General features: G+C 65.3%; 40 protein-coding genes and 1 pseudogene (2 of these 41 running past the window's edge). 19 read left to right on the top strand and 22 right to left on the bottom strand.

All coding sequences use genetic code 11. The features are described from left to right. A protein-coding gene (locus tag ISP25_RS11400; RefSeq protein ID WP_404613974.1) for a hypothetical protein crosses the window boundary here: on the bottom strand, positions 1 to 267 show its 5' end (the start). The gene continues 474 nt to the left of window position 1, outside the view; 267 of the gene's 741 nt are visible here — the first part of the coding sequence; its start codon is at positions 265 to 267; the stop codon falls past the left edge of the window. Positions 268 to 329: 62 nt separating this feature from the next. Next, positions 330 to 1,208 (bottom strand): LytTR family DNA-binding domain-containing protein, encoded by an 879-nt coding sequence (locus ISP25_RS11405; protein ID WP_404613976.1) that lies wholly within the window; start codon positions 1,206 to 1,208, stop codon positions 330 to 332. Between the two features lie 157 nt (positions 1,209 to 1,365). On the opposite strand from ISP25_RS11405, the gene ISP25_RS11410 reads away from it, so the two are divergent. Next, a complete protein-coding gene (locus ISP25_RS11410) occupies positions 1,366 to 3,174 on the top strand; it encodes an FAD-binding oxidoreductase (protein WP_404613978.1) in 1,809 nt (602 codons plus the stop codon). A 57-nt stretch (positions 3,175 to 3,231) separates the two neighbouring features. On the opposite strand, the pseudogene ISP25_RS11415 reads toward ISP25_RS11410, so the two are convergent. After that, positions 3,232 to 3,492, bottom strand: a pseudogene (locus ISP25_RS11415) (DUF3247 family protein); the annotation flags it as partial. A 146-nt stretch (positions 3,493 to 3,638) separates the two neighbouring features. Here ISP25_RS11415 and ISP25_RS11420 point away from each other — a divergent pair. The 5 genes from ISP25_RS11420 (at position 3,639) to ISP25_RS11440 (ending at position 9,668) form a co-directional block, all read left to right on the top strand. Then, positions 3,639 to 4,913, top strand: coding sequence for an MFS transporter (locus ISP25_RS11420; protein WP_404613980.1), 1,275 nt, complete (start codon positions 3,639 to 3,641; stop codon positions 4,911 to 4,913). Positions 4,914 to 4,960: 47 nt separating this feature from the next. Beyond that, positions 4,961 to 6,583, top strand: coding sequence for an alpha/beta hydrolase-fold protein (locus tag ISP25_RS11425; RefSeq protein WP_404613982.1), 1,623 nt, complete (start codon positions 4,961 to 4,963; stop codon positions 6,581 to 6,583). A gap of 71 nt (positions 6,584 to 6,654) precedes the next feature. Continuing rightward, the gene (locus tag ISP25_RS11430; RefSeq protein ID WP_404613984.1) at positions 6,655 to 7,218 is read left to right on the top strand and encodes a hypothetical protein; all 564 of its coding nucleotides are present in this window, start codon (positions 6,655 to 6,657) and stop codon (positions 7,216 to 7,218) included. 75 nt (positions 7,219 to 7,293) lie between these two features. Further along, positions 7,294 to 7,611, top strand: a complete 318-nt coding sequence (locus ISP25_RS11435) for a hypothetical protein (RefSeq protein WP_192158550.1) — start codon at positions 7,294 to 7,296, stop codon at positions 7,609 to 7,611. Between the two features lie 446 nt (positions 7,612 to 8,057). Further along, on the top strand, positions 8,058 to 9,668 hold the full coding sequence (locus tag ISP25_RS11440) for an MFS transporter (protein WP_404613986.1): 1,611 nt from the start codon (positions 8,058 to 8,060) through the stop codon (positions 9,666 to 9,668). A 121-nt stretch (positions 9,669 to 9,789) separates the two neighbouring features. On the opposite strand, the gene aceE is transcribed toward ISP25_RS11440, so the two are convergent. The 5 genes from aceE to rsgA form a co-directional block, all read right to left on the bottom strand. Then, complete coding sequence (gene aceE / locus ISP25_RS11445; protein WP_192158546.1) at positions 9,790 to 12,483, bottom strand: pyruvate dehydrogenase (acetyl-transferring), homodimeric type; 2,694 nt, start codon at positions 12,481 to 12,483, stop codon at positions 9,790 to 9,792. A 499-nt stretch (positions 12,484 to 12,982) separates the two neighbouring features. After that, positions 12,983 to 15,259, bottom strand: a complete 2,277-nt coding sequence (locus ISP25_RS11450; RefSeq protein WP_404613988.1) for an NADP-dependent malic enzyme — start codon at positions 15,257 to 15,259, stop codon at positions 12,983 to 12,985. A gap of 68 nt (positions 15,260 to 15,327) precedes the next feature. After that, the gene (locus tag ISP25_RS11455; RefSeq protein ID WP_404613990.1) at positions 15,328 to 16,593 is read right to left on the bottom strand and encodes a flavohemoglobin expression-modulating QEGLA motif protein; all 1,266 of its coding nucleotides are present in this window, start codon (positions 16,591 to 16,593) and stop codon (positions 15,328 to 15,330) included. Further along, the gene (locus tag ISP25_RS11460) at positions 16,590 to 17,066 is read right to left on the bottom strand and encodes a hypothetical protein (protein ID WP_404613991.1); all 477 of its coding nucleotides are present in this window, start codon (positions 17,064 to 17,066) and stop codon (positions 16,590 to 16,592) included. The genes ISP25_RS11455 and ISP25_RS11460 overlap by 4 nt, the downstream gene beginning before the upstream one ends. Before the next feature lie 4 nt (positions 17,067 to 17,070). After that, a complete protein-coding gene (rsgA, locus tag ISP25_RS11465) occupies positions 17,071 to 18,126 on the bottom strand; it encodes a ribosome small subunit-dependent GTPase A (RefSeq protein ID WP_404613993.1) in 1,056 nt (351 codons plus the stop codon). Between the two features lie 142 nt (positions 18,127 to 18,268). Between rsgA and ISP25_RS11470 the strand changes: the two genes are divergently transcribed. The 4 genes from ISP25_RS11470 (at position 18,269) to ISP25_RS11485 (ending at position 22,912) form a co-directional block, all read left to right on the top strand. After that, the gene (locus tag ISP25_RS11470) at positions 18,269 to 19,510 is read left to right on the top strand and encodes an aminotransferase class I/II-fold pyridoxal phosphate-dependent enzyme (protein WP_404613995.1); all 1,242 of its coding nucleotides are present in this window, start codon (positions 18,269 to 18,271) and stop codon (positions 19,508 to 19,510) included. A gap of 180 nt (positions 19,511 to 19,690) precedes the next feature. Next, positions 19,691 to 20,293: an SGNH/GDSL hydrolase family protein gene (locus tag ISP25_RS11475; RefSeq protein WP_192158535.1), complete on the top strand. Its 603-nt coding sequence runs from the start codon at positions 19,691 to 19,693 to the stop codon at positions 20,291 to 20,293. Between the two features lie 64 nt (positions 20,294 to 20,357). Then, positions 20,358 to 21,260 carry a Grx4 family monothiol glutaredoxin gene (gene grxD / locus ISP25_RS11480; RefSeq protein ID WP_404613997.1) on the top strand — a complete coding sequence of 301 codons (903 nt, stop codon included), beginning with the start codon at positions 20,358 to 20,360 and terminating at the stop codon, positions 21,258 to 21,260. Positions 21,261 to 21,328: 68 nt separating this feature from the next. Further along, a complete protein-coding gene (locus ISP25_RS11485; protein WP_404613999.1) occupies positions 21,329 to 22,912 on the top strand; it encodes a tetratricopeptide repeat-containing sulfotransferase family protein in 1,584 nt (527 codons plus the stop codon). A gap of 313 nt (positions 22,913 to 23,225) precedes the next feature. On the opposite strand, the gene ISP25_RS11490 is transcribed toward ISP25_RS11485, so the two are convergent. Further along, positions 23,226 to 26,360, bottom strand: a complete 3,135-nt coding sequence (locus ISP25_RS11490; protein ID WP_404614001.1) for a TonB-dependent receptor plug domain-containing protein — start codon at positions 26,358 to 26,360, stop codon at positions 23,226 to 23,228. Between the two features lie 326 nt (positions 26,361 to 26,686). On the opposite strand from ISP25_RS11490, the gene ISP25_RS11495 reads away from it, so the two are divergent. After that, a complete protein-coding gene (locus ISP25_RS11495; protein ID WP_404614003.1) occupies positions 26,687 to 28,252 on the top strand; it encodes a tetratricopeptide repeat-containing sulfotransferase family protein in 1,566 nt (521 codons plus the stop codon). 105 nt (positions 28,253 to 28,357) lie between these two features. Here ISP25_RS11495 and ISP25_RS11500 read toward each other — a convergent pair whose 3' ends face one another. Further along, positions 28,358 to 31,549 carry a TonB-dependent receptor gene (locus tag ISP25_RS11500; RefSeq protein ID WP_404614005.1) on the bottom strand — a complete coding sequence of 1,064 codons (3,192 nt, stop codon included), beginning with the start codon at positions 31,547 to 31,549 and terminating at the stop codon, positions 28,358 to 28,360. A gap of 482 nt (positions 31,550 to 32,031) precedes the next feature. Beyond that, entirely contained in the window at positions 32,032 to 32,820 is a 789-nt protein-coding gene (locus ISP25_RS11505; RefSeq protein WP_192160567.1) for an AMP nucleosidase, read from the bottom strand. Between the two features lie 161 nt (positions 32,821 to 32,981). Between ISP25_RS11505 and ISP25_RS11510 the strand changes: the two genes are divergently transcribed. Beyond that, on the top strand, positions 32,982 to 33,926 hold the full coding sequence (locus ISP25_RS11510; protein ID WP_192160569.1) for a DegV family protein: 945 nt from the start codon (positions 32,982 to 32,984) through the stop codon (positions 33,924 to 33,926). Between the two features lie 155 nt (positions 33,927 to 34,081). Here ISP25_RS11510 and ISP25_RS11515 read toward each other — a convergent pair whose 3' ends face one another. Continuing rightward, positions 34,082 to 34,861: an SDR family oxidoreductase gene (locus tag ISP25_RS11515; RefSeq protein ID WP_192160571.1), complete on the bottom strand. Its 780-nt coding sequence runs from the start codon at positions 34,859 to 34,861 to the stop codon at positions 34,082 to 34,084. Positions 34,862 to 34,941: 80 nt separating this feature from the next. Between ISP25_RS11515 and ISP25_RS11520 the strand changes: the two genes are divergently transcribed. Then, complete coding sequence (locus ISP25_RS11520; protein ID WP_404614007.1) at positions 34,942 to 35,160, top strand: hypothetical protein; 219 nt, start codon at positions 34,942 to 34,944, stop codon at positions 35,158 to 35,160. Positions 35,161 to 35,228: 68 nt separating this feature from the next. Continuing rightward, positions 35,229 to 36,041 (top strand): ABC transporter ATP-binding protein, encoded by an 813-nt coding sequence (locus ISP25_RS11525; RefSeq protein WP_404614009.1) that lies wholly within the window; start codon positions 35,229 to 35,231, stop codon positions 36,039 to 36,041. 236 nt (positions 36,042 to 36,277) lie between these two features. On the opposite strand, the gene sppA is transcribed toward ISP25_RS11525, so the two are convergent. After that, positions 36,278 to 38,191, bottom strand: a complete 1,914-nt coding sequence (sppA, locus tag ISP25_RS11530; protein ID WP_404614011.1) for a signal peptide peptidase SppA — start codon at positions 38,189 to 38,191, stop codon at positions 36,278 to 36,280. A 53-nt stretch (positions 38,192 to 38,244) separates the two neighbouring features. Next, positions 38,245 to 39,639, bottom strand: coding sequence for an MATE family efflux transporter (locus ISP25_RS11535; protein WP_404614012.1), 1,395 nt, complete (start codon positions 39,637 to 39,639; stop codon positions 38,245 to 38,247). 98 nt (positions 39,640 to 39,737) lie between these two features. Here ISP25_RS11535 and ISP25_RS11540 point away from each other — a divergent pair, with 98 nt between their 5' ends. The 4 genes from ISP25_RS11540 (at position 39,738) to ISP25_RS11555 (ending at position 45,800) form a co-directional block, all read left to right on the top strand. Then, positions 39,738 to 40,889: a DUF3667 domain-containing protein gene (locus ISP25_RS11540; RefSeq protein ID WP_404614014.1), complete on the top strand. Its 1,152-nt coding sequence runs from the start codon at positions 39,738 to 39,740 to the stop codon at positions 40,887 to 40,889. Between the two features lie 374 nt (positions 40,890 to 41,263). Beyond that, on the top strand, positions 41,264 to 43,444 hold the full coding sequence (locus tag ISP25_RS11545) for a primosomal protein N' (protein WP_404614016.1): 2,181 nt from the start codon (positions 41,264 to 41,266) through the stop codon (positions 43,442 to 43,444). Between the two features lie 66 nt (positions 43,445 to 43,510). After that, positions 43,511 to 44,458, top strand: a complete 948-nt coding sequence (locus ISP25_RS11550; RefSeq protein WP_404614018.1) for a sterol desaturase family protein — start codon at positions 43,511 to 43,513, stop codon at positions 44,456 to 44,458. A gap of 76 nt (positions 44,459 to 44,534) precedes the next feature. Then, complete coding sequence (locus ISP25_RS11555; RefSeq protein ID WP_404614020.1) at positions 44,535 to 45,800, top strand: NAD(P)/FAD-dependent oxidoreductase; 1,266 nt, start codon at positions 44,535 to 44,537, stop codon at positions 45,798 to 45,800. Between the two features lie 21 nt (positions 45,801 to 45,821). Here the strand turns inward: ISP25_RS11555 and ISP25_RS11560 are convergent, their stop codons facing one another. The 8 genes from ISP25_RS11560 to ISP25_RS11595 all read right to left on the bottom strand — a co-directional run bounded on the left by ISP25_RS11560 (position 45,822) and on the right by ISP25_RS11595 (position 56,729). After that, positions 45,822 to 47,282, bottom strand: coding sequence for an efflux transporter outer membrane subunit (locus ISP25_RS11560; RefSeq protein ID WP_404614022.1), 1,461 nt, complete (start codon positions 47,280 to 47,282; stop codon positions 45,822 to 45,824). After that, positions 47,269 to 48,459: an efflux RND transporter periplasmic adaptor subunit gene (locus tag ISP25_RS11565; protein ID WP_192160593.1), complete on the bottom strand. Its 1,191-nt coding sequence runs from the start codon at positions 48,457 to 48,459 to the stop codon at positions 47,269 to 47,271. Before ISP25_RS11565 ends, ISP25_RS11560 begins: the two co-directional genes overlap by 14 nt. Beyond that, the gene (locus tag ISP25_RS11570) at positions 48,446 to 51,652 is read right to left on the bottom strand and encodes an efflux RND transporter permease subunit (RefSeq protein ID WP_404614024.1); all 3,207 of its coding nucleotides are present in this window, start codon (positions 51,650 to 51,652) and stop codon (positions 48,446 to 48,448) included. Before ISP25_RS11570 ends, ISP25_RS11565 begins: the two co-directional genes overlap by 14 nt. Positions 51,653 to 52,268: 616 nt before the next feature. Further along, on the bottom strand, positions 52,269 to 53,654 hold the full coding sequence (locus tag ISP25_RS11575; protein WP_404614026.1) for a sensor histidine kinase: 1,386 nt from the start codon (positions 53,652 to 53,654) through the stop codon (positions 52,269 to 52,271). Continuing rightward, positions 53,638 to 54,315, bottom strand: coding sequence for a response regulator transcription factor (locus ISP25_RS11580; RefSeq protein WP_404614028.1), 678 nt, complete (start codon positions 54,313 to 54,315; stop codon positions 53,638 to 53,640). The genes ISP25_RS11575 and ISP25_RS11580 overlap by 17 nt, the downstream gene beginning before the upstream one ends. Before the next feature lie 94 nt (positions 54,316 to 54,409). Further along, the gene (gene rpoH / locus ISP25_RS11585; RefSeq protein ID WP_404614030.1) at positions 54,410 to 55,267 is read right to left on the bottom strand and encodes an RNA polymerase sigma factor RpoH; all 858 of its coding nucleotides are present in this window, start codon (positions 55,265 to 55,267) and stop codon (positions 54,410 to 54,412) included. Positions 55,268 to 55,776: 509 nt separating this feature from the next. After that, the gene (locus ISP25_RS11590; protein WP_225578194.1) at positions 55,777 to 56,061 is read right to left on the bottom strand and encodes a YkgJ family cysteine cluster protein; all 285 of its coding nucleotides are present in this window, start codon (positions 56,059 to 56,061) and stop codon (positions 55,777 to 55,779) included. Next, entirely contained in the window at positions 56,058 to 56,729 is a 672-nt protein-coding gene (locus ISP25_RS11595; RefSeq protein WP_404614032.1) for a class I SAM-dependent methyltransferase, read from the bottom strand. The genes ISP25_RS11590 and ISP25_RS11595 overlap by 4 nt, the downstream gene beginning before the upstream one ends. 922 nt (positions 56,730 to 57,651) lie before the next feature. Between ISP25_RS11595 and ISP25_RS11600 the strand changes: the two genes are divergently transcribed. After that, positions 57,652 to 57,671 carry the 5' portion of a TonB-dependent receptor gene (locus ISP25_RS11600; RefSeq protein WP_192155513.1) on the top strand. 202 nt of this gene lie beyond the right edge of the window, so only the first 20 of its 222 coding nucleotides appear in the window; the start codon lies at positions 57,652 to 57,654; its stop codon lies off the right edge, out of view.

The raw sequence follows: 57,671 nt of genomic DNA on the forward strand, positions 1-57,671 counted from the left end.
GGTCTGTTGCACTTCCTTCGCCGCCGCACTGCCGGGGAAGCGCTGCACGATGTCCTCGCCCATCGACACCGCCATCTGGTCGTTGTGTATGCGCAACAACTGGCGATAGGTGTCGAGGTTGCGCGACGCCTCGTCGGCTTGCGCCTGCGCTTGCTGTTGCGCGGCGTCCGGCGCGGGCGCGGGCGCGCCCTGCGAACAACCCGCGAGGATCAAGGTGCCGGCAAGGGCGGCGAGTGCGTAGCGGGAGCGAAACGGCGCAGGGAGCATCGGCGAACATCCGGAGCGGAACCAGCGGTTAGCTTGGAACGATCCCGAGCCGCGACGCAAGCTCATTCGCCCATGGCGGGCTGCCCGCCATAGCGTTCGCGCAGGGCCGCGCGATAACGGCGGCTGCACGGAACTGCCGTGCCGTCGCGCAGGCGCAGGCGCGCATCGCCGCTTTCCAACGGCTCGATCTCGGCAAGGTAGTCGAGGTTGACGAAGTAGCCGCGATGCACGCGCAGGAAACGCGCCGGGTCCAGCCGCGCCTCGATGCCGGCCATGGTGCTGCGCAACGGATAGTCGCGCCCGCGCACGTGCAGGTTCACGTAGTTGCCCGCGGCCTGCAGCCACTCGATCTCGCTGGCGTTGAGCAGGAACTCCTTGCCCAGCTTGCGCACCAGGAAACGTACCGGCCGCTCGACCGGCTCCACCGGCGGCCCATCATCCGGTTCGGCCAGCAGCTTCGCCTCGCCTTGCTGGCGCAGCAACCACAGCCGCGACAGGCAGATCAGCGCGACGATGGTGAAATAGCTGCGGATGTCCTTCAGATACTCGTAGCCGAAGTTCGGCCACCACGCGCCGAAACGGTAGTGGTGGCCGGCCATTCCGTAAGCCAGCTTGCGCAGCCCGACCATGCCGGCCACGTGCACCAGGCTGAACGCCACGCTGGCCAGCAGATGCCACGGCAGGCTGTGGCGCCACGTATCGAAGCGGAATGGCCAGCGCCGCTCCGCCGCCTTGACGAAGGGAATCAGCAGCAGGACCAGCAGCGCGCTGCTCGATTCCCTCACCCATGGCTCCCAGGCTGCCGTGCGGGCATCGTCGATCTGCGCAACGATGCAGTTGAACACCGTATTGAGAGCGAACAGCGCCACCCAGAAGGCCACCTCGACCGAGGTGTGCCAACGCTGGAAATCCCTGTATCCGACATCCGCCTGCTCGTTCATCCCGGCGATTCTACGTGGCCGCGCGGGAATCCCCATGCGCCCCGTCCCGCGTCGAAGTCGGTTCGTCCCTGGCCGCCCACGATCTGTCACCACTCGCTGGGATTGGCGGCGGTACAGTCCCATGCTGGCCGCTGTCCATCCCGTCCGGAGCGATACGATGAAAAGGCGCGACTTGTTGAAGGCTGCCGCCACCCTTCCGCTGCTGCCCTTGCTTATGCGCAGCGGCACGAGCCTGGCGCGCGGCGTCGGTGCGCTCGCAACCACCTTGCGCTCGCGGGTACGTCCGGGCCAGCCAGGCTGGCCCACGGCCACGGAATGGGAGCAACTGAAACGGCAGGTCGGTGGCCGGTTGCTGAAGCTGGAGCCACCATTCGCCCATGGCGAGGCGTCGCAGACACTCAAGCAACTGGACAACCCCTTCGCGGTGGGCGACAACCCGGCACTGACCCAGACCAGTGGCTGGGCCAACGCATGGACCTCCCAACCCAGCGCCTACGCAGTGGCGGCGGAAAGCGCGGCCGACGTGGTCGCCGCCGTCGACTTCGCGCGCCGGCACCACCTACGGCTGGTGGTAAAAGGCGGCGGCCACAGCTACCAGGGCACCTCGGACGCACCGGATTCGTTGCTGGTGTGGACGCGCCACATGAACCAGGTGAGCCTGCACGATGCCTTCGTGCCGCAAGGCTGCGCCGGCTTCGTGGCACCGCAGGCGGCGGTGAGCGTGCAGGCGGGCGCCATGTGGATCGACGCCTACAGCGCCGTGACCACCCGTGGTGGCCGTTACGTACAGGGCGGCGGCTGCACCACGGTGGGCGTGGCCGGGCTGGTGCAGAGTGGCGGCTTCGGCAGCCTGTCGAAGCGCTGGGGCACCGCGGCGTCCAACCTGCTGGAAGCGGAAGTCGTCACCGCCGACGGCGAGGTGCGCATCGCCAATGCCCGCACGAACCCGGAACTGTTCTGGGGTCTCAAGGGCGGCGGCGGCGGCAGCCTTGGCGTCGTCACGCGACTGACCTTGCGCACCTTCGAGCTGCCCGAGTTCTTCGGCGCGGTCAACCTCACCATCAAAGCCAGCTCGGACGCGGCTTACCGCGCCTTGATCGCCGAGGCGGTGAGCTTCTATCAACGCGCGCTGTTCAATCCGCACTGGGGCGAGCAGCTGAAATTCTACGGTGGCGACACCTTCGAAGTTTCCATGATGTTCCAAGACCTCACCAAGCAGCAGGCAGAACAGACCTGGGCACCCTTCCTGGCCTGGGTACAGGCCCGCAGGGATTGCCGCGTCACCAAGCCATTCGAGGCGCTGGCGGCACCGGCCCGGCATCTCTGGGATGCCGAATTCCTGCGCAAGCACCTACCGAACGCCATCGTGCCGGACGACCGGCCGGATGCGCCCCGCCACCACTTCGCGTGGGCCGGCGACCGCGACCAGGCGGGCTGGTTTATCTATGGCTACCAGTCCGCGTGGCTGCCTGCTTCGCTACTGCAACCGGGACGGCAGACGCCGTTGGTAGATGCTTTGTTCGAGGCTGCGCGGCACTTCGGCGTCTCACTGCATCTCAACAAGGGCCTGGCTGGCGCACCGGCGGACGTGATCGCCCGCGCCCGCGACACCGCCACGCATCCACAGGTGCTTGACGCCTTCGCCCTCGCGATCAGTGCCAATGGCGGCGATCCCGCCTTTCCCGGCATGCCGGGCGGGAAGCCCGACCTGGCCAGGGCGCGGCGCGATGCCACAGCCATCGAACATACGATGGCCGCGTTGCGCGCCGTAGCGCCGGATGCGGGCTCCTACGTCTCGGAAAGCGACTACTTCCTGCACGACTGGCAGCAGGGCTTCTGGGGCAGCAACTATCCGCGCCTCGCCGCGGCGAAGCGCAAGTACGACCCGGACGGCCTGTTCTTCGTGCACCACGGCGTCGGCAGCGAGGACTGGAGCCCGGATGGTTTCACCCGGTTGCGGACGTAGCACGCAACCCGCTCGGTTTTCGCTGTCCAGCGTGGAGTCGAGATGCTCCACGCTGGCGATCTCGTCCAGCCATATCCTGCGGTGCCAATCGGGTTCGTCGGGCCGCTCCAACCGCAGCCCGCTGTCGATGCCCTGGCGTTGCTCGGCAGGGTCGAAATAGACCTGCGCGCTGGCACGTTCCGCGATCACGCCTTCGCAGATGCCGCCGTCTTTCAGCGTCAGGCGCACGTGCCCATTGGCGGAAAGCTTGCTCGCTATCGCTTGAAGTGCCGCTACGGCGGCCGGATCGGAATAGACATGCCTGGCGAACCTGCCCATCGGTACATATCTCCTCGGGGAAGGCCGCTCCCACGGTAGCCGCGTGCGGGGAAAGCCCGGATCAAATCCGCGGCATGGCGACGTCAAGCCGCGCCGGCTGCCGGCGCAGGCGGCGCGGCTACAATGCGCGCACCCCAAGGATTTCCATGTCGAACCCCACACTCCCTTCCGCTGCCGCGGATTCCCCGCTGCGTCATCGTGCCTTCGTGCAGTTCTGGTGCGCACGCATCGCCTCCGGCTTCGGTTTCCAGATGCTGTCGGTGGCGGTGGGCTGGCAGATCTATGCGATCACCGGGCGCGCCTTCGATCTCGGCCTCATCGGCCTGGTGCAGTTCTTCCCCTCGGTGTTGCTGGCGCTGCCGGCCGGGCACGTGGCCGACCAGTTCGAACGGCGACGTGTGGTGCTGATCGGACAGATCGTGGAGTGGACGGCCATCGTGCTGCTGGCCGTGCTGACCCTGCTGGGCCGCGTCCACGAAGCAGGCATCCTGCTGCTGGTATTCGTGATCGGGGTAGCCAAGGCCTTCGAGTCGCCGTCGATGCAATCCCTGCTGCCGGCGCTGGTGCCCCCGGCGATCCTGCCACGTGCGGTGGCAGTGAGCGGCTCGGCGTTCCAGATGGCGATGATCCTCGGGCCTGCGGTGGGCGGCCTGCTCTACGTTGCGGGTCCCGGTGTGGTCTACCTGAGTGCCGCCGCGCTGTACCTGGTCGCCGCCAGCATGATGGCCATGCTGCGCTACGAGCAGGCGCCACCGAAGCGCGAGCCAGCCACGCTGAAGACGCTGTTCGCGGGTGTGCACTTCATCCGCGAGCGCAAGGACGTGCTGGGCGTGATCTCGCTGGACCTGTTCGCCGTGCTGCTGGGCGGCGTCACTTCGTTGTTGCCGATCTTCGCGCGCGACATCCTGCATACCGGACCGTGGGGACTGGGCTTGCTGCGCGCGGCACCTGCAGTGGGTGCGCTGCTGATGTCGCTGTGGCTGGCGAAGCACGACCTGCAGCGACGCGTGGGCATGACCATGTTCGCCGCAGTGGCGGGCTTCGGCGTGGCCACCCTGGTGTTCGCGATCTCCGGCACGCTGTGGCTGTCGCTGGCCGCGCTGTTCGCGCTGGGCGCATTCGACATGGTGAGCATGGTGATCCGCGGCTCGCTGGTACAGCTGGACACACCTGACGCAATGCGCGGCCGGGTCAATGCGGTGAACTCCATCTTCATCAACACTTCCAACCAGCTCGGCGAATTCGAATCGGGCATGCTCGCCGCCTGGCTGGGCGCGGTGGGCTCCGCGGTGGTCGGCGGCCTGGGCACGCTGGTGGTGGTCGGCCTGTGGATGGCGATGTTCCCCGGCCTGCGCCGGCGCCAGAGCCTGCATCTGGAAGAACCTGCCAACGAGGCGCTGGGTACCACCGAATCGGTGTAGGTCCTGCGGCAGTGGGCGCCGCCGTCGCAGGCGGCTAGGATCGGCGGATGAACACACTCGCCATCCTCCGCGCCGCCGGCGCCGCCCTCGTCCTGTCCGTCCTCGCACCCGCCGCGCGTGCGACCGACGACGGCCCGCGCATCCTGGTCAGTTTCACCGCGCAGGCACATGCGCAGCCGGTAACCGGCCGCGTCTATGTGGCAATCAGCCGCGACGCGGACAAGCCGCCGATCGAGGAAGCCGACGTCACCGGCGTGCCGCTGTTCGGCCATGACGTGGCTGCGCTGACGCCGGGCCAGGTCGTGGCGATCGATGCCAGCGATTTCGGCGCGCCGCTGGCCAGCCTGCGCCAGCTGCCCGCCGGCGACTACTGGATGCAGCCCTTCGTCAACGTCTACACCGAGTTCAAGCGTGCCGACGGCCACACCGTATGGCTGCACATGGACCAGTGGGAAGGCCAGGACTGGAAGCACTCGCCCGGCAATCTCTACGGCAAGCCGGTGAAGGTGCATTACGACCCGGCCGCGCCGACGCCCTTGCATCTGATCGCCGACCAGGTGATCGCGCCGATCCCGTTCCCCAAGGACACGCCCCAGGTCAAGCGCTTCCGCATCCAGAGCAAGCTGCTCAGCGCCTGGTGGGGCCACCCGATCTACCTGGGTGCGACCGTGCTGCTGCCGAAGGATTACGACAAGCATCCCGGCATGCGCTATCCGGTGATCTACGAACAGGGCCACTTCTCCACCGCGGCGCCGGGCGGCTTCGACCGCCCCAAGAGCGGCTTCCGCGACTACTGGCTGGCCGACGGCACACCGCGCTACATCATGGTGAGCCTGCAGCATCCCTCGCCCTACTACGACGACTCCTACGCGGTGAACTCGGCCAACGAAGGCCCCTACGACGATGCCATCCACCAGGAACTGCTGCCGGAGATCGCGCGGCGCTTCCGCACCATCGAGCAACCCTGGGCACGCATCCTCGAAGGCGGCTCCACCGGCGGCTGGATCACGGTGGCGCAGACCGTGTTCCATCCGGCGTTCTACGGGGGCGCGTTCGCCTCGTGTCCGGACGCGCTGGATTTCCGCTACCACCAGGTGGTGAACATCTACGACGACGCCAACGCCTACTGGATCGACAAGGGCTGGGTGAAGGTCGAGCGCGTGGACATGCGCCAGCCGGACGGCAACATCAAGGCGATGATGAAGGACGAGAACTGGTACGAGCTGGCGGTGGGCGACCACGACCGCTCCGGCGGCCAATGGGACATCTGGGAGTCCGCCTTCGGCCCGGTGGGCGCGGACGGCTATCCGCAGCGCTTGTGGAACAAGCGCAGCGGCGACATCGACCACGCGGTGGCGGAGTATTGGAAGCAGCACTTCGACCTGCGCTACCTGCTGCAGACGCACTGGCCCGAGCTGGGGCCGAAGCTGGCCGACAAGCTGCACATCTATGTCGGCGACATGGACACCTACAACCTCAACATGGGCGTGCGCGAAATGGACGCCTTCCTGCACAGTGCGCGCGATCCCGCCTTCGGCGGCAGCATCACCTATCAGCCGATGGCGCCGCATTGCTGGGGACCGCGCGGCAAGGAGCTGATCGAAGACATCACCCACTACATCGACAGCCACGCGCCCGCGGACGCGGACCTCAAGAGCTGGCGATACTGAGAGCAAGACTACGCTGTTGCCCGGTGCGCACAAACCCGCGCGCCCGTCATGCCCACCACGGAGAGTCGCGCATGTCTGTACCACCGCCGCTGCGTTCCACCTTCGTCACCGTATTGGCGTGGGTGTTCATCGGCATGGCCGGCTTCGCCACGCTGATCGCCGCGCTGCAGAACCTGATGTTGCAGTGGTTGTTCCTGCCGGCGATGCAGGCGCAGCCCATGCCGCCGCTGCCGCAGGGGATGCCGGTTCCGATGCAGTGGATGTTCGGGCATATGGCCTGGTTCTTCCGCGCCTTCCTGCTGGTCTCCAGCCTCACCCTGATCGCCGCCATCGGCCTGTTGCGCCGGCACGAGTGGGCACGACGCATGTTCATGGGCCTGATGGGCTTCGCCATCGCTTACCACCTGCTCGGATTGGCATGGCAATGGTGGTTCATGGGATCGATGGACACCTTTGTGCACGCACCCGGCATGCCTGCGGATGCAGGCGCGGTCATGCATGGATTCATGCGCGCCATCCAGCTGTTCAGCACGCTGATGGCACTTGGTTTCTGCGTGCTGTTCGGCTGGATCATCCGTCGCCTGCACAGCGCACGGGTGCGTGACGAATTCCGTCCGTGGGTGGCTTCGTCCTGAACGCAGCCACGCAGCCTTTACGCACTGCTCACAACAGCGCTGGCAGCGTGAAGGCGTTATCCGCAGGAGTCCGCCATGAGCACACGCCGCAACATCGAACGAAGCATGGATGAACTCGGCGACCGCGCCCGCCATTGCGCCGACGACGCCAACGCCACCGCCCGTGACTGGATCGCCCGCGGTAGGCGCGCGGCGGGGCGTTTTGATGGCGAGGGCTATCAGCGCCGGCTGGCGCGCGCCGCCGAGGACTTCGTCGACGAAACGAACTATCGCTACCGCCGGCTGAAGCGCCAGGTTAACCGTCACCCGGTCGCCACCGCCACGATCGTGGCCGGCGCCATCGGTGCCTTCCTGCTGCTGCGCCGGGCTTTGCGCAGCAGCGACGAGGAGTGAACCCGTTGCGCCGCACTCCATACGCCGGATGGTGAAAAGCACCTCGATGCAAGGCGCAGCACGTTTTAGTCGATCCACGGACCGATAGGCTTCCGGCCATCTCGAAATCGGACCCGATAGTGCACACGTGGCGCGATAGCCGCGCATCCGTTCCGCCTGCGCCGCACTGAGTTTGCGCTGGACGAGACGGCAAACGAGCCGACTCGTCCAGCCGGTCTCGACTGCAGGCCCTTCTTGAATGCACCCATGCGCATCGGGCATGGGCTCGCAGCGGCTCCAGACAGGCTTGCGTCATGCCGAGCCGATGCGCAATACCGGCATGGCGGCCCCTCTGACCGAACGCAATCGTGCGCAGGCATGCCGCGGCCAGGGCAGTCGCCCGATGGAGACCTTGCGGTGCTCGCAAGCCTTATGCTTGGCCGTCGTTGCCGCCCATCGGTCCCACCATGTCCACGCAAGATCTCCGCTTCCACCATCCGCTCGCGTTCTGGTTGGGTTGCATCGCCGTGGCGACCGGCGTGGTGCTGCACCTGCCGATGTTCCTGATGGCCGCGCCGATGCACTACCACCTTGCCGGCATGCCGATGGACACCGGCATGATGATCGGCATGGTGCTGATCCCCGGTGGCGTGCTGTTGGCCGGGTACGGGCTGATGCCGCGGCTGGCGCAATTGCGTCACAGCCGGCGCGACCACGGCCGCCGGCCGCACCTGCATATCGCCGACAGCGTACCGCTGAACCGCGCGCACTGGGCGCTGGCCGCTGCGTTGGCGGTGGCATTGGCGATCGACGTGATGAAGCCGGCCTCGCTGGCCTTCGTGATGCCGGGCGTGACGACTGAGTACGGCATCGACATGACGACCGCAGGCTGGCTGGCGCTGTCGGCGCTCACCGGCACGGCACTCGGCTCGCTGGTGTGGGGCCGCATGGCCGACCTGTTCGGCCGACGCGCGGCGATCCTGCTCTCGGCGCTGTTGTTCATGGGTACGGCGATCTGCGGCACGATGCCGGCGTTCGGCTGGAATCTGGCGATGTGCTTCATGATGGGCGCAGCGGCTGGCGGCATGCTGCCGATCGCCTTCACCCTGATGGCCGAGACCGTACCCGCAGCCCATCGCGGCTGGTTGCTGGTGGCGCTTGGCGGCCTGGGCACTTCAGCCGGCTATCTCGCCGCCTCGGGCGCGGCCACCGCCCTGGAACCGACCTTCAGCTGGCGCGCGCTATGGCTGCTGAACCTGCCGACCGGTGCGTTGATCGTGTTCATCAACCGCTATATCCCGGAGTCGCCGCGCTTCCTCGCCGATGCCGGACTGCATGCGCAAGCGCGCGCCGTGCTCGCACGCTTCGCCGGTTCGCCCGCGGCGCTGCGCGAAGATCCCACTGGCGTGGACAGCGATCCGCCGATCCTGGAAAGCGCGCATCCGGCCGCCGACCTGCGCCAGTTGCTGCGCGGCCGGCATGCAAGGCTCACGCTGGGGTTGTGCACCTGTGGCCTGGCCTGGGGGCTGGTGAACTTCGGCTTCCTGCTGTGGCTGCCGGCCAATCTGGCCAAGCTCGGCATGGACGCCCATGCCGCCAGCTTCCTGCTCGCACGCTCGGCGCTGCTGGCGGTGCCGGGCACGGCGGCCGTGGTGTGGCTGTACCAGCGCTGGAGCAGCTTCCGTACCCTGGTGCTGTTCATCGCGCTGACCGCGGCATCGCTGGCCACGTTCTGCACCCTCGCCTTCGTCGGAGCGAGCGCCGATGGCGCCATGGTCGCCGCTACGGCGGGGTTGCTGGTGAGCAGCGGCGGGGTGATCGCCACGATGATCCCGTACGCGGCGGAGATCTATCCGGTGCACCTGCGCGGCAGCGGTTCGGGCCTGATCGCCGCCAGCTCCAAGTTCGGCGGCATCCTCGGCGCGGCGCTGGGCGTGCTGGGGCTGTTTGCGCACTTCGCGCTGTCGGCGCTGCTGATCGCATTGCCGATGGCCATGGCCGGCTGGCAACTGGCACGCCACGGCGTGGAGACGCGCGGGCATGCACTGGAGGCGATACAGCGCACGCTGTCGGAGTGAGCGCGCACAAATCCTTTGGAGGTCGCCCACGATCGCCGGAATCAAGCGACTGGCGATGGATGGCCATGCCTTCCAAGAGAAAGCCCGCCTTCCGGCGGGCTTTCTGTTTGCGGCAACCGACTCAGACGGTAAGCGGGTTGGGCTTCTCCGGATCGAGCTTGTACTCGCGGATGGCACGGGCGACGTCCTTGGCGTTGACCTTGCCGTCCTTCGCCAGCGCGGCCAGCGCGGCGTGGGCGATCCAGTAGCGGTCCACCTCGAAGAAGCCGCGCAGGTGCTCGCGCGTGTCCGAGCGGCCGAAGCCGTCGGTGCCGAGCACGGTGTAACGCATGCCATCGGGGATGAAGGCGCGGATCTGGTCGGCGTATTCGCGCACGTAGTCGGTGGCGGCGACGGCCGGACCCTGGCGACCCTGCAACAGCCCGGTGATGTGCGGCACGCGCTGCTCGGCTTCCGGATGCAGGCGGTTCCAGCGTTCGGCGTCGAAACCGTCGCGGCGCAGCTCGACAAAGCTTGGGCAGGACCAGATGTCGGCGCTGACGCCGAAGTCCTTTTCCAGCAGCTCGGCAGCGGCAATGACTTCGCGCAAGATGGTGCCCGAGCCGAGCAGCTGCACGCGCGGCTCGCCCTTCTTCGGCTTGCCGGCGTCCTTGAACAGATACATGCCCTTGATGATGTCCTCCTCGACGCCTTGCGGCAGGTCGGGGTGGCTGTAGTTCTCGTTCATCACGGTGATGTAGTAGTAGACGTCTTCCTGCTCCTGCACCATGCGGCGGGTACCGTCCTGCAGGATCACCGCCACTTCATATGAGAACGTGGGGTCGTACGACTTCACGTTGGGGATCGCACCGGCCATCAGATGCGAGGAGCCGTCCTCGTGCTGCAGGCCTTCGCCGTTGAGCGTGGTGCGACCCGCGGTGCCGCCGATCAGGAAGCCGCGCGCGCGCATGTCGCCGGCCGCCCAGGCCAGGTCGCCGATGCGCTGGAAGCCGAACATCGAGTAGTAGATGAAGAACGGCAGCATTGCCTGGTTGCTGATGCTGTAGCTGGTGGCCGCAGCCATCCACGCCGCCATGCCGCCGGCCTCGGAGATGCCTTCCTGCAGCACCTGGCCCTTCTGGTCTTCGCGGTAGTACAGCAGTTGGTCGGCGTCCTGCGGGCGGTACTTCTGGCCGAACGGCGCGTAGATGCCGATCTGGCGGAACATGCCTTCCATGCCGAAGGTGCGCGCTTCGTCGGCGACGATGGGCACGATGCGCTCGCCGATCTGCTTGTCGCGCAGCAGCAGGTTCATGCCGCGCACCAGCGCCATGGTGGTCGAGATCTCGCGCTCGCCGGTGCCCTTGGTGATCTGCTCGAACGCCGAGAGTTCCGGCGCCTTGAGCTTGGCGTCGGCATGGCGGCGGCGCTGCGGCAGGAAGCCGCCCAGCGCACGGCGGCGCTCCATCATGTATTCCACTTCCGGCGAGTTCTTGCCCGGGTGGAAGTAAGGCACGTCGCCCAGCTTGTCGTCGGCGACCGGGATGTTGAAGCGGTCGCGGAAGTGGCGCACGGCTTCGGCGTCCAGCTTCTTCTGCTGGTGCGTGGGGTTCTGCGATTCGCCGGCCGCGCCCATGCCGTAGCCCTTCACGGTCTTGGCCAGGATCACCGTGGGCATGCCCTTGGTGTTCACGGCCTGGTGATAGGCGGCGTACACCTTGTGCGGATCGTGGCCGCCGCGGTTGAGGCGCCAGATGTCGTCGTCCGACAGGTTGGTCACCATCTCACGGGTTTCGGGGTACTTGTTGAAAAAGTGCTCGCGCGTATAGGCGCCGCCGAAGGCCTTGCAGGCCTGGTACTCGCCGTCGATGGTTTCCATCATCAGCTTGCGCAGCACGCCGTTCTTGTCGCGCGCGAGAAGTGGATCCCAGTAGCTGCCCCAGATCACCTTGATGGCGTTCCAGCCGGCGCCGCGGAACACGCCTTCCAGTTCCTGGATGATCTTGCCGTTGCCGCGCACCGGACCGTCGAGGCGCTGCAGGTTGCAGTTGATCACGAAGACGAGGTTGTCCAGGCCTTCGCGGCCGGCCAGCGAGATGGCGCCGAGGGATTCCGGCTCGTCGGTTTCGCCGTCGCCCATGAAGCACCAGATCTTGCGGTCGCTCTTCGGAATCAGGCCGCGGTGCTCGAGGTACTTCCAGAACTGCGCCTGGTAGATCGCCTGGATCGGGCCCAGGCCCATCGACACCGTGGGCACCTGCCAGTAATCCGGCATCAGCCAAGGGTGCGGGTAGGAGGACAGGCCGCGGCCCTTGCCCGCCACTTCCATGCGGAACAGGTCGAGCTGCTCTTCGCCGACGCGCCCTTCAAGGAACGAACGCGCGTAGATGCCGGGGCTGGAATGGCCCTGATGGAACACCAGATCGCCCGGATGGTCGGCGCTGGGTGCCCGCCAGAAATGGTTGAAGCCCACGTCGTACAGCGTGGCGGAGGAAGCGAAGCTGGCGATGTGGCCGCCCAGTTCGCCCGGTTTGCGATTGGCGCGCACCACCATCGCCATCGCGTTCCAGCGGATCAGCGTGCGGATGCGCCATTCCATCGCCGCGTCGCCCGGCATCTTCGCCTCGTTGGCGGGCGCGATGGTGTTGACGTAGGCGGTGGTGGGATCGAACGGCAGGTAGCCGCCGGCACGACGCGTCGAATCGACCATCTGCTCAAGCAGGAAGTGCGCGCGCTCGGTGCCGTCGTGGTTGATGACCGCGTTGAGCGAGTCGATCCACTCGCGGGTTTCGGTGGGATCGAGATCCTGGTTGAGGATGTCGTCGAGTTGATCCATGGGGGATTCTCCGCGGCGCCGGACGGCGCAATGCCTGAAAGGAAAGCGGCCACCGAGGGGAAGCGGCAGGCCGACACCCGAGTTTAGCTTTCGCGGCTGGCCGCTGCCAGTTGGACGTCCGTCTATGTGGGCCATGCGGTGGCGCATGGCGGCTGGCTCTCTCCCTCTCCCCTCGGGGCGAAGCCTTGCTGCTTGCCTGACTCAAGCTCGCGCATGGCCGAGCGTCGAGCGCTGGCGCGAAGGCCGGGGGCTACGGGCGCGGAACGAGCCAGAAATGGGCCAGCGCGAGGAGGATGCGCTGGAGACTCGGGCTACGAAGCATGCTTCGATGCGCGATTTCGCGAGCAGCCGCCCCTCACCTCAATCCTCTCCCCGAAGGGGACAGGAAGCGAACGCGGTGAGCGGATTCGCCTGCCAGACGTCCCGGGGGCTGGCAACGTCCGTCTTCGACGCAGTCCTCATTTTTTTGCGCAACTAGCAGGCTGCCGGAGACAGCCTGCTAGTTGCGCGCGCGGATCTGCGCATCCACCGCGGCGATGGCGGTCATGTTGACCACGCGGCGCACGCTGGAGGAAGTCGTGAGGATGTGCACCGGCTTGTCGACGCCCATCAGGATCGGCCCGATCGCCACGCCGTCGGTCATCACGCGCACCATGTTGTAGACGATGTTGGCGGCGTCGAGGTTGGGCATCACGAACAGGTTGGCGCGACCGCCGAGCGTGGTGCCGGGGAACACGCGCTTGCGCAACGTCTCGTCCCAGGCGGTGTCGGCCTGCATTTCGCCGTCCATGTCCAGCTTGGGCGCGCGCGCCATCAGGATCTCGCGCACCTTGCGCATCTTCGCCGCGCTGGGAGTGTCGTGGCTGCCGTAGTTGGAGTGCGACAACAACGCCACCTTGGGCTCGATGCCGAACAGCTTGAGACGGTAAGTCGCCTGCAGCGTGGCCTCGGCGATCTGTTCGGCAGAGGGGTCGGCCTGCACGTGGGTGTCAAGGAAGAACCACGCACCCTTCTCGTTGATGACGCCGGTCATCGCCGAAGTGCACGACACGCCAGGGTCGAGGCCGATCACGCTGCGCAGGTAGCCCAGCTTCTTGTGGTAGCGGCCGACCAGTCCGCAGATCAACGCATCGGCTTCGCCGCGCTCCACCATCATCGCGGCAATCAGCGCGGTGCGGGTGCGCATCAGGGCCTTGGCTGCATCCGGCGTGACGCCTCGGCGCTCGGTCATGGCGTGGTACTGCTGCCAGTACTCGTTGTAGCGCGGGTCGTCGTTGATATTGGTCAGCTCGAAATCCACGTCCTGACGCAGACGCAGGCCGAGGCGCTGGATGCGCATATCGATCACTTCGGGGCGGCCGATCAGGATCGGGAAAGCGAGCTTTTCGTCCACCACGGTCTGCACCGCGCGCAGCACGGTTTCCTCCTCGCCCTCGGCGTAGACCACGCGCTTGCGGTCGGCGCGGGCGCGGTCGTACACCGGTTTCATGAGGAGGCCGGTGCGGTAGACGAACTGGCCCAGCGTTTCCCGGTAGGCCTCCATGTCGGTGATCGGCCGCGTGGCCACGCCCGAGTCCATCGCCGCCTGCGCTACGGCGGAGGACAGCTCCACCACCAGGCGCGGGTCGAACGGGCGCGGGATCAGATAATCCGGTCCGAAGGTCGGCGGCTCGCCGCCGTACACCGAGGCCAGGTCGCCCGCCTCCATCCGTGCCATCCGCGCGATGGCGCGTACGCAGGCGATCTTCATTTCCTCGTTGATGGCGGTGGCGCCCACGTCCAGCGCCCCGCGGAACAGGTACGGGAAGCAGAGGACGTTGTTGATCTGGTTGGGATAGTCGGAGCGGCCGGTACCGATGATCGCGTCCGGACGCACCTTCTTGGCGTCCTCCGGCAGGATTTCCGGGTTGGGGTTGGCCAGCGCCATGATGATCGGGCGCTCGGCCATCGTGGCCACCATCTCCGGCTTCAGGATGCCGCCGGCAGACAGGCCGAGGAAGATGTCCGCGCCCTCGACGATCTCGGCCAGCGTGCGCTTGTCGGTGTCGCGGGCATAGCGCTGCTTGTCCGGGTCGAGGTCGGTGCGACCGGTGTGCAGCACGCCGTCGCGATCCAGCGCGAGGATGTTCTCCGGCTTCAGGCCCAACGCCACCAGCATGTTCACGCAGGAGATGCCGGCCGCGCCCATGCCCGTGGTGGCGAGCTTCACGTCGCCGATCTTCTTGCCCACCACGTCCAGCGCGTTGATCACCGCCGCGCCCACGATGATCGCGGTGCCGTGCTGGTCGTCGTGGAACACCGGGATCTTCATGCGCTCGCGCAGCTTGCGCTCGACCACGAAGCATTCCGGCGCTTTGATGTCCTCGAGGTTGATGCCGCCGAAGGTGGGCTCCATCGCGGCGATGATGTCCACCAGTTTGTCCGGATCGTGTTCGGCCAGCTCGATGTCGAACACGTCGATGCCGGCGAACTTCTTGAACAGCACGCCCTTGCCTTCCATCACCGGCTTGCCGGCGAGCGGCCCGATGTTGCCCAGGCCCAGCACCGCGGTGCCGTTGGTGATGACCGCCACCAGATTGGCGCGTGCGGTCAGCTCGCTGGCCGCCTGCGGATTCTCCACGATGGCCTCGCACGCGTATGCCACGCCCGGCGAATAGGCCAGCGACAGGTCGCGTTGGGTCAACAGCGACGTGGTCGGGCTGACCTGGATCTTGCCCGGGCGCGGGTGACGGTGATATTCGAGCGCGGCGCGGCGCAGATCGTCGGATTGGGCCATGGAGGGGGCTTTTCGTGGGGGCGTGGGGCCGCGAATCGGCCCCGGTCATGGTAACACCGGGCCGTCGGCTAGACGCCCAGCGCCAGGTCGCCTGCATCCACCTTGCCCATGCGGATGCCGTTGACGAACACCGAGAACGCCAGCTTGCCGGCCAGACCATGCACGTGCCCCATCCAGGGCGGCAGCCAGCGCGGCGGCGCAATGGCACCGGATTCGAAATGCGGCTGCAGCGCGACCACGTCGGACAGGGTGAGCTTGCCGGCGAACAGGTAGCGCAGCAGCTCCAGCCGCCGCTCCTTCAGCGCCCAGCGGAAGAAGGTATGCACGGTGAGCAGGCCGCTGAGGTATACGTTGTCCTTGGCGAAAGCCGCACCACCGCCGGTGGGCACGCCGCGGAATACGCGCTGGGTGGAGTGGAAGCTGTCCGCTACGCCTTGGCCGCTTGCGTGAAAGAACCGGTATACCTCCACGAAGTCGGCGCCGTCCAATGCCTTCTCGATGGCAAGGATGCGCAGGCTGATGCGCTGCAGCCGCGCAATGTCGATGGCGCCGGACATCAGCTCGGCAAACACCGCCAGGCCTTCCTGCGTGGCGGTGACGCGCGGCGATGTGCGCGCCAGCGAAGCCAGCAGCGGCTGCTCCCGCCCGTTGAGCGCGGTGAGCGTGTGCACCAGCGCCTCGTGCGCCAGCAACTGGTGGCGGTCGTAGTCGTTGAAACTGGCACCGCCACGCAGGCGGATGCGCGTGGCGCCGGCGGCCGCCTTGGCGGTGAGTTCGGGGTCGACCTCCACCGTTACCCGACCGGCACCGAAAAAATCGTCGAGCGTGCGTGCCATCTCGTCGCGCAAGGCCTCGGCGCTCATGCCTTCGCACGCTTCGTCCACAGCCAGGCCGGCACCCAACTCGTCCGACAACTCGACGAAATAGCGCGCCGCGTCGAGGTTGCTGCGCCCGCTGCCGGGAATCGTGTCGCCAGGGCGGCCATACAACAGGATCGACGGCTCGGTAACCTGCGCCGTGCCAACCACATCCAGCATCTCGGCCGCGATGCGCCAGGACTCGGCCGTGCGCGCCAGATACTCACCCAAGGCACCGCCCTGTCCAAGCGACTCGCGCTCGATGGTTTCCAGTTCGGTGCGCGCCGCACCGAGGTCGGGCCGCTGGTACTGCACCTCGGGTAGAGCGAAGCGGCCCGCCGCGAAATCCGCGATCAGCCGGTTCTCCAACGATGCCGGCCATGCCACCGTGGGCAGGATGCGGATGCCTTTCACCGCGGCCAGCAGGCGCTGGTCGAGCGCGGCGATGTGTTGCAGATCGTGGTTCAAGTCGTTCATGCGTGCCGCCGCGCTTCGGCGATGCGCTGGCGCAACTCGGCGCCAATATCGCGCGCCGCGCCGCGCCGCGTGATGAAGTGGACCCGGTCGCCAAACACGCACGGCGGGTCCAACTCCAACGTGACGAGGTTGCTCCGACGCTGCGCCTCCACCATCGCGATATTCTCCAAGGGCGCGCGGTCGGACTCCTCGCCACGCTTCAACAGCAAATCTCCGTCCTCCACCAGGACTTCATCGATCACAGGGGTTGCCAGCAGCCGGCGGCCGCGCGTCGCGAGTATCGCGATGGCCGGTGCCGACCAAGCACCCAGCATCGCCAGCCACGACGTATGGCCACCGCGCCATGCAAGGCCGCCCGCCACCATGGCCAGCAACATGAACCCCAAGATCGCAAGGGTGTAATAACGGTCATGGTCTGGGTTGACCAAGGCCGAAAGCCGCCGCATTCCGAGCCTGGTTCGCGTCTGCCGCATGCCGTCACTCCCGTTCCCGCTTGCCGCGCGGCGCATGCGGCCGCTCGACCGGACGGCCTCCACGTTGACGGCGCAGCTTCGCCTCCAGCGTGCTGGCCTGCTCCTCGCGCTCATCGCGCAGCTTGAGGTAATTGCGCCAGCGCTCGGGCGACAGCTCGCCACTGTCCAGAGCGGCCTGCACCGCGCAGCCGGGTTCGCTGCCATGGCCGCAGTCGGCGAAGCGGCAGGCTTCGGCCAGTTCCTCGATGTCGGCGAACAGGTCGAGGTTCTCCTCGCCGGTGAGTTTCAGCTCGCGCATGCCCGGCGTGTCGATCAGGCAGCCGCCGGTGGGCAGTTGCAGCAGCGCGCGGTGCGTGGTGGTGTGGCGGCCGCGACTGTCGTGGTGGCGCACCGCACCGGTGGCCATCCTGTCGATACCGAGCAGGGTATTGGTAAGCGTGGACTTGCCCGCGCCGGAGGAGCCCACCAGTACCGCGCTGTCACCGGGCTGCAGGTAGGGCGCGAGTTGCGCCGCGCTGGTAGCGTCCTTGCCGTTGATCGCGTGGATCGCCGTGCCGGGCGCCAGCCGCGCACGCAACTCGGCGATGCGTTCGGCGGCGTCCTCGTGCAGGTCGGTCTTGCTGAGCAGGACCACTGGCCGCGCGCCGGAGTCCTCGATCAGCGAAAGGTAGCGCTCGATGCGCGCAGGGTTGTAGTCGCCGTCAAGCCCGGTGAGCACCAGCACGCAATCGATATTGGTGGCGATGACCTGCCGCGCGTAACGTTCGCCCGCGGCAGCGCGCGACAACACGGTGCGCCGCGCCAACACGGCGACGATGTGCGGCGGCTGGCCGGGCTCGATCTCCACGAAATCGCCCACCGCCGGCCGTTCGCCCGGGTCGAGGCTGCGTTTCAGGAAATGCCCGGCCGGCTGTGCGCCGAAGCTCTGCTCGCCGTCGTGCAACTCGTAGCCCGCACGGTGCTGCGCCACCACCCGCGCCAGCCGCCGGCCGGTCGCGGGCAGGGCTTCGCCGCGCCAACCGATGCGCCGCAGCCGTTCTATCGTTTCCGCATCACTCATGAGACTGGGGACTTCGACAAGTGGCCCGATTATGCCCTGCCCCGGAAATGCCCGCGCAATGGCTCGCGCTGCACCGCACCACGCTGCTAGGATCGGCGGCAACCCGGCCATGCGCCGGCCCAGGATACCGAGGATTCCGGCGTTGGCTTCGATCAAACCCAGCACGCATCTGGCGGACGTGCGTTACGAGATCCGCGGCGCACTCACCCGGCGCGCACGCGAGCTGGAGGCCGCCGGCCACGACATCATCAAGCTCAACATCGGCAACCCCGGCCGCTACGGCTTCGAGACACCCCCGCACCTGCGCGAGGCCATCGCCGGCCACTTGCGCGACAGCGAAGCCTACGGGCACGAACAGGGCCTGGAAGCCGCCCGCGAAACCATCGCCGCCCAGCAACGTGCGCGCGGCGCACGCCACGTGGACGTGGAACGCGTCTTCATTGGCAACGGCGTCAGCGAGCTGATCGATCTCAGCCTGCGCGCCCTGCTGCAACCCGGCGACGAAGTACTGCTGCCCAGCCCCGACTACCCGCTGTGGAGCGCCGCCACCATCCTCAACGGCGGCAAGCCACGCTATTACCGCTGCCTCGCGGAGAACGGCCATGTGCCCGACGCCGACGAGATCGAGGCACTGGTGACACCGCGCACCCGCGCGCTTGTACTGATCAACCCGAACAACCCCACCGGCGCGGTCTATCCGCGCGCATTGCTGGAGCGCATCGTGGCGGTGGCCGCGCGGCACAACCTGCTGCTGCTGGCCGACGAGATCTACGACGAGATCCTCTACGACGGCGTGGCATTCCAGCCGCTGGCGGAAGTCGCCGGCGAACTTCCCTGCGTGAGCTTCGGCGGCCTGAGCAAGGTGCATCGCGCCTGCGGCTACCGCGTGGGCTGGCTCTCGCTTTCCGGCAACCACGCACGCAGCGCCGACTACCGCGACGCGCTGCAGTTGCTGGCCGCGCTGCGCCTGTGCGCCAACGTCACCGCGCAGTGGGCGGTGATCCCTGCGCTGCAGGACGCGCCCACCATCACCACGCTGACCGCGCCGGGCGGACGCCTGCACGAAGCACGCAAGGCCGTGCTCGATGGCGTGGCCGCCAGCGCCTACCTCGATGTGGTTTCGCCCGCCGGTGCGTTGTACGCCTTCCCGCGGGTTCGCGCCGACGCCATCCCGGCTTTTGACGACAACGCCTTCGCGCTGCGCCTGCTGGAAGAGGAGTCGGTGCTGGTGGTGCCCGGCTCCAGCTTCAACGTGCCGGCCAGCCGCCACCTGCGCCTCACCCTGCTGCCGCAGCCCGCCCAGTTGCGCGAGGTGTTCGCGCGCATCGAGCAGGTGCTGATGCGCATGGCAGCCGAGCAGCCCCGTCGCGCTGCCGTGGCGTGATATTCAAAGCCCCTCTCCCGTCGGACGCGGGGAAGGGCCATGGATGGTCCTGCTCTGAGCAGCGAGGAAGAGGGGATGGGTGAGGGTTCGGATACCCTCGCCACCACACTCTGCCCCGAACCTCATCCGGCCCTCCGGGCCACCTCTCCCGAGGGGGAGAAGGAAGCGCAGGAAACTCGCATGCCATCGACCTATCTCGCTCTCGGCGATTCCTACACCATAGGCGAAAGCGTACCGACCGAAAGTCGTTGGCCGATGCAATTGGCTGCCATGCTGCGCGACGAAGGCAAGGCGCTGGCTGATCCGACCATCCTCGCCACCACCGGCTGGACCACCGACGAGCTTTCCAGCGCAATGGATGGCGCGACCTTCGCGCCACGCTACGACCTGGTCAGCCTGCTGATCGGCGTAAACAACCAGTATCGCGGCCGCAGTCTGGACGACTATCGGGGGGAGTTCCGCCGCCTGCTGCAACGTGCAGTCGCACTGGCTGACGGCCGTCCCGGACGTACGCTGGTGCTGTCGATTCCCGACTGGGGCGTCACCCCCTTCGCGCGCGACGGCGGCCGCGACATCGCACGCATCGCCACCGAGCTGGACGCGTACAACGCTGCCGCCCGCGATGAAACCCTGCTGGCGGGCGCGCACTGGGTGGACATCACGCCGATCTCGCGCCGGCACCCCGGCCTGCTCGCCGACGACGGCCTGCACCCCTCGGCCGCGCAGTACACGTTATGGACCGAGGCCGCGCTGCCCGTGGCTCGCGCAATGCTGACGGCTTGAAGCCGCGCGGGGGAGGCGTCATATCGGCAGGAGGTATCATTGACCTTCTTTGCCGGAGCCTCTCATGTCCCTCGACGCCACCACCCGCGAACGTATCGAATCCCTGCTCAAGAGCCACCGCGTGGTGCTGTTCATGAAGGGACATCGCCACCAGCCGATGTGCGGTTTCTCCGCCGCCGCGACCAACACGCTCAACGAGCTGCTGCCGGACTACCACACGGTGAACGTGCTGGACGACCCGGAGATCCGCGAGGGCATCAAGGCCTACGGCGACTGGCCCACCATCCCGCAGCTCTACGTGGAAGGCGAGCTGGTCGGCGGCGCCGACATCATTCGCCAGATGTACGGCAGCGGCGAGCTGCACGCGCTGTTCGGCGTCGCAGCGCCGGATCGCACGCCGCCGGAAATCACCGTCACCGACGCCGCCGCCAAGGCCATCCGCGAAGGCACTGCCAACGCGCAGGGCCTTGCGCTGCACCTGGAAATCGGCCCCGACCACAGCGCCGGCTTCCAGCTCGCACCCGCCAGCGAGCACGACATCGTGGCCCACGCCAACGGCCTCGAGGTGCACTTCGACCCCGCCAGCGCCCAGCGCGCCAAGGGCATCGTGATTGATTGGGTGTCCACCGTACAGGGCGAAGGCCTGAGCCTGAAATTCCCCGGCGCGCAGGAAGTGAAGTCGCTGACCGTGCAGGAACTGCAACAACGTCTTGCCGCGGGCAACATCACCCTGATCGACGTGCGCCCCGCCGCCGCGCGCGCGGACCTTGCCCCGCTGCCGCAGGCACGCATCCTCGAAGACGAGGGCTACGAAGCACTCGCCACCTTGCCCAAGGACACCGCACTCGCCTTCATCTGTACACGTGGCATTTCCAGCCAGGGCGTGGCCGAGCGCTTCGCCGCGCATGGTTTCAGCAACGTGCACAACGTGGCGGGCGGGATGCTGGCGCTCAGCGGCAGCCATTGAACGCCGGCCACCGCAGCATGCATTGAAGCGCTTTGCATGCATTGCGCTTCATTAGTCATGGAACCCACATGGATCCCATCAATACCAATCCGTCGTCCGTGTCGCTGAACGATTTGCTGGCCAGCGCATCCCGCGCCATGGCGGCGCAGAAGCTGGTGACCGCAGAACAAGCTTTGAAGCAAGCCGCGAGCATTGCGCCGGACTCGGCTGAAGTGCAACGACTCTCCGGTGTCGTGCAGCTCATGCGTGGCAATCCGGGCAAAGCCGTGGAATACCTGCGCCGGGCAGTCGAGCTGCAACCCGACGATTCCAACGCGCACATGAACCTGGGCAGCGCATTGTTCGAATGCCGGTACACCGACGCCGGCTTGGCAAGCATGCGTCGCGCCTGCGAACTTGCCCCCTCCGAGTCCTCCTGTTGGTACAACCTCGGTCGCGCCATGCATATCGCGCGCAAACCCTCGGAAGCCAGGCCCATCCTGATGCGTGCGATGGCGCTGGACCCATCGCACATCATGACCCGGATGACCTTGGCCAATGCACAAAACAGCCTGGGCGAGATTGCGGAGGCCGCCAACCTTTACCGCAGCGTATTGAAAATCAAGCCAGGTCATGCAAATGCCTGGTTCGAGCTGTGCAACCTCAAGACGACCAGGCTCGACGGCAGCGAGATCGAGCACATCAAGGAGCTGTTGAAGCGCCCGGGGATATCGTCCGACGATCAGATATGGCTGGGTTATGCACTGGCCAAGGCGCTCGAGGATCAGGACGACCTGACGGCATCGTTTCACGCGCTACAAACCGCCAGCGCGATACAGCGCCGTTCGGTGTCATGGGATATCCAGGCGGAGCGTGAACGCATCGACGGCATCATCAAGACGTTTGATCGCCCGTTGCCCCATGCAGTGGATGCAGCTCTCGGCCACGAGGTTGTTTTCATCTCGTGCCTGCCCCGCTCCGGATCGACGCTGACTGAGCACATACTCGCCTCCCACTCCATGGTGGAGGGGGCCAACGAGATATCGGAACTGCAAGTCGTCCTCGCTGGCGAGTCGAACCGTCGGGGGCAATTCCTGACGCAATGGGCGCCACTCGCCACCGCCGAAGACTGGCATCGCCTGGGGTACGAATACCTTGAACGCACCGCGCTGTGGCGCGAAGGCAAGCCTTACTCCACCGACAAAAGCCTCGGCAACTGGTCGCTAATCGGCCCTGCCTTGGCGATGTTGCCGGGCGCACGTGTCGTGAACACTTTGCGTGACCCGTTGGAAACCTGTTTCGCCTGCTATCGCCAGCTGTTCAGCGATGGCGCCTCTTTCAGCTACGACTTCGAATCCATGGCGAACTACTACGCCGGATACGTCCGCATGTGCAAATTCTGGAAAGAGCGCTTTCCCGGAAATTGGCACAACCATGTCTACGAAGACATGCTCGCGGACCCCGAGGGAAAGATCCGCGAACTCCTATCGTTCTGCGGGCTTCCGTTCGAACCGAACTGCCTGGAATTCCACAAGACGCTCCGCGCAGTGCGTAGCACGGCAAGCGCCGCCCAGGTTCGCCAGCCGCTGCAGTCAAACACCTCGCGCGCATCCCGCTACGGCACCTTGCTCGACCCATTGCGCGACCTGCTACATCGACTCGAGATCGAATAGGCCACTGCCTCTGTCGCTCGGCATCAAGAGATAATCCGAACAATCTGTTCTTTGCGCGTCATCCATCCGAGGCGCCTTACAACAGCCGAAAGCCGGTCAAATAGAAATCCAAGGCATTTCGCGCTCGACGGCCTGAAGGCTCTGAACGGCTCGCCTCACTTCACCCCTCAGACGTTCCGAACGCGGAATGTTCGGCCAGCGTGCTGGAATGACGAGCAAAATCAGACCTCCAAGAAAGGAATAAAGAAAGGCCGCCAGTCTCCTGGCGGCCTTTCGTATTACTAAAACAAGAACAGTTAAACCATGTCTCGAATCAATAGTCGTACGTCACACCAAACTGCACGTAGCGCGGCGGCTCCAGGCTGAACGGCAACAGGTAGCCAGGGTTGATGCCGCCGCCGCCGGTGTTGTAAGTCGCCGTGTACTGCAGGGCGCTCTGCTCGTTGAACACGTTGTGCACCTGGAGGCTGAAGTCGAGCTTGTGCTGCGCGAAAGCCGGACGGTAGTCCACCTGCAGGTTCAGCTGATGCGTCCACGGCGTGAAGCCAGTGGTGCCACCCGGCGCCGGCATGCCATCGCACCAGTGGTACGACGAGCCGTAGCCGGGCACCTGTCCTCCAAGCGTAGATGGATCGGTCTGGCCCGGGCCAAAGAAGCCCAGGCACGACCTGGGATGGCCCGACCCGATCAGGTACGTGGCGCCAACCATCCACTCGGGAGTGATCTGATACGAACCATAAAGCCTGAACTGGTGCTTCTGGTCGTTGGCCAGCAAGCCGTTGCTGTACGACATGATCTGGCTGAAGTCCCACTGCTCGGTAGCCGACTGCGAGGAGCCGCCCTGGCCGATGTTCGACTGCACAGGACCTTCGGTATCGCCGTAGCTGCGCGAGAACACGTAGTCGATCTTGCCGTACCACTTGCCGTCGAACGGGTGCTCCAGGTAAAGCTCCAACGAATAATACTTGCGCTCGACCGGTGGGTAACCCCAATCCGCGGGTGTCATCTTCACCTGACCATAGCCACCACTCATGGTCGGAACAGTCAAGATATTCGTGCTGCCCGGATTGATCAGGACGCTGCCGAGGAGGTCGGCCGGATTGACGTTGACGCCTTGGGCCAAGCCGGCGTCCACAATCGCCTTAGCGTTCTCCGACAGCGGATAACCCGGACCAATGTAGCCCAAGCTGGCGAAGACGTCGTCGATGATGCGGCCAAGCTTGTTGTAGGTGCCGGTGGCGCCGTACACCCAGCTCTGGTCGAACATCTTGAACTGCTGCTGCATGCCCAGTACGTACTGATCCTGGTACTCCGCCTTGATGTTCTGGGACGCGACCAGCTTGGGGTCGAGCGCGGTGCCGTTTTCGCCGTTGACATAGCCTGTCGGAGCCAGTTGCACCGTTCCGGTCGGTATGCCCGAGGCGGTCACACCCGTATAGGTGAAGTACGTCTGGGTGTACGTCGGGGCGCCAGCCTCGCGCAAAGCCACCGCAGCAGGCATCGCCAGGTAATAGCGACCGGCGTTGCCGAACACCTTCATGCTGGAGTCGCCGAACACGTCCCAGCTGAAACCGACGCGCGGCGCCCATTGCGGCTTGGTCAGGCGCAGGTACGCGACGCCATTGGGATTGTAGTTGGTGAACTCGTCGTCACGCAGACCGACGTTCAACAGGAAGTTCGGGGTGATCTGCCAATTGTCCTCGACGTACTGTGCCCGCTGCTTCACCTTGACGGTCGACGCATTCGAGAACACGTATTGCGATACGTAGCAACCAGCCGGCCCGCTCACGCCCTGGCATGGAAGACCTAGCGCACCACCGGCTCCCGGGACGGGAGTGGTTGGCGAGATAGTCTGACCATAATCCCACGCATAACCCGGCCCGGTCATGGCTGCGCCATCGTCCTTGTCGGTAGCGGTGGAGTTGTCGATACCAAACTGCAGGTCGTGGTCACCCAGCTTCCAGTCGAGGTCGAGACGAAGGTTCAGCACTTCCGCCTTGTGGTCCGGACTGCTTACGTTCGTGGTGATATTCGAGGTGTGTACCGGGCCATTCGGGGTGTAAGCGGGGTTTTCCAGCGAATAAGCGAGAATATTCGGCAAGCTCGGGTCATAACCGGGGTAGGCAGCCTGCTGCTCGTAATACGTAGCGTCCATCTTGCCGAGCATGGCGTTCAACGTCAGGTTGTCGGTGATGTACGAGGTGTACTTGCCGACCCAGATGTCGAAGGCGTTCTTCGTGCGCTGGGTCAGGCTATTGAAAGCGCCGACCTGGTGCGTTGTGTTGTCGTAGTCGTAGATCGCCTCTGGCTGATTGGCGTTCTGGTTGCGGATGTTGGTCACCGACAGGATGTTGCTGTCGTTGATGTTCCAGTCCAGCTTGCCGTAGAACTTCGGCTTGCTCTGCTTGAAGTAGCCGATATTGGCCGCGTTGACGCTGCCGGTGGTCGCACCCTGCACCTTGTCGGATTCCGCCGCTATGAAGAAGAACAGCTTGTCCTTGATCAGCGGACCGCCGACGTAGGCGTCGTAGATCGTCTCCCACTCCTTGTTCGGCGCCTGATAAGTTTGGAGATCACCGGCCTCCTCTCCGACCTGAGTGCTCAGCGGGTTGTTCCAGTAGATGTTGTTGGCAGTGCTTTGCGCAAACTCCGGCCGCCATAGTGCCTGGCCGCCGAAATGCCAGTCGTTGGTGCCGCTCTTGCCCACCTGGCTGATCACGCCGCCGGTCGAACGACCGTACTTGGCGTCGTAACCGCTGGTCAAAGTCTGCTGCTGGTCGATCGCACCATAAGGCAGGTCGACACCGCCGGTGTTGCTGAGCGGATCGGAAGTATTGAAGCCATTGATGTAGTAGGCGTTCTCGACAATCGTCGAGCCTCCAAACGAAACCACGCTCTTGCCCAGAGAGTCGCCACCCAACATGGCCGCGCCCGCCGTGGTTCCCGGCGCAAGCAAGGCGATGGACGTCGAATTGCGGGCCAACGGCAGCGTTGCCAGCTGCTGCGAAGTAATGGTCAGATTCTGAGCAGTGGAGGTCACGTCGATCGCGGGCAGCGCATTCGCCGTCACAGTCACCGTACTCAGCGATTTCGCGTTCTGCCCGCCGGTCGCAAAGTCGGCCTCGGCCGCACCGCCAGCGACAGGGCTGACGTTGCTGCGCGACTGCGCCACAGCACCGTTCTGGATCAGGTTGACCGTGTAGTTGCCGATGGGCACGGTCACCGTGTAGTGGCCGGCGCTGTCGACCGGCACAGTGCGGTTGAAGCCCGCGCCGCCGATGACCTGTACCGTGGCGCCGGACGTAGGTGCGCTGCCAAAAATGGTACCGGTGGTGGCCTGTGCCAGCACCTGGCCGGTCATGCCCACGCCAGCGACGACGGCCATGGCCAATGCAGTGCGACGGAGCGTGGAACGGCGCATTTCGCTATTGAACTTCTGGACATTCATGAGATCGAAAACTCCCCGGTGAAAATGATGACTCAGATGCAAGAAAACATGGCAATGTCAATCCCCTGACCTGCGCTATGCCACCCCTGGCAATGACGCAACTAAGACCTAAAGGCAAATCGCTACAGCAACTGCCATATCTGCTTCAATGCTGCTACTTGCATCTCGACATTAAGCATTCAGCTAACAGAAAGTCAACATTCAAGAAATTACGTATCAAATTGAATGCGTAATATTTTCCGAAATATGCAGGCTGATTTTTATCGCCACTGCGCCTGTGCTCCGGCAGCCGCTATCATTTGGGCATTTCAAAATGGCTGTCGCCCATGACGCACCCCTCTTTTCCCACGTCATCCAACGGCCAGTTGCTGGCAGAGGCAGGCAAAGCGCTCAGCCAAGGGAAGTTCGACCTCGCTCGACAGGTATTAACGCAAGCTCTTGCGGGCCACCCAGAAAACCCTGACATCCAATTCCTCTACGGCGTTACCTGCCTGATGAGCGGCGACGCTATAAAGGCAGCCGGCTTCCTTCGCAAAGCCGTCGCGCAGCGGCCCTCCGATGCCAACATGCGGATGTACCTCGGTTGTGCCCTGCATGATGCCGGGGCGCTCGACGAAGCATTGAAGCACTTGCAGCGCGCCTGCGAACTGGCACCGCAACAAGCCACATCTTGGTACAACTTCGGCAAGGCCCTGAAGCAACGGGGTCAGTTGCAGGACGCCGATCAGGCCTTTCGCCGCGCACTGACGTTGGATGAGCGGCACGTATTGGCCCGCGTGAGCACGGCCGACATCGCCACCATGCAGGGCGATATCACCCGTGCCGTGGCTGAATATCGGCACGTGCTCCGCCTGCAACCCGACCGCGCCGAAGCATGGCACGGGTTGGCCAACCTCAAGACCGAGTCACTGGGCTCTGCGGACATTGAGCCGATCCGGCGCGCGCTGCGAAATTCGGACCTCCCGCCTGACACGCGGGTGATGCTCGGCTTCAGCCTATTCCGCGCCCTGGAAGACCAGAAGGACTACGCAGGTGCTTTCGCAGCCTTGCGTCAGGCAAACGCGGACAAACGGCGTCTTGTTGAATGGGATGCCGTCGCCGAGCGCGCGAAGGTCGACCGTATCATGGATGCTTTCCGCGCTCCTTTGCCGGCCCCAACGGATCCCTTGCTTGGCCACGAAGTCATTTTCATCGCCAGCCTGCCACGCTCTGGCTCGACGCTCGTCGAGCACATTCTCGCTTCGCATCAGGAGGTCGAAGGCGCCAACGAAATTCCGGATTTGTCGCAGATCATCGACGATGAATCACGCCGCCGCGGCCAAGCTTTCCCGGAGTGGGTTGCCTCGGCATCGGCCAGCGACTGGCATCGTCTGGGCTGCGACTACCTTGCCCGAACGGCTCGCTGGCGCGAGAAGCGTCCACGCCTCACTGACAAAAACGTTGCCAATTGGCCGCTGCTTGGCGCGGTACATTGCATGCTGCCCGGCGCAAAAATCATCCATTGCCATCGCGATCCCGTCGAAACCTGTTTCTCCTGTTACCGCCATCTTTTTCGGCATGGTGTGCATTTCACCTACGACCTCGACGACATGGCGGACCATTACCGCGATTACGCGCGCCTCACTGATTTCTGGTTGATGCGCAATCCGCAACGGGTGCTCGATTTCCCCTACGAGGCCCTCGTGCAGGAACCCGAAACGCAGATCCGCCGCCTCCTCTCATTCTGTGAACTGCCGTTCGATGCTGCGTGCCTCACGCCTCACCAGACCAGACGCGAAGTGCTCAGCACAGCGAGTGCAGCGCAGGTGCGCGAACCCATTCGCGCCGATACGGCGCACAGCGCACACTATCTCCAATGGTTGCAGCCGCTCCGCGAAAGGCTGGCTTGTTGAAACGAACAAAGCCGCCGGTTGCCCGGCGGCCTTGCTGGTCTGCCTGCTTTTCCTTCGCTTGTGCCGCCAGCCTGCAGCGGCACAAGGTACGAAGGATCGTGCCTCTTACCAGTCGTACTTCACGCTGAATTGACCATAGCGCGGAGCCTCGGTGGTCACCGGCATCAGGTACAGCGAGTTCGGCGTGGCACCCGGGGCGGTCGAACCGTATGTCTGCACCAACGTCTGGGCCTTCTGCTCGTTGAACGCATTGAAGACCTGGAACTGCAGTGTCAGGTGCTTGCCCGCCCAAGCCGGAATGTAGCTCACCGACAGGTTGACCTGGTGGGTCCAAGGCGTGAAGCCCGCATCGCCCGGACGTGACGGCTGGCCGCCGCACCAGTGATAGGAGCCGTTCGTGATCGACGCATAACCGATGGGATCGGTCTGGCCCGGGCCAAAGAAGCCCTGGCAGGACAACGGGGCACCCGACTGGATGATCACCATACCGCTGACCAGCCATTCCGGCGTGATCGCATAGGTGCCGTAAGCCTTGAACGAGTGCTTGTGATCGTTCGCCAGCAGGCCGTTGCTGTACTGCATCAGCTCCGGGAAGTCCCAGTTCTGCGTGATCGAACCGGACTGATGGCCGCCAGCCGCGCCAGAAGCGCTGCTGATCTGACCGATCGCCGAATCCGTCGGGCCTTCCGTGGTGCCGTAGCTCTTGGAGAACACGTAGTCGACCTTGGCCATCCACTTGCCGTCCCACGGATGCTCAAGCGACTCCTCCAAGCTGTAGTACTTGCGGAACGCCGCCGGGAAGCCACTCAAGCCATCCGAAGCGTTACCGACGGCCGTGGCCGGGTTCCAAGTGTAAGTTCCGTACTGCGTGCACTTGGGAAGGGCCGCGCCGTTGTCAGCCAAGCAATAGTTCAGGGTGTTGCTGCGGCCCGGGTTGACCAGTACATCCGTCTCAGCCGGGTAGATGAGCGGATTCATGTCGGCATTGGCTGGCAGCTTGATGGCACCCGTGTCGTCCACGATGTCCTTCATGTCCGAGTAAGTAGCCTGCGAGGTCCATACCAGCGACTGCCCGAACGCATTGAACGACTTCTGGAAGCCCAGCACATATTCGTCCTGGTACATCGGCTTCAAGTCAGCGGCGGCAACGACCTTCGGATCCTTCGGCACGCCCGTCTCGCCGTCTGCGGAGAACGGTGTAGCCGTCGCCGGCAGCTGAGTCAGGCCCTGCGGGATGCCGTTGGCGTTGATCGAGGTGTAGGTGTAGTAGGTGTCAACGTAAGCGTTGGCGCCCGCCATGCGAGTGCCCAGACCGGCCGGCAGGGCAAGGTAGTAGCGGCCTGCATTGCCGTACAGCTTGGCACTGCTGTCGCCGAAGATGTCCCAGCTGAAGCCGAGGCGCGGCGCCCACTGTGGCTTGGTCTGGCGGATGTAGGGAACATCCTCGCCGTTGTAATTGGTGAACTGGTCATTGCGCAGACCGAGGTTCAGCAACAGGTTCGGCGTGGCTTGCCAGTTGTCCTCGATGTACTGCGCCTTCTGCTCCACCGCGAACGAAGCGACACCACCGTACACGACCTTGTTGGCGTAGTAGCCATTCGGGTTGGTGGCGGACACCGCCGTGCCAACACACTGGCCGAGGCCATTGCACAGCAAGGTCGGCGAGGTGAGGCTCGGCTGCTGGCCGTAGCCCCAGTAGTAGCCCGGGCCAGCGGAGATGCTGCCATCGTCGACGTCGACGCTGCGCTGGTTGTCGATACCGAACTTCAGGTCGTGGTTGCCCAGCTTCCAGTCCAAGTCGGCACGGAAGTTGTTCATCGTCGACTGGTGACCTGGGTTGCCGAGTGTCGTGGGGTTGTTGTTGTAGCTGCCGAAACCCGGGACGCTCGGGTTCTGGACCGTGACCGCGCCAGCACCGCCCGTAATGCCTGGCAGACTCGGGTCGAAGCCAGGGTACGAGACCAACTGGCTGTAGTACGTGCTCTTCATCTTGCCGCCCAGCACGCTCAACGTGATGTTGTCGGTGATGTACGAGGTGAACTTCAAGATGTCGACGTTGAATTTGCTCGAATACAGCGGGTTGTTGACGCCCGAGTAGCTACCCACGCTGTTGTTGTTGTAGTTGTAGTTGTAGATGTTATTGAAGTCATCCATGTTCTTGCTCATTACATGGGTGTACTCCAGCGTGTTGCTGTCGTTGATGTTCCAATCCAGCTTGCCGTAGAACTTGGGCAGGCTGGTGCCGTGCGAGTAGAAGTTCCCGGTGCCGCTCCCGGTGGTGTTGCCGGTGGTCTGGTAGTTGTCGTGCTCGGATTCGGCCGTGATGTAGAAGAACAGCGTGTCCTTGATCAGCGGACCCGACACGTAGGCGTCATAGACCTGGCTCCAGCTGCGATTGTTCGAGCGGTTCTCGAAGATATCGCCATACTGCTGGCCGGGCGTGGTCGCTTTCGGATTCGAGTAGTAGTAATTGTCGTAGCCGCTCTGCGCCCAGCTCGGCGCAAAAGTAGCGTACACGCCGGCATGCCAATCATTACCGCCGCGGGCACCGACCTGACTGATCACGCCACCGCTGGAGCGGCCGTACTCGGCACCGTAGCCCGAAGTGATGGTCTGCTGTTCCGCAATCGCGAAATACGGCAGCGCGATGCCGCCCGCGTTGCCCACCGGGTCAGTCGTATTGAAGCCGTTGATGTAGTACGCGTTCTCCACCACCGAATCGCCACCGAAGGAGATCAGCGGGGTCCCGGCCGGGCCGGTGCCCAGGGTGGTGCTACCGCCAGCTACACCAGGCGCCAGCAGGGCGATGGATTCAGCGTTCTTTGCCATCGGCAACTGCTTGAGCTGCTGCGCAGTGATCACCGAGGACTGACGGGTGGAGGACACGTCGATCGCAGGCAGCGAGTTGGCCGTGACCGTCACGCTGGAGAGGTTCTGCACGTTCTTGCCCGCTTCGGCGGCGGTAAACGGCACCGCAGCGCCACCGGCCACGCTCACCTGCACATGATCGCGCGAGGCAATCACATTGCCGCCCTGCATCAGCGACACGGTGTAATCGCCTACCGGCAACTGGTTGGCACCGAAGCGACCGGTGTTGTCCACCGCCACTTCGCGGGTAAGACCGGTTTGATTATTGACGATGCGCACCGTCTCGCCTGCCGAAACCGGTGCGGTGCCGAACACCGAACCGGTCGTGGCCTGACCATAAGCCAAGCCCGTCATGCCCAAGCCCACTGCCAGCGCGGTGGCCAGTGCGGTGCGGCGATACTGCAACCCACGTTCGAAGCGTTTGCTCATTTCACTACTCCCCAAAACGGCCCTACGGGCAGTTGATTAACGATTGCGCCCTATCCGACTCAACACGGAGGGCGGTGACAACTTTGGATTTATGAATCAGGCACTAAGTCTTGAAACTTCAGACAAGTTCAGTAGCGAGGGATCGGGATCCGCCTGCGATCCCGCAACTACAGACTTGCCGAAAACTTGACGAAATTTGCTCCCCTGTCATCCGTTACAGATGAAAGCTTCAACTATTTTTAATCCAGTTTTTATGAATAGCAACTGTCAACAATTTCTTGACACTTTGAATCGCAAATTCAATCGAATTCGCAAAAAATATCGAAATACGTAAAGGCAGAATCATTTAATTGATACACACTAAGAAGCCAAGCACGGCCCCTTGCGCCCCAGTCTTCAAGCGAGAGAGATGACGCTTCGGGATCCTCAAGATCGTGACCATCCATGGCCCCCCAGGGCGAAGCAGCGAGGGAGAACCAACCTCACTCTTCGCCATCCTCCTCAAACCGCAGGTGCTTCACGCTGCGACCATTGCGGCGAACCAGCTTGAGCGCCTCGATGCCGATGCGGATGTGTGCTTCGACAAATTTCTCGGTGACCTTGCGGTCGCTGGCCTCGGTCTTCACGCCCTCCGGGATCATCGGCTGGTCGGAAACCAGCAGCAGCGCGCCGCAAGGGATCTCGTTGGCGAAGCCGGCGGCGAAAATGGTGGCGGTCTCCATGTCGATCGCCATGCTGCGTGTCTGGCGCAACCGATCCTTGAACGCCTCGTCGTGTTCCCAGACGCGGCGGTTGGTGGTGTAGACCGTGCCGGTCCAGTAGTCGTGGCCAAGGTCGCGGATCATGGTGGAAACGCCGCGCTGCAACTGGAAGGCGGGTAGTGCCGGCACCTCGGGTGGCAGGTAGTCGTTGCTGGTGCCCTCGCCGCGGATCGCGGCGATCGGCAGTACCAGGTCGCCGATCTGGTTCTTCTTCTTGAGTCCGCCGCACTTGCCGAGGAACAACGCGGCCTGCGGCCTGATCGCCCCCAGCAGGTCCATCACCGTGGCGGCGTTGGGACTGCCCATGCCGAAATTGATGAGGGTGATGCCGTCGGCAGTGGCATTGGGCATCGGGCGGTCGCGGCCGTGCACTTCCACGCCGTGCCAGTCGGCAAACAGGTCAACGTAGTGGCCGAAGTTGGTGAGCAGGATGTGCTGGCCGAATTGCTCCAGCGGCGTGCCGGTGTAGCGCGGCAGCCAGTTGGCAACGATCTCGTGCTTGTCTTTCATGGGGTTTTGCCCTGTCTGGTATGCCCACCACCGCCAGGCGGGGGCGAGCCGGCGACGCCACGCCGGCAGGTTCCTGAGTCTGCCTCTCATTATGTAGGTACGCTGCCCGCCGATCTGCGCCGTGTTATGTTGCGACCGTCACACGAACCGGGCCGCGACCCATGCGCATGGGACTGACGATAGACGCATCCTGCGATCTGCCGCAGGACTTCCTGCAGCAACACCGCATCATGGTGATGCCGGTCACCATCAAGGTGGACGGCGAAACCTTCACGGACAACCGTGAACCGTCGGAGGTGCAGCGCTTCATCGACCGCCAGCTCGGCAGTCGCAGCCACTCGGCGGAAACCGAGCCGACCACGGCCGAAGAGGTGCAGGAGCTGTTCCTAGGACGCCTGGTGCTCGAGCAGGATTGCGTGTTCAGCCTCACCGTCACCGCCACGCGCAGCCCGATCTACGACAACGTGACGCGCGCCAGCTTCGCCGTGCTACGCAACTACCGCGAGGTGCGCGAGCAGGCCGGCATCCCGGGGCAGTTCATGATGCGGGTGATCGACACCCGCAACCTGTTCGCCGGCACCGCCCCGGTGGTGTGGGAGGCGGCGCGGCTGATTGCCGCGGACATGCCACCGGCGGCGATCCGCGAACGGCTCAACCATGTCGCCAGCCACGGCTATGGCTATTTGATGCCGCGCGACCTGTACTACCTCCGCGCGCGCGCCAAGAAGAAAAACGACCGCAGCGTGGGCTTGGTCAGCGCGATGCTTGGCTCGGCGCTGGACATCAAGCCCATCCTGCGCTGTTTCCGCGGCGAGACCGGCCCGGTGGGCAAGGCGCGCGGTTTCGAGCAGGGCGCGCAACAGCTGTTCGATTACGCTGCCGCCCGCGTGCGCGCCGGCCTGATCGTACCCATGGTGTGCGTCAGCTACGGCGGCGACCTGGCGGTGCTTTCGCAACTGCCCGGCTACGACAGGCTGCGCGCAGCCTGCGAGGAATGCAGCGTCGCCCTGCTGGAAGCGCCGATGAGCATCACCGGCATGGTCAACGTGGGTGAAGGCGCCGTGGCATTGGGCCTTGCCGCCGAGGAACACGAGGCCGTGTTCTGAGGGTTGCCCACGGCCTCCAAGCGCCGTGCGTGACCGAGGAACGGGGCTTGCGTGCCCACTCGCCATTCCCGCACCGATCGCCGCCATGGTTCCCGTAAGAAACCGAGTCGTGGACGCAATTGCCGGATTGAGCCAGGCCTTGCAACGGCAGAAGCTCAAAATCCGTAGTTGAGAAAGCCGCCATCCACTCCCAGCACCTGCCCCGTAATGTAACCGGCCGCAGGCAGGCACAGAAAGGCGATCGCCGCAGCCACTTCCTCCGGCTCACCAATGCGGCGCAGCGGCGTGCGATCCAGCACCTCCTCCAGATAATCGCCGTCGGCCAGCGCGGAATCGGTGCGCTGGGTACGGATGTACCACGGCGCCACCGCGTTGACCCGGATGCCGTCCACGGCCCACTCCGCGGCAAGGTTGCGCGTGAGCTGGTGCAGCGCGGCCTTGCTCATGCCGTACGGTGCGCCGGTGCGCACATGCGTGATGCCGGACACCGAACCCACGTTGACGATGGCCGCGTTTGCATGCTGGACCAGCTGCGGATGCGCCAGCCGGCACATCTCGAAGGCGGCGAACAGGTTCAGCTCGAAGATCGCGCGGTAATCGTCGCCGTATTCCAGCGCCGGTTTCGAGGCGTTGCCGCCGGCATTGTTGACCAGCAGCGACAGCGGCACGCCGAGGTCGGCCACCCAGTCGAACACCGCCAGCCGGTCTTCCGCCTCGGCAAGGTCGGCACCCATCGCATAGACCGAGATGGCTTCGTGCTCGTCGGCCAGCTCCACGCGCACCTGCTCGAGATGATCCTCGTCGCGCGCCACCAGCAACAGGTTCGCGCCCAGCCCGGCCAGTTCGCGCGCGGCAGCGTAGCCGATGCCTTTGCTGGCGCCGGTGACCAGGGCGGTATGGCCGTGCAGTTGCCAGGCGTCGATGCGGCTGCTCATGTGGCGAGCTTACACGATGGCCTTGCCCACGGAGCCGTGCGGCGAGACACTCGGCGCATGCTCGCCATGGGATCCGCGCGATGAAAATCCTGCTTCCGTTGCTTTGTCTCTCCGCCCTCTCCGCCTGCTCCGGCAAGCCGCCGGAACCGGTTGCCCAGCCCGCCAGCGCGGCCAGCAGTCACGTCGCTGCCCCATGGGACGCGATGAAGGCGGACGAGCAACGCGCGAAAGACGTGCAGAAGATAGTGAACAAACAGGCTGCGGATCAGGAAAAGCAGACGGAGGCGCAAACGCAATGATTGCCGTTTGGCCGTCTTGACGGCCAAACGCCTTGCATGGATCGACATTTGCCGGCATCGTTCCGTGCATGGATGCCAACCCAGTTACGCCGCCCCTGCTCGAGATCGACAACGCCACCGTATTGCGCGGCAACTGCACGGCGCTCGACCGGCTCAGCCTGCGCATCGAAGCAGGCCAGCACACCGCGATCCTGGGCGCAAATGGCTCGGGCAAATCCACGCTGGTCCAGTTGATCGCGCGCCAGCTCTACCCCCTGGCGCCAAGCGACGGCCGGAGCCCGGTACGCGTGTTCGGCCGCGATCGCTGGAACGTGGCTGAACTGCGTGGCCTGCTCGGCATCGTTTCGCCTGCGTTGCAACGCGACTACACCACCGATACTCCGCTGGAAGTATTCGACGCCGTGGTATCCAGCTTCTTCGCCGCGCGCGGGTTGTGGTTGGATCACGAAATCACCGAGGCCATGCGCGAGCGCGCGAACGCAGCGCTGGTCCAGTTGGAAGTGAGCCACCTGATCGGCCGCGAGATGGCCAGCCTGTCCACCGGCGAGGCGAGGCGCGTGCTGATAGCCCGCGCGCTGGCGCACCGCCCGCGTGCGCTGCTGCTGGACGAACCCTGCGCGGGACTGGATCTCGCCAGCCGTCGCCACTTCCTGGAAACCCTGCGCGCCCTTGCACGCAGCGGCACAACCCTGCTGCTGGTGACCCATCACGTCGAGGAAATCATCCCCGAGATCGAGCGGGTGCTGCTGTTGAAGAACGGACTTGCACTGCGCGAAGGCGGCAAAGCCGCCACGCTCACCGGCGAGGCGCTGGGCGAGGCATTCGCCATGCCGATCCGCGTGACGCAGCATGGCGACTGGTATCACGCCACTGTGCAATGAATCGCCTGTCTGGAGCCCGCGCCCGAATTCCTTCTCTTTGCCGGCCCACCCAACCACAGTAAAGGCGGCAAACGTGAAGCGGGCCCGAGGGGCGTCTGGCCGTTGTATCGAGGCCTTTGGAGTTTCCCGCCTACGCGACAAGCGGGACGGCCGCACCGGACCGTGCCGGGAAATTCAGGAGGCCACGGGCTTCCAGGTCACCATCAGCACGACCACGCAGAGAAATGGACGAGCTCTTAGTGTGGCGAGCAGAAGCAGTACGCATAGACGTTCGGCGCGCCGGCTTTCGCGTTGCGCAACAGCGACAACTCCGGCGCTGCCAATGCATGCACCTGCGCGAACCACGGCGGCAGCCGCAAACCCCAGCCTTGCAGCAACTCGACGCTGGCGCTCTGGCTGAAGCCGACGAGGAAACTCTCGAATGCGCTCATCGGCGCCTGCTGGTAGCGCACGGAATAATCCGCGCCCAGCTTCGCCATGCTGGCAGCCTCGGCCGTGGCGTCGCCGAGGCCACCGAGCTGGTCGACCAGTCCGCGATCCAGCGCCTGGCTGCCCGTCCAAACGCGACCCTGCGCGATGGCATCGATGGCGTCGAAGCCCTTGCCGCGGGCCTTGGCCACCCCGCCCACGAAATCGCGGTAGCCCTTGTCGATGATGGCCTGGATCACCGCGCCCACCTTGGGGTCGAGCGGACGCGTGATATCGAACGCACCGGCCATCGGCCCGGTAGCCACGCCGTCGCTCTGGATGCCGAACTTGGCCAGCGTGTTCGGCACCGAGTAATACATGCCGAAGATGCCGATGGAACCGGTAATGGTGTTGGGCTCGGCGACGATGCGATCGGCGTTCATCGAGATCCAGTAGCCGCCGCTGGCAGCCACGTCGCCCATCGACACCACCACCGGGATGCCTGCCTCGCGGGTCAACGCCACTTCGCGCCGGATCTGTTCGGCCGCATATACCTCGCCGCCGGGCGAATCCACGCGCAGCACCAGCGCCTTGGTGCGCCTGTCCTCGCGCGCGGCGCGGATCAGCGCGGCGGTGGATTCGCCACCGATGGAGCCTGCCGGCTGCTTGCCTCCGGCGATCTCGCCCTCGGCCACCACAACCGTCACGCCGGGCGCGAACAGGCTCGTAGCATTCGACACATCCGTGGAGTAATGCGCGAGATCGACCGAGCGGAAGCCGTGGCCGTTCTTCGCAGCGGGGACGCCCTGCTCGCGCAGCGAGGCGATCAGCTCGGCGCGTGTGGCGGTGCCGTCGATCAGGTGTTCGTTGAGCGCCAGCTGCGCAAGATCGCCGCCGGTACTCGCGATGGTCTGCGGCAGATCGTCGACATCGGCGCGCAACGCCGCTGGATCGAGCTTGCGCAGCTTCGCCACCTCGGCGAGGTATTCGTCCCACAGTCCGCCCATCCAGTAACCGTCGGCCTCCTTCGAAGCGGCCGAGGCATGGTCGAGGATGTACGGCTCGGCCGCGCTCTTGAACTGGCCCACGCGGAACAGGTGCACGTCCACGCCCAGCTTGTCGAGCAGGCTCTTGTAGAACAATCGATAGTTGGCCAGGCCGGTAAGCATCAGGCCGCCCTGCGGATCGAGCAGTACGCGGTCGGCGTGGGCGGCGAGGTAATACTGGCCCTGGTCAAGGTTCGCCGCCCAGGCGATCACCGGCTTGCCGGCGGCACGGAAGCGGTCCAGCGCCGCGCCCACTTCGCGCAGCGCCGCGAAACCGCCGGCGTGCAGTTCGTCCGGCAGCAGCAGGATGCGGCTGATGCGCTTGTCCTTCGCTGCGGCATCGATGGCGGCCACCAAGTCGCGCAACTGCACCTGCTGCGTCTTGTCGCCGGAGAGCTTCGCCAACGTACGCTGCAACGGATCGACGCTGTATTGCTCGACCAGCTGGCCCTCCGGTTCCAGCACCAGCACGCTGCCGTCCAGCACAGCAGCCTTCGTGTGGCTGGCGGCAATGCCGCCGACGATCGCCAGCAGCACGATAAACAGGAGAAAGAAGAACACTGCGTTGACGATGAGCAAGCGCACCACGTTGATGCCGCGGCCGATGCCGCACAAGACCGCCCAGAAGCCGTTGCGGCGCGGCGATTGCGGCGCGGACGAGGGCGTGGGACGGGAGGGCATCGGCGGTGGCGGCATGGCACGGGTTCCCTGTGGTTTTCCGCTAGCGTAGCCGTTCGCGCGGTGCCGCGTCAGGCCCGGGCTTGCGCTTCCGCCATCGGCAGGTGCGACCGCCAACGCTCGCCCCGCGCACTGCGCCAGAATCGCGTGAACAGCAGTATCGCAGCCACCGAAAGCCCGGCGATCAGGCCCATCCACATGCCACGCGCACCCAGGCCGCGATGGAAGGCCAGCCACCAGCCGGCGGGCATGCCGACACACCAGTAGGCGAACAGGGTGATCGCCATCGGCATACGGGTGTCCTTGAGGCCGCGCAGCGCGCCGTTCGAGGCCACCTGGATACCGTCCGAGAACTGGAACAATCCGGCCAGCACGATCAACTGCGCCGCCAGCGCGATCACCTTCCCGTCATGCGTGTACAACGTGGCGATGAAATGCGGCAATGCCAGCATGAGCGCGGCGGACACCATTTGGGAAGCCAACGTCAGGCCGATGCCGCAGAACCCGGCATAGCGCACGCCACTTGCGTCGCCACGCCCCACCGCGTTGCCTACGCGTACGGTGATCGCCATCGCCAGTCCCAGCGGCACCATGAAGAACAGCGTCGCGACGTTGAGCGCCACCTGGTGGCTGGCGATCACGTCTTCGCCCAGCGTACTGATGATGAGCGCGGTGGCCACGAACAAGCCGCCTTCGGCCAGCAGGGTTACCGCCATCGGCGCACCGACATGCAGCAGCGCCGCAATGCGCCGCCAGTCGGGCCATTCGAAATGCTCCAGCAGGTTCAGGCCGCGATAGTTGCGGTGTTTCATCACGTACACGGCAAAACCGGTCATCTCCAGCCACAGCGCAGTGGCTGTGGCAATGCCGCAACCGTGTGCACCCTGCGGCGGGATGCCCAGCTTGCCGAACATCAGCACATAACCCAGCGGAATCAGCAGCAGCAGGCCGCCGAAGCCGAAGTACATCGACGGACGCGTCAGCGACAGCCCTTCGGACAGGCCGCGCAGCGCGAAGTAGCAAGTGAGCGCGGGCGCACCCCAGCTGATCGCGAACAGGAAGCGCAGCACGTCGTCGCGCAGGCTTGGCGTCACGCCGATCAAGTCGATCAGCGGCCCCGCGTGGCGCACCGCGAACCACAGCAAAGCGCCCATCGCCAGGGCCAGCCACAGCGCCTGCCGGAACACCGCGCCCACTTCGCCGCGGCGCCCCGCGCCATCCAGCTGGGCTACCGAAGGCGGCACAGCCATCATCATGCCGATGCCGCTGACGATGGCCAGCGACCAGATGCTGGCGCCCACCGCCACGGCGCCCAGCACGTGGGCACCCACGTGGCCGGAGAGCACCGCGTCGATCACGTTGCTGCCGACCGCGGCGAGCTGCGCCAGGATCAGCGGAATGGCAAGGCGCACGGTGGCGCCGATTTCGTGCCGCACGCGGGCACGCTCGGGGCGAAACGGATTCATCGGAAGGCTCCAGCGGAGGTCCATTCTAGCCGGCGCAGCTGTCGCGCACCGCGCGCTGTGCCAAGATCGCGCGCTGCGACGAAAACAAGGGGCAAGCGATGAAATCCCTGGTCAGCCACGAAGGCCAGTACTGCGCCAACTGCACCACGCCGCTGGTCGGCGAGTTCTGCCACGAATGCGGCCAGTCCGTGCACAGCGTGCTCCAGCCGATGCACCACATGTTCGAGGAAACCGTGGAGACGGTGCTGCACATCGACAGCCGCATCGTGCATACGCTGCCGCCGCTGTTCCTCAAGCCCGGCTTCCTCACCCTGGAGTATTTTTCCGGCCGCCGCGTGCGCTATATCGCGCCATTCCGGCTGATGTTCGTGCTTAGCCTGCTGTGCTTCTTCGGACTGCACCTGGCCACCTCGGAAGTGATCGACCAGGGCCTCGCCAAGCACCAGCAGCGAGTATTGAGCGACCGCGGCAGCGACTTCGCGCAGGCCGCCAACGCCGACAAGGTGCACGAGCTGCTTGACGACAAGATCAATGCCCTCGATGCCGTGCAGACTTTCGGCAGCACGACGGCGGCGGCGGCGGTCGGCAGCGCGAAGCAAGCACTGCGCGCAGCCGCCAACCAGCGCCTGGCCGAGTTGCATGCCCAACCGCTGCCGGCGCCTGCCAGCTCCGCCGTAACCCTGGAGTCGCCATTCCCCCACCGGGTGGAGCATTTCCGGATTTCCTGGCTGCCCGGTTCCGTCAACGATCGGCTGAATGTGGTCGCCCAGCACATCAGCGACAACATGTACGCGGCTACCCATGGCGACGAGGCAACCAGGGAAGCCGCGCGGGATCGCATGGTCACTGGCGTGTTCGGCAAGTTGCCGGGCGCCATGCTGGTACTGGTGCCGGTGTTCGCGTTGCTGCTCAAGCTGTTCTATGTGTTCAAGCGGCGGCTCTACATGGAGCACCTGATCGTGGCGCTGCACAGCCAGGCCTTCCTGTTCCTGTGGCTGCTGCTGTGCACGCTGCTGGCCGCCCTGGCCGGCTGGCTGGAGCCGCACGCGCTGTGGACCACGACCCCGCTGAACTGGCTGGAGCGGGCCCTGGTGCTGTGGGCGCCGATCTACTTGCTGCTGATGCAGAAGCGCATCTATCGGCAGGGCTGGCCAATGACCCTGCTGAAGTATTGGTGCATCGGCTGGTTCTACTTCTGGCTGCTCAGCTTCGTCCTGCTTGGTGCGATCGGGCTGGGCCTGGCGCACTGATCCCAGCGTCGTCTGGCCGCGGTTTTGCACAGCGTCAAGTAACTGTCAAGGCATCCCCTGCGATCCGGCCTCCTTGTGAACACTTGCTGACACGCGTTTGCAACTTATTGATATGGAATGCATTTTCAACATGACCAAAACGTGTCCAGAACGTCACGAAGGGCGCCACCATGCGCTTCGGGGCCTCTCATCCCCGCCTCATCCACAGACTTTTCCACAGGCTTTGTGGATAAGCGGAAAAACCTGCGCCGAAGAGTGACTTGCGACTCGTTCCTCGACCCATCGACAGAAAGTACCCGCAAGCTTCGCGTCACTTGATCCCTGCCCAAGGAATGCGATCTCGACCGCTCGACCCCATCGCTAAACTGCACGCCATGATGTCCACCGTCCTGCGCGTCGCCCTACCGGTGCCGTTGCCCACCTTGTTCGACTACCTGCCACCCAGCGCGGGCGGCGAGGCGCGCCCGGGCTGCCGGGTGCTGGTGCCGTTCGGTCGCGGGCAGGCCACGGGCGTCGTCGTGGCCACAGGCGTTGAAGCGTCGGTAGGCGCGGGCAAGCTGAAGCGCGCGCTGCGCTTACTGGACGACGCCCCTTTGCTCGACGCCGAACTGATGCAGACGTTGGCCTGGGCTGCCGACTACTGGCTGGCCGCACCCGGCGAGGCTTATGCGAACGCCCTGCCGCTGGCGCTGCGCGAGGCAAAACCGCTGCCGCCGCTGGGCGAGGAATGCTGGTCGCTCACCACGGCTGGACGCAGCGCACTGGATGCGCGCAGCCGACGCGGCAATAGCCACGCCGTACTGGCCGAACTCGCTGGCGGGGCATTGAGCTCCGCCGAACTGGACGCCTGCCTGCCGGACTGGCGTGCGGCGGCGCGCCGACTGCTCGCCGCCAAGCTGGTCGAGCGCGGCGAACGCAGTACCGCCCCGAACGCCCCCACGCGGGAGGCGCCGGCACTCAGCGAAGAACAGCGGCATGCCGTGGACGCCGTGGCGGCAAGCCTGGGCAACTACCAGTCCTTCCTGCTCGACGGCGTTACCGGCAGCGGCAAGACCGAGGTGTACCTCGCCCTGATCGAGCGTGTACTGGCGCAAGGCAGGCAGGCACTCCTGCTGGTGCCGGAAATCGGGCTCGCCCCGCAGACGGTACGACGCCTGCGCGAGCGCCTGGGCGTGCCGGTGGAAGTGATCCATTCCAACCTCGCCGAGGGCGAACGCGCCCGTGCATGGCTGCGCGCGCGCAAAGGGGAAGCGAGAGTAATCCTCGGCACCCGCTCGGCGGTGTTCACGCCGCTGCCGCATGCCGGGCTGGTGATCGTGGACGAGGAACACGACGGCGCCTACAAGCAGCAGGAGGGTTTCCGCTACCACGCGCGCGACCTCGCCGTGGTACGCGCCCGCGCGCTGGGCGTGCCGGTGCTGCTGGGTTCGGGCACGCCCTCGCTGGAGTCGCTGGCCAACGTCGAAAGCGGCCGCTACCGCGCGCTGCACCTGCGCGCGCGCCCCGGCGCGGTACACGCGCCCACGGTGCAGATCGTGGACATGCGGGCGCAGCGGCTGGAACACGGCCTCTCGCCGACGCTGCTCGCCGCCGTGGCCGACACCGTGGCACGCGGCGAACAGGTGCTGGTGTTCAAGAACCGCCGCGGCTATGCACCCGTGCTGTACTGCCACGCCTGCGGCTGGCATGCCGACTGTCCGCGCTGCGAGCGCCCGATGACCCTGCATGCCGGACGGCGTGCGCTGGTCTGCCATCACTGCGATCACCACGCGCGCATCCCCACCGCGTGCCCGAGCTGCGGCGCCACCGAGCTGAAGCCGCAAGGCCAGGGCACCGAACGGTTGGAGGAAGCGCTGGCTGTGCGTTTCCCCGAGGTGCCCGTGCTGCGCATCGACCGCGAAACCACGCGACGCCGCGACGCTTTCGAACAATTGCTGGGCAACCTCCGCGACGAAGCCAAGTCCGCGATCCTCGTCGGCACCCAGATGCTGGCCAAGGGCCACGACCTGCCCAACCTCACCCTGGTCGCCATCGTCGGCGTGGACGAAGGGCTGCTCAGCGTGGACTTCCGTGCCGGTGAACGGCTCGCACAACAGCTGGTGCAAGTCGCCGGCCGTGCTGGCCGCGCCGCGAAACCTGGCCGCGTGCTGCTGCAAACCCATCACCCCGACCATCCCATGCTGCGGCAACTGCTGGCACAGGGTTATGCCGCCGCCGCGCAGGCCCTGCTTGCCGAGCGGCGGCAAGGCGCGTTGCCGCCATTCGCGCACCAGGCGCTGCTGCGTGCCGAAGCCGCGCAACGCACCGCCGTCGATGCCTTCCTCGGCGAAGCCTGCGCTGCATTGCCCGCCGACCATGGCCTGCAAGTCGCCGGCCCGATGCCGGCGCCGATGCCGCTGCGCGCCGGCCGCCAGCGCGGGCAGCTGCTGCTGGAAGCCGCCAACCGGCGCGAGCTGCACGCCGCGCTGCGCCCGTGGGCCACGCAACTCGCGCGACTGCCCAGCGCGCGCAAGGTGCGCTGGTCGCTGGATGTGGATCCGATCGACCTGTACTGACCGCACCGTTTCGCACCGGCAAATTCCACGCGCGCTAGCATCGGCCATCCGACGATGGGAGGTCCCGTGAAACTGCCCGAAGCGCTGGTCAACTTCTTCGGCCTCGGCGGCATCGAGACGCTGACGTCCACGCATCCCCTGACGCTGGCTTCGTTCAGGAGCATCGCGGGCATCGAGGCAGTGGTCTCGCCGATCTTCCCCGCGATCCTGGTGTGCGAAATCGTCTTTCTGGCCTGGGCCTACCACCGCTCGCCGCACAGGCTCTACGCGGTCTACAAGATTCCCGTGCTGATGTACGCGTTCAACTGGATCATCGGCCTGCTGATCAACATCGACGTGTTCCTGTGGACGCAACGGCACTTCACCGTGCTCGCGCCATTCACCGCACCACTGCATGTCGTCTGGTTCTTCTATGCCTACGTCGTGTGGGAGCTGAGCCACTTCGTCTACCACTGGACCTGCCACAAGGTCCGGCTGCTGTGGGTGCTGCACTCGCCGCACCATGCCCCCAAACACATGAATCTCGGCGTGATCTTCGCCGCCTTCTTCCTGCAGGGCACTTACGCGAACTTCGTACGCACGGCGATCTGCTCGATCCTGGGCGTACCCATGGAGCTGCTGATCCTCTGCATGGTGATCGACGCATGCTGGGGTTCGCTGATCCATTTCAGCGAAGAGGCATGGCCATCCGGCAGGTCCGGCTGCTTCCTCGACAGCCTGCTGCTGATGCCTTCGGACCATCGCGTCCACCACTCCAGCAACCCCGAATACATCGACACGAACTACTGCAACGCCTTGCCGATATGGGACAAGCTGTTCGGCACGCTGCGCCGCGAGATCCCCGCAATCAGGCCCCGCTACGGCTTGAGCCGCCCGCAGAAGCCCAATGACTTCACCGACACCTACTTCGGCGAAATCGGCCTGCTCTGGCGCGATGTGCGCAATGCCGACACATGGAAAAAGCGGGCCCTGCTTGTCGTGATGCCGCCAGGATGGGGTTCGACGGATCACTGACAGGCATGCGCCGGCTTGAGCTTCAAGCCGCCATGGCATGGCCTAGAATTGCGGGCGGTCCCCAAGGAGTTTTGCCATGCCCGATGCGCTGCCCCACATCGTGATACTCGGCGGCGGCTTTGGCGGGCTCACCGCCGCGCGCTCCCTGGTTCACGCGCCAGCACGCATCACACTGGTGGATCGCCACAACCATCACTTGTTCCAGCCGCTGCTGTACCAGGTCGCCACTGCCGGATTGTCGGCTCCCTCGATCGCCGCACCCCTGCGGCAGATCCTGCGCCACCAGCGCAACGTCACCGTACTGATGGACGAAGCCATCGGCATCGATCTCGCGCAGCGCCAGGTGCAGCTGCATCGCGAACGGCTGGACTACGACTGGCTGATCGTCGCCACCGGCGCCACGCACGCGTATTTCGGCCACGACGACTGGGGGCCCAACGCGCCGGGGTTGAAATCGCTCGACGATGCGCTGGCGATCCGGCGCCGCGTGCTCACCGCGTTCGAGCGGGCCGAGCAAGAGGACGATCCCTCCCGTCGCCAGGCTTGGCTCAACTTCGTGGTGATTGGCGGCGGCGCCACCGGCGTGGAACTTGCCGGCACGCTGGCCGAAATCGCACGACACACGCTCAGCGGCGAGTTCCGCCGGGCGCAGCCCCGCACGGCCAACATCCTGCTGGTGGAGGCCGGCCCGCGCGTGTTGGCCGCGTTCGATCCCGAGCTGTCGGCCAGGGCGCAACGACAACTGGAGCATCTGGGCGTGCAGGTGCGCCTGGGCCACGCGGTGACCGCCGTGGACCAGGAAGGCGTGGCGCTGGACGGCCAGCACATCGCGGCGCATACCGTGTTGTGGGCCGCCGGCGTGGCTGCCTCGCCGCTGGGCCGGATGCTCGACACGCCGCTGGATCGCGCCGGTCGCGTGCAGGTGCAAGCCGATCTCAGCCTGCCCGATCATCCCGAAGTGTTCGTGCTTGGCGACCTCGCCAGTGTTCAGCAGGATGGTCGCCCGGTGCCGGGTGTGGCGCCCGCGGCCAAGCAGATGGGCCAGCACATCGGCCGCCTGCTCGCCGCGCGTCTGCGCGGCGACAACCGCTGCTTGCCGTTCCGCTATCGCGACGCCGGATCGCTGGCCACCATCGGCCGCATGGCGGCGGTGGCGCAGTTCGGCAAGCTGCGGCTGTCCGGCCTCCCCGCCTGGTGGATCTGGCTGGGAGCGCACATCTGGTTCCTGATCGGCTTCCGCAACCGGCTGGTGGTGATGCTGGACTGGGCCATGGCGTACTGGACCCAGGAGCGCCACGCGCGAATCATCACCGGCACAGACAAGCGCGCGGATCACGAATGAGCGCGCACCTGCCTGCCGGCATCAACCGCCTGCAGTCGTATTGCCGTCGTGCGCGGGCTTTTGTGCCAACTGCTCGCGCGACCAGCCGCCACCCAGCGCACGGATGAGCTGCACGCTGGCGCGAAGCTGTTGCGTACCCAGGTTCAACGCACTGCTTTGCGCCTGCAGGGCCGCGGTCTGCGACTGCACCACGTCGAGGTAGCTGGCGGCACCGACCTTGTACTGTTTCATCGCCAGATCCAGCGCGTGCTGCGCCGCGACGGCAGCGGCCTGCTGGTCGACCATGGCCGCACTGAGGCGGTCAAGCAGAGCAAGGTTGTCCTCCACCTGCTGAAACGCGCCCAGCACCACACCGCGGTACTTCGCACCGGCTTCGTCCGCCGCGGCCTTGGCGGCCGCGACCTGCGCCTTGCGCATGCCGCCGTCGAACAGGTCGAACAGCAGCGACGGGCCGAGCGCCCAGACATGGTTGGGCGCGGTGAGCAGGTCGGCGTAGCGTTTGCTGAGGAAGCCGCCCTGCGCGTCCAGCGTCAGCGAGGGAAAATAGGCCGAGCGCGCCACGCCGATCTCGGCGTTCGCTTCGGCGGTGCGGCGTTCGGCGGCGGCGATGTCGGGGCGCCGCTGCAACAGCGTCGATGGCACGGCCAGCGGAATCGGCGGCAGCGGGACGGCCGCGGTCTGCGACGGCAGGGTGAACTGCGAGGCGGACTCGCCCACCAGCACCGCAATCGCGTCCTGCATTTCCGCACGCTGTGCCGCTGTCTGCGCCCACTGCGACTTCACCGTGGACAGCTGCGTCTGCGCGCGCGCCACGTCCAGGCCGGAGACGATGCCGCCACTGTGCAGCGTCTGCGTGAGTTGCAGCGCCTTCCGGTAGGCGTCGACGCTTTGCTGCAGCAATTGCAGCTGCTGGTCGAGGCCGCGCAACGCCAGATAATCGTCGGCGAGCTGCGCCTGCAGGCTGAGTTGCACGGAAGCGAGGTCGGCCGCGGTGGCCTGCGCTTCGTCCCTGCCGGCTGCGACGGTGTCGCGCACATGACCCCACAGATCCACTTCATAGCTGAGCTGGGCGCCCGCCGTGTAGGTGTCGTAATCCGCCGGCGCCGTGGGGCTGCGCATCGGTGCGGTGTCGGACTGGCGCTGGCGCACAGCGCCCGCGCTCGCACCGATCTGCGGGAAGTAGCCGGAGCGCGCTTCGCGGAACAGCGCCTGTGCCTGCTGGTAATGCGCCAGCGCGGCGGCAAGGTCGGCGTTGTGGGCGAGCAGGCGTTGCTGCAGCTGGTCGAGCCGGTGGTCGCCGTACGACGACCACCAGTCCGTGCGCGGCAACTGGTCGGCTGGCTGCGCCTGCACCCATGGACCGATGTCCTTGTACTGCTCGGCGACCGGCGTGGCCGGCACCTTGTAGGCCGGCGCCAGGTTGCAGCCAGCCAGCACCACGGCCACCGGCAACGCGAGCAGGAAGCGGTCAGCCCTTCGCATGGGGTTCGTCCGCCTTGGTCTGCTGGTCGGCCACGCGCACCTGGTCGCCTGTATCGATCCCGTCGGGCGGGCTGTCGATCACTTTGTCGCCGGGCGCAAGGCCGGAACCGATCACCGCGCGCTTGCCGTCGTCGCGCAGCACGTTCACCTGCTTGAACGTGACGCGATCGCCGGCGCCGAGCGTGGCCACCCGCATGCCGTTGCCGTTGAAGACCAACGCGCTGGACGGCACGCTCAGTTCGTTGTGCATCGTGCCTAGGTCCAGGTCCACGCTGGCGAAGCCGCCGGGCATCAGCTCGCCCTTGCTGTTGTCGACCAGCAACTGCATCAGCGTAGTGCCGCTGGAAGCGTTCACCGACCCCGCCGAATCGAGCACGGTAGCGGTGTAGGTCTGACCTGGGTGCTCCGGCACGCGCAGCACCGCGCGCGTGCCCTTGGGCACCTGCGGCACGTAGTTCTGCGGCACGTTGACGTACAGGCGCAGCTTGCTGGTGTCAGAGACCACGAACAGTTCGGGACCGGCACCGCTACCCACGTTGATCAACGCGCCAACATCGGTATCGCGCGCGGTGACGGTGCCGTCGAACGGCGCGACGAGCCTGGCGAAGCCTTTTTCCACCTGCAGCTGGTCGACCTGCGCCTGCGCCGCCTTCACCTGCGCCTCGGCCGCGTTAAGCGCGCTGGTCCGCTGGTCGATGTCCTGCTGCGCGACCGCGTCGGTGCCGGCCATCGCCTGCCAGCGCTTGGCGCTGATCTGCGCCAGCCGCGCGTTGGCCTGCGCCACGCCCAGGCTGGCTTGCGCCTGCGCGAGCTGCTGGTCGACGTCCGGCGTTTCGATGGTGCCGAGCAGGTCGCCCTTCTTCACGTGGGCGCCGATATCGGTGTTCCAGCTCTTGAGGTAACCGGAAACGCGCGCGTAGATGGGCGCGCTCACGAATGCCTGCAGGCGACCGGGCAACTGCAGGGTGGGCTGGCCCGTCGCCGACTCCGGCTGAACCAGCGCGACCACCGGCAGCGCCTGCTGCTGCGTCCAGTCGCGCATCTGCGACGTGCCATGGGCGCGGCTGGCCAGACCGTAGACGACGATGACCGCGGCCACCACGGCGGCGGCGATACCGGTCGCGCGCAGATGGCGTGGCGCGGCGTGTGGTTGGGTGTGCGGATCAAGCTGGGACATGGGTGACTCCGGGATGACCTTGCGGCGCATGCTTTTCGCCGTAGCGCCGATGGATGATGCTGAACACGACAGGGACGAAGAACAGGGTGGACACCGTGGCGAACACCAGGCCGCCGATCACCGCGCGGCCCAGCGGCGCGTTCTGCTCGCCGCCCTCGCCCAGCGCCAGCGCCATCGGCAGCATGCCGATGACCATCGCCAGCGCGGTCATGCAGACCGGTCGGAAGCGGGTGAAGCCCGCTTCCAGCGCTGCGCGTGCGGCGTCGCCGTGTTCATGCAGGCGCTCGCGGCAGAAGCTCACCACCAGGATCGAGTTGGCCGTTGCCACGCCCATGCACATGATCGCGCCGGTGAGTGCCGGTACCGACAACGTGGTATGCGTGGCGAACAGTATCCACACGATACCGGCCAGCGCGGCAGGCAAGGCGGTGATGATCACGAACGGATCGGCCCAGGACTGGAAGTTCACCACGATCAGGAAGTAGATCAGCACGATCGCGCCGAGCAGGCCGAACAGCAGGCCGGAGAACGCGCTGTTCATCGTCTGCACCTGGCCACGCAGCACCACGGTGGAGCCCTTGGGCGCATCCTTGGCGTTGGCGGCGATGATCTTCTGGATGTCCGCCGCCACCGCGCCGAGGTCGCGCCCCTGCGTGCTGGCGAAGATCTGCACCATCGGCTGGATGTCGTACTCCGACACCACCGCGTCGGCGCGGCCGTACTTGATGTCGGCGATGCCGCCGAGCACGGTGGTCGGGCTGCCCGCGGCGTTCACCGGCATGTCGGCCAGCGCGGCGGAGGTGTCCATCCGGTACTGCGGCGTCTGCATCACGATGGGATAGGTGATGCCGTTCTTCGGGTTGAGCCAGTAGGTTGGCGCCACCTGGCTGCTGCCGGCGAGATTCACCACCATGCTGTTGGTGACATCGCGCGGCGTGGTGCCGGTGTATTGCGCGCGCGCGCGGTCGACATTCACGTCCACCGTGGGCAGCGACTGCGACTGCTGGATGCGCGCGTCGGCCACGCCGGTAACACGTCGAATCTGTGCCAGCAGCTTGTTCGCATAGGCGAAATCCGCCGGCATGTCACGACCGCGCACCTGCAATTCGATCGGTGCGGGCGAGCCGAAGTTGAGGATCTGGCTGACGATGTCGGCCGGCAGGAACGCGAACGTCACGCCGGGGAAGCGTTTCGGCAGTTCCTCGCGCAGGCGCTTCACGTAATCGTCGGTGGGCGCATGGCCTTCGCGCAACGCGATCTGGATGTCGCCGTCCTCCTCGCCGATCGTGCCGGTGTTGTTGTAGATCGTGTTGATCGAGGACAGGAAGGGCGCGCCGATGCTATCGGCCATCGTCTCCAGGTCCTTCGACGGGATGATCTGGCGGATGGATTGCTCGATGCGGCTGAACTGCGCGGCGGTGTCTTCCAGGCGCATGCCGACGCGCACGCGCACGTGGATCAGCATCTGGCCGGCATCCACCGACGGGAAGAAGTTGCGCCCCAGGAACGGCGCCAGTCCGAACGACAGCACCACGAACGCGAGGAAGCCCATCACGAACACGCGCCGATGATCCAAAGCCAGACCGAGCATGCCGTGGTAACCGGCGCGAATCTTTTCGAAGCCCGCCTCGAAACCGCGCTGGAAACGCACCAGCGGGTTGCGGGGCGGCGCGTGCGTGCTGTCGTCGCCATGCGCGCCGACACCGGGCGCATGGGCCTTCAGCAGGTAATTCGCCATCGTCGGCACCAGCGTGCGCGACAGGATGAACGAGCACACCATCGCGAACATCACCGCTTCCGCCATCGGCACGAACAGATAGCGCGCCACGCCCTGCAGGAAGTACATCGGCACGAACACGATGCAGATGCACAGCAGCGACACGAAGGCCGGCGTCACGATCTGCGCCGCGCCGTCCATGATCGCGGTCTCCACGTCCTTGCCGTGCTCGAGATGCCAGTTGATGTTTTCGATGGTCACCGTGGCGTCGTCCACCAGGATGCCCACCGCCAGCGCCAGGCCTCCCAGCGTCATGATGTTGAGCGTCTCGCCCAACGCCGACAGGATGGCCACCGAGCCCAGCACCGCCAGCGGGATCGACACGGCGATGATCACCGTCGAGCGCCAGCTGCCGAGGAACAGCAGGATCATCAGGCTGGTCAGCGCCGCCGCGATCACGCCTTCGCGGATCACGCCGGTCACCGCCGCAGTGACGAACACCGACTGGTCGCCTACCGGCTTGATCTGCAATGCATCGGGCAAGGTGGGCTTGAGCACTTCCAGCATCTTCTTGATGCCGCTGATGATGTCCAGCGTGGAGGTGGCACCGGTCTTGAACACGCTGAGCAGGAGCGAGCGGCTGCCGTCCACGTGCACCATGTTGGTCTGCACCGCGCTGCCGAAATGCACGTTGGCGACGTCGCGCATGTACACCATCGCACCGTTCACCGACTTGATCGGCAGGTTGGCGAGGTCTTCCAGCCCCGACGGCGCGTTGTTGAGGTTGACCACGTACTCGCTGTCGCCGACTTTCTGCGTGCCCACCGGCGTGATCACGTTCTGCGCCGCCAGCGCATTGGCGACGTCGTTGCCGGTGAGCCCACGCGCCTGCAATGCGGCAGGGTCGAGGTCGAACATCACCTGCGGCGTCCTGCCGCCGAACGGATACGGGACACCGGCGCCCTCCACCGTCACCAGCCGGGTGCGTACCTGGTTGATGCCGATGTCGGTCAGGTTCTGTTCGTTGAGGCCCTTGCCCGACAACGCCAGCTGGATGATGGGCACGGTCGAGGCGCTGTAGTTGAGGATCAGCGGCGGCGTGGCGCCCGGCGGCATCTGCTTGAGCATGGTCTGCGCGAATGCGGTGACCTGCGCGTTGGCGATGGCGATGTTGGCGCCCGGATGAAAGAAAATCTTGACGATGCCGAACGTGTTGTACGAATTCGCCTCGATGTGCTCGATGTCGTCCACCGTGGTGGTGAGCGCGCGCTCGAACGGCGTGTCGATGCGGTTCGCCATCTGGTTGGGCGGCAGACCGGTGTACTGCCAGGCCACCGCGATCACCGGGATGTTGATGCTCGGGAAGATGTCCACCGGCATGCGCATGGCGGCGAGCGAGCCGGTGATGAGCGTGAGCAAAGCGAGGACGACAAAGGTATACGGTCGCGAAAGCGCGATCCGGACTAGATCTAGCATGCAGGGGATTCCAAGTGCCGATGTTGCGTCGCGGTAATTTTCCCACGCAGTCCACCGTGGGGCGCGCCTGGCTGCATGAAGATAATTTCATGTAGGCCGCGTCCTATTCCCGCACAGGGGAGGAACACCTGAGCAAGGCGAGGCATCCGGCCCTCCCTGTGCAGGACGTCCGGCGGCAAGGCGCCCCAGCGATCAGGCTCGTTTCAGGCCCTATGGCCACTGGATGAGCCGCTTCGCCGTTGTGAAGCTCCTCCGGCCTGCGCAGGAATGGCAAGCGGGAAGGTCATCCGTTTCCAGATACGGCATGGCGGGACCGCGCCACCAGTCACATCACATGAGCGGGAGCGGCCGCAAATCCTCGACACAATGCGCTTCCAAGTTCTGGCGGATTGAACCAACCCTTCTCTGGGTTACCTCATCTTTACTCCGGCCATCCTGCCTTCCGCTCTTCGGGCCGGCTTCGCCGTTCGCCACCGCTCCTGCGGTGGCATGGGCAAGCAAAGGGTAATGAACCCGGGCGCCAGCAAGCGTCCGAAGCTGCCTCGCGATTTGCATCTTGCAACGGCCCGGAGTCCCTCATCAGGGGAAGCGATCAGATGGAAACCGCAAACAGGCCTTAGGCCGCCTCGACCGTCGCCTCGGTCAGGCAATGCATGCTGATGCACGCGCCACCATCCTCACCGTCGCCGATCTCAAGCACGTAGCCATGCAGGCGCACGATGGCACTGACAATGCTGAGGCCCAGTCCCGAGCCCGGCGTGCTGCGGCTGTTGTCGCCACGGTAGAAGCGCCTCGTCACCGCATCGCGCTCGCCGGCTGGGATGCCGGGGCCGCCATCCAGTACGTCCACGCGGGGACCGCTGCGCTCCATCCGCGCACGCAGCAGCACGCGGCCACCGGCAGGAGTGAACTTGATCGCATTGCCGACCAGGTTGGCGAACGCCTCGAACAGGAGGTGCGCATCGCCGCGCAAGGGGACCAGCGGAGCCAGTTCCAGCAGGAAGCGCAGGTCGCGGTCTTCGGCCAGCGGCGCGTAGAAGTCATGCACCTGATGCAGCACGCGCTCCAGATCGACCTCGCTGAAGCAGGCACTGCGATGGCGATCTTCCAGTTCGGATACCCGCAACAGGGCGCGGAAACGCGTCAGCACCGCATCGATGTCGGCCACGCAGGCCTCCACCAACACCGCCTCGGGCCGTCCGTCCAACTGCTGCTGGGCACGGTAGAGCCGCGCTCGCAGGCGCGTCAGCGGCGTACGCAGGTCGTGCGCGATGTTGTCGCAGACACCCTTCACCTCGCCCATCAGGCGCTCGATTTCCCCCAGCATGGTGTTGACGATGCCGGCGAGCACGTCCAGCTCGTCGCCACGCCGGCTTACCGGCAGGCGCTTGGTGAGGTCGCCACGCTGGATCGGCTCGGTGGCCAGCTGGATTTCGCGGATGCGCCGCACCGGACCACGACTGAGCAGCAGGCCGCCGAGCAGGCCCGGGATCACCGTCAGCGACAGGCCCCACAACAGGGTGCGGCGAATGATCGCGCCCAGTCCGTCGATCGTGCTGGTGTCCTTGGCCAGCACCAGCAATTCGCCATGCGCCAGCCGCTGCGCCATCGCACGCGCGCTGATGTCGCTGCGCAGGCGATCGATGCGCAACACGCCCTTGGGCAACGGATGCAGCTTGCCGTCCGCGACCAGACCTTGCGGCATGCTGGCCATGTTGCCGGCCAGCGGTCTGCCCTGCGCGTCGAACAGTCCGGCCGACATGATGCCGTGCGGATCGAGCGTGCCTGCGGCGTCCACCGCCTGCGGCAGATGCTCCATATCCATCTGCACGAGGTACTGCATGCGCTGCGACACGATCTGGTCGAGCACATGGGTGAGGTAGCGCGAGCTTTCCCACTGGATCGCGCCCAGCAGCACCACGCTCCACACCACGAACAGCGCGCCATAGATCAGGATCAGGCGCGAGGTGGCGGCGCGCCAGACGTCAATCAGCGGGCGCAAGGCGGTATCCCGAGCCACGCACGGTGTGGATCAAGGCGGGCAGGCCCGCGACGTCGATCTTGCGGCGCAGGCGGCCGATGTGCACGTCGATCACGTTGGTGCCCGGATCGAAATGGAAGCCCCACACATGCTCGAAGATCATCGTGCGGGTCAGCACCTGGCCGGAATTGCGCATGAGGAACTCCAGCAGCCGGTATTCCGTGGGCAAGAGCGAGAGAGTCTGGGCGCCGCGCCAGGCGACGTGCCGGACGAGATCGAGCTCGAGGTCGGCGACGCGCAGGCGATTCTCCGCCTGCGGCTGATGCCGCCGCAACAGCACTTCGACCCTTGCCGCCATCTCGTCCGGCGCGAACGGCTTGGTGAGGTAGTCGTCACCGCCCGCGCGCAGGCCGCGCACGCGCTCGTCCACTTCGCTCAACGCGCTGATCATCAGCACCGGCGTCTCGACGCGGCGCTCGCGCAGCGCGGTGATGACGTCGATGCCGCTCAGGCCCGGCAGCATGCGGTCCAGCGTAACGAGGTCGTAGCCACCGGCCAGGGCTAGCTCAAGGCCCGCACAGCCGGTGGCGGCCCAGTCCGCCACCATGCCGTGCGCGGCGAGCTCCGTGACGATCTCGCGCGCGGTGACTTCGTCGTCTTCGATGACCAGGATGCGGGGCATCGTGGGTTCCCGTGTCATGGGGCAGGCCTCAAACGGCAAACGGCCTCGTGCAGAGGCCGTTTGCTGCTGCGCACCGATTTTGGCGCTTCGACGCTCAGGCCGCGAACAGCCCGCGCATCTTCTTCATCGCGTTCGCCTCGACCTGGCGGATGCGCTCGGCGGACACACCGTACTCGTCAGCCAGCTCCTGCAGCGTGGCCTTGTCCTCGTCCAGCCAGCGGCGCTGGATGATGTGGCGCGAACGCTCGTCCAGGTTCTGCAGTGCGTTCGACAAGGTATTGAGCTGGTTGTCGCTCTGGTCGGCATCGGCGATGTTGTCGTAGGGATCGGCACCTTCGTCGACCAGGAAGGCCTCGGGCGCCGGCTTGGCGTCGTCCTCGGCATCCGCCGGGGCTTCGAAACCGATGTCGCGACCGGACAGGCGCGACTCCATCTCGCGCACCGTGGCCTCGGGCACGCCCAGATCCTTCGCCACCGTGCGCACTTCCTCGGCATTCATCCAGCCCAGGCGCTTCTTGCTCTTGCGCAGGTTGAAGAACAGCTTGCGCTGCGCCTTGGTGGTGGCGACCTTCACGATGCGCCAGTTCTTCAGGATGAACTCGTGCATTTCGGCGCGGATCCAGTGCACCGCGAAGCTGACCAGGCGCACACCCTGGTCGGGGTCGAAACGCTTCACCGCCTTCATCAGACCGATGTTTCCTTCCTGGATCAGGTCGGAAAGCTGCAGGCCGTAGCCGGAATAGCCACGCGCCACGTGCACTACGAAACGCAGGTGCGACATCACCAGCTTCTTCGCCGCCGACAGATCTTCCTGTGCGTTGTAGCGGCGCGACAGATCCTGCTCCTCATCCTGGCTCAGCACCGGGATACGGTGCACGGCCGAGATATAGGCATCCAGGCTTCCGACCACACTGGGCAGCGTCGAGGGGATGGTCGCCAAGGCTTGGGACATGGAAAACCTCCAGTACAAGGACTTCAGGTTAGCACTCTGGTGGTTGGAGTGCTAAAGCCGTGAATAGTTCACGGTCTTTAGTGAACCGAATCGTACAGAAATATGAGCCGCTTGTCCATCCTGCTATCGGGTTTGGTTAACGATGTCAGTGCCCCGTAACCGCGCCACTAGACACGACAGCAAGGCACACCGAAACGACAATAAGTCATTGATGTTAAAATATTTTCTATCAAAACGAGCGCATTGCGTCGCCAGCCAAATAACCGGGAAAGCGTCCATCGATCACTTAGGGCTGGATTGGGATGAAGGACAACCGCGGCTATGGCCTTGGCTGCTATCCGACAACGCCCTGCAACCGAAAGGGTTCGGCAAAACGGAGGAGATCCATTTCGCGTTGGCTGCGCGCCCGCGGCCAGGGTTTCCAAATGCGGGGCTTAGAGTTCCCAAATCCCGAACATCTGCCCGCTCGCGCCATATGTCGCCGAATCGGGGCATTGCCACACGGCGCTTCAGTATTCGGCGCGAATGGCCTTGCAATAGGGGCCATTCATCACAAATCGGCGGCACACGGAGGGCCGGGTTTCATAGATGCCGCAGTTCATGCGCGCACCGTTCAAGGCTACACACCAACCGTCCTCGCCACGCTTCATGACATGCAAGCCTGAAGGCAAGTAGGTGGTGAGATGCTCGGGAATATGGTCCTCCGGCTGCAGGACAACCATGAGGCGGCAGCAGACGGCCTCGCACGCGGAACAGCGTGCGGCACCCGGGGCACGGCCGGTTGGTGAAGTCATGCGCGAGAGGGCTCCTGGCCCCGGATGTAATGCAGAAGGTGGCCGCGGTACGGCGGCACGTCGCGATCGTCCATGGGACATTGCTCTTCGGTGAGTGTGAAGCCCTGCTCTGCCAATAGCTGGCTGAAGTGCTGACTGTGGCTGCGACCGGGGTCGGTAATCACAACCTCCGCTGCTGGGTAGGCATGCCCCCTGACCATCTCGGCGAGCAGCGGCGCCTGCAGGGGTTCGTACAGCACGTCACTCGCAATAATCACATCGAAGTGACCCAGTGACGGCCGCAGGGCGTCCCATGGCAGGCGGCGGTAATCAATGGCAGGCAATGCATTGAGCGTCGCGTTGTACGCGAGAAAGGATTCGGCGAGGGGGTGTGCATCTGATGCGACGATGTCGGCACCGCGACGCTTGAGGACAAGGCAGGCCAATCCGATACCGCACCCCAGTTCGAGGATGCGCTTCCCATCGATGGCGAAGCGATGCATGGCCTGAGCGAGAAGACGCTCCGATGGCCAAAGTTGACCAAACAGGCCCCATTGAGCGACCGAAAGGCCCATGCGTGCGCGGTGACCGGCGGCATCCGAAAACTGCTGTTTGTCGCTCAGAACTCGCAAGCGATACCTGTGGCCACCGATCAAAAGCTGCTCGCTGCGGGTTGCGTAAGCTTGCACGGATGCTTCCGGAAGAACCCTGCAAACAGGGCGGAATATTGGGGGCAACGCGCTTGGCCGACTGGCCCCACCATGGCGTGCACGGCAAACATGCCGCAACATGAGCGCGGCACACCCGCCGCATGCACTTGGCCCACATCGCAAACCAGCACTGATGGCTTGGCGCCGGCCTGATTCGGATGAGTGACTGCGTTGCCCAGGTCCTACCTTTGCGAAACGCTAGCGCCCGTTGCGCGACGGCGGCCGATTGGGCGCCGAACCGGGATGCCCTGCGACGCGCGCAAAACGATCGATTTTCCGATAGCGCTGTTCCGCTCCGTCCGTATCTCGCCTCTTCGCAGATCCGCAGTAAACATCGTGGATGTCCGATAACGTGATCGGCTTGGCCGGTGGCGGCATGACAAGTTCCTTGCAATCGGGGACGCAAAGGCCGCACCCGCCTCCCGGAATTGAGAGACCGATGCAGAAGAGGATGCCTTTCGATCAATGAAGGCTGTGGTACCAGAGCGCTTCCATGCCAAGGCGCGTCGCACACACCCTGGTCTGCTCCACACTTACCAAGCCCGCCTTGCAGAGCCAGCGCAGATCGGCAAGACGTTCTATCGCGCACAGTGACAATGGACAACGCTTTACAACCTCGCCCAGCAAGGCCCATTGCTTACAACTCAAACCACAGGGTCGACGGGTACTCATGCGCTCTTGGTCGCGAGCATCCCTGCACGCGTCGTTGGAGTAACCGCTAGAAGGCGAATCCAGCTTCGCCACCATACGCCCTTGTGCTGCTTCAAGTGTTAGTTTCTTCGCGTGAGCCGCAACGCGGGTGTTTAGCCAGGCAACAGTTCTCGTCCCGCTCCGTGTATTCGCGCAACACCCTCGTCAAAGGAGTAGTGTCAGCTCACGACTTCACGCGGAGCACGCCGCTATGGATGACCTCGTTGGCAC

It is taken from the genome of Rhodanobacter hydrolyticus (assembly GCF_044904645.1).

Bases quoted from the DNA above. Each gene is read 5' to 3' on its own strand.
- rpoH (WP_404614030.1), bottom strand. From the start codon at position 55,267: ATGTCCCAAGCCTTGGCGACCATCCCCTCGACGCTGCCCAGTGTGGTC.
- ISP25_RS11405 (WP_404613976.1), bottom strand. From the start codon at position 1,208: ATGAACGAGCAGGCGGATGTCGGATACAGGGATTTCCAGCGTTGGCAC.
- ISP25_RS11590 (WP_225578194.1), bottom strand. From the start codon at position 56,061: ATGACTTCACCAACCGGCCGTGCCCCGGGTGCCGCACGCTGTTCCGCG.
- ISP25_RS11425 (WP_404613982.1), top strand. From the start codon at position 4,961: ATGAACACACTCGCCATCCTCCGCGCCGCCGGCGCCGCCCTCGTCCTG.
- ISP25_RS11525 (WP_404614009.1), top strand. From the start codon at position 35,229: ATGGATGCCAACCCAGTTACGCCGCCCCTGCTCGAGATCGACAACGCC.
- ISP25_RS11545 (WP_404614016.1), top strand. From the start codon at position 41,264: ATGATGTCCACCGTCCTGCGCGTCGCCCTACCGGTGCCGTTGCCCACC.
- ISP25_RS11565 (WP_192160593.1), bottom strand. From the start codon at position 48,459: ATGTCCCAGCTTGATCCGCACACCCAACCACACGCCGCGCCACGCCAT.
- ISP25_RS11440 (WP_404613986.1), top strand. From the start codon at position 8,058: ATGTCCACGCAAGATCTCCGCTTCCACCATCCGCTCGCGTTCTGGTTG.
- rsgA (WP_404613993.1), bottom strand. From the start codon at position 18,126: ATGAGTGATGCGGAAACGATAGAACGGCTGCGGCGCATCGGTTGGCGC.
- ISP25_RS11435 (WP_192158550.1), top strand. From the start codon at position 7,294: ATGAGCACACGCCGCAACATCGAACGAAGCATGGATGAACTCGGCGAC.
- ISP25_RS11475 (WP_192158535.1), top strand. From the start codon at position 19,691: ATGCCATCGACCTATCTCGCTCTCGGCGATTCCTACACCATAGGCGAA.
- sppA (WP_404614011.1), bottom strand. From the start codon at position 38,191: ATGCCGCCACCGCCGATGCCCTCCCGTCCCACGCCCTCGTCCGCGCCG.
- ISP25_RS11560 (WP_404614022.1), bottom strand. From the start codon at position 47,282: ATGCGAAGGGCTGACCGCTTCCTGCTCGCGTTGCCGGTGGCCGTGGTG.
- ISP25_RS11455 (WP_404613990.1), bottom strand. From the start codon at position 16,593: ATGAACGACTTGAACCACGATCTGCAACACATCGCCGCGCTCGACCAG.
- ISP25_RS11505 (WP_192160567.1), bottom strand. From the start codon at position 32,820: ATGAAAGACAAGCACGAGATCGTTGCCAACTGGCTGCCGCGCTACACC.
- ISP25_RS11510 (WP_192160569.1), top strand. From the start codon at position 32,982: ATGCGCATGGGACTGACGATAGACGCATCCTGCGATCTGCCGCAGGAC.
- ISP25_RS11555 (WP_404614020.1), top strand. From the start codon at position 44,535: ATGCCCGATGCGCTGCCCCACATCGTGATACTCGGCGGCGGCTTTGGC.
- ISP25_RS11535 (WP_404614012.1), bottom strand. From the start codon at position 39,639: ATGAATCCGTTTCGCCCCGAGCGTGCCCGCGTGCGGCACGAAATCGGC.
- aceE (WP_192158546.1), bottom strand. From the start codon at position 12,483: ATGGATCAACTCGACGACATCCTCAACCAGGATCTCGATCCCACCGAA.
- ISP25_RS11450 (WP_404613988.1), bottom strand. From the start codon at position 15,259: ATGGCCCAATCCGACGATCTGCGCCGCGCCGCGCTCGAATATCACCGT.
- ISP25_RS11430 (WP_404613984.1), top strand. From the start codon at position 6,655: ATGTCTGTACCACCGCCGCTGCGTTCCACCTTCGTCACCGTATTGGCG.
- ISP25_RS11500 (WP_404614005.1), bottom strand. From the start codon at position 31,549: ATGAGCAAACGCTTCGAACGTGGGTTGCAGTATCGCCGCACCGCACTG.
- ISP25_RS11410 (WP_404613978.1), top strand. From the start codon at position 1,366: ATGAAAAGGCGCGACTTGTTGAAGGCTGCCGCCACCCTTCCGCTGCTG.
- ISP25_RS11515 (WP_192160571.1), bottom strand. From the start codon at position 34,861: ATGAGCAGCCGCATCGACGCCTGGCAACTGCACGGCCATACCGCCCTG.
- ISP25_RS11520 (WP_404614007.1), top strand. From the start codon at position 34,942: ATGAAAATCCTGCTTCCGTTGCTTTGTCTCTCCGCCCTCTCCGCCTGC.
- ISP25_RS11490 (WP_404614001.1), bottom strand. From the start codon at position 26,360: ATGAATGTCCAGAAGTTCAATAGCGAAATGCGCCGTTCCACGCTCCGT.
- ISP25_RS11570 (WP_404614024.1), bottom strand. From the start codon at position 51,652: ATGCTAGATCTAGTCCGGATCGCGCTTTCGCGACCGTATACCTTTGTC.
- ISP25_RS11460 (WP_404613991.1), bottom strand. From the start codon at position 17,066: ATGCGGCAGACGCGAACCAGGCTCGGAATGCGGCGGCTTTCGGCCTTG.
- grxD (WP_404613997.1), top strand. From the start codon at position 20,358: ATGTCCCTCGACGCCACCACCCGCGAACGTATCGAATCCCTGCTCAAG.
- ISP25_RS11420 (WP_404613980.1), top strand. From the start codon at position 3,639: ATGTCGAACCCCACACTCCCTTCCGCTGCCGCGGATTCCCCGCTGCGT.
- ISP25_RS11485 (WP_404613999.1), top strand. From the start codon at position 21,329: ATGGATCCCATCAATACCAATCCGTCGTCCGTGTCGCTGAACGATTTG.
- ISP25_RS11495 (WP_404614003.1), top strand. From the start codon at position 26,687: ATGACGCACCCCTCTTTTCCCACGTCATCCAACGGCCAGTTGCTGGCA.
- ISP25_RS11540 (WP_404614014.1), top strand. From the start codon at position 39,738: ATGAAATCCCTGGTCAGCCACGAAGGCCAGTACTGCGCCAACTGCACC.
- ISP25_RS11580 (WP_404614028.1), bottom strand. From the start codon at position 54,315: ATGCCCCGCATCCTGGTCATCGAAGACGACGAAGTCACCGCGCGCGAG.